This window comes from Streptomyces sp. NPDC058221, from assembly GCF_042882365.1.
Lineage (GTDB): Bacteria > Actinomycetota > Actinomycetes > Streptomycetales > Streptomycetaceae > Streptomyces.
Map to the genome: position 1 here is coordinate 57,672 of NZ_JBHVWF010000001.1, position 56,093 is coordinate 113,764.

The 56,093-nt window shown below is 71.1% G+C and carries 52 protein-coding genes, 3 tRNA genes and 1 pseudogene (2 of these 56 cut by a window edge); 27 read left to right on the plus strand and 29 right to left on the minus strand.

The window, feature by feature from the left end; all coding sequences use genetic code 11:
• The 7 genes from ACFVW8_RS00265 to ACFVW8_RS00295 all read left to right on the plus strand — a co-directional run.
• A protein-coding gene (locus ACFVW8_RS00265; RefSeq protein WP_389685331.1) for an acyl-CoA dehydrogenase family protein crosses the window boundary here: on the plus strand, positions 1-421 show its end. It extends 755 nt beyond the left edge of the window; 421 of the gene's 1,176 nt are visible here — the last part of the coding sequence; its start codon lies off the left edge, out of view; it ends in the stop codon at positions 419-421.
• Positions 418-1,374 carry a bifunctional MaoC family dehydratase N-terminal/OB-fold nucleic acid binding domain-containing protein gene (locus ACFVW8_RS00270; RefSeq protein ID WP_389685332.1) on the plus strand — a complete coding sequence of 319 codons (957 nt, stop codon included), beginning with the start codon at positions 418-420 and terminating at the stop codon, positions 1,372-1,374. Before ACFVW8_RS00265 ends, ACFVW8_RS00270 begins: the two co-directional genes overlap by 4 nt.
• Position 1,375: 1 nt before the next feature.
• Entirely contained in the window at positions 1,376-2,458 is a 1,083-nt protein-coding gene (locus tag ACFVW8_RS00275; RefSeq protein ID WP_389685333.1) for an acyl-CoA dehydrogenase family protein, read from the plus strand.
• Entirely contained in the window at positions 2,455-2,850 is a 396-nt protein-coding gene (locus ACFVW8_RS00280; protein WP_389685334.1) for a MaoC family dehydratase, read from the plus strand. The genes ACFVW8_RS00275 and ACFVW8_RS00280 overlap by 4 nt, the downstream gene beginning before the upstream one ends.
• Complete coding sequence (locus tag ACFVW8_RS00285) at positions 2,847-4,013, plus strand: lipid-transfer protein (RefSeq protein ID WP_389685335.1); 1,167 nt, start codon at positions 2,847-2,849, stop codon at positions 4,011-4,013. The genes ACFVW8_RS00280 and ACFVW8_RS00285 overlap by 4 nt, the downstream gene beginning before the upstream one ends.
• A 357-nt stretch (positions 4,014-4,370) precedes the next feature.
• Entirely contained in the window at positions 4,371-4,916 is a 546-nt protein-coding gene (locus tag ACFVW8_RS00290; protein ID WP_389685416.1) for a SigE family RNA polymerase sigma factor, read from the plus strand.
• A gap of 289 nt (positions 4,917-5,205) precedes the next feature.
• Positions 5,206-6,855 carry a long-chain fatty acid--CoA ligase gene (locus ACFVW8_RS00295; protein WP_389685336.1) on the plus strand — a complete coding sequence of 550 codons (1,650 nt, stop codon included), beginning with the start codon at positions 5,206-5,208 and terminating at the stop codon, positions 6,853-6,855.
• Positions 6,856-7,021: 166 nt separating this feature from the next.
• Here ACFVW8_RS00295 and ACFVW8_RS00300 read toward each other — a convergent pair whose 3' ends face one another.
• Positions 7,022-11,437 carry a PAS domain-containing protein gene (locus ACFVW8_RS00300; RefSeq protein ID WP_389685337.1) on the minus strand — a complete coding sequence of 1,472 codons (4,416 nt, stop codon included), beginning with the start codon at positions 11,435-11,437 and terminating at the stop codon, positions 7,022-7,024.
• 212 nt (positions 11,438-11,649) lie between these two features.
• Positions 11,650-12,111, minus strand: a complete 462-nt coding sequence (locus ACFVW8_RS00305; protein WP_389685338.1) for an SSI family serine proteinase inhibitor — start codon at positions 12,109-12,111, stop codon at positions 11,650-11,652.
• 225 nt (positions 12,112-12,336) lie between these two features.
• Between ACFVW8_RS00305 and ACFVW8_RS00310 the strand changes: the two genes are divergently transcribed.
• Positions 12,337-12,427, plus strand: a tRNA-Ser gene (locus tag ACFVW8_RS00310).
• A 207-nt stretch (positions 12,428-12,634) separates the two neighbouring features.
• A tRNA-Arg gene (locus ACFVW8_RS00315) sits at positions 12,635-12,707 on the plus strand.
• Positions 12,708-12,956: 249 nt separating this feature from the next.
• Here the strand turns inward: ACFVW8_RS00315 and ACFVW8_RS00320 are convergent.
• Positions 12,957-13,295, minus strand: coding sequence for a hypothetical protein (locus ACFVW8_RS00320; protein WP_389685339.1), 339 nt, complete (start codon positions 13,293-13,295; stop codon positions 12,957-12,959).
• Positions 13,296-13,523: 228 nt separating this feature from the next.
• Positions 13,524-13,964, minus strand: coding sequence for a VOC family protein (locus ACFVW8_RS00325; protein WP_389685417.1), 441 nt, complete (start codon positions 13,962-13,964; stop codon positions 13,524-13,526).
• 576 nt (positions 13,965-14,540) lie between these two features.
• Here ACFVW8_RS00325 and ACFVW8_RS00330 point away from each other — a divergent pair.
• The 3 genes from ACFVW8_RS00330 (at position 14,541) to ACFVW8_RS00340 (ending at position 16,589) form a co-directional block, all read left to right on the plus strand.
• Positions 14,541-14,867 carry a helix-turn-helix domain-containing protein gene (locus ACFVW8_RS00330; RefSeq protein WP_389685340.1) on the plus strand — a complete coding sequence of 109 codons (327 nt, stop codon included), beginning with the start codon at positions 14,541-14,543 and terminating at the stop codon, positions 14,865-14,867.
• Between the two features lie 364 nt (positions 14,868-15,231).
• Complete coding sequence (locus ACFVW8_RS00335; protein WP_389685341.1) at positions 15,232-16,371, plus strand: cell wall protein; 1,140 nt, start codon at positions 15,232-15,234, stop codon at positions 16,369-16,371.
• A 29-nt stretch (positions 16,372-16,400) separates the two neighbouring features.
• Positions 16,401-16,589, plus strand: coding sequence for a hypothetical protein (locus ACFVW8_RS00340; RefSeq protein ID WP_389685342.1), 189 nt, complete (start codon positions 16,401-16,403; stop codon positions 16,587-16,589).
• Positions 16,590-16,617: 28 nt separating this feature from the next.
• Here the strand turns inward: ACFVW8_RS00340 and ACFVW8_RS00345 are convergent, their stop codons facing one another.
• Both ACFVW8_RS00345 and sigJ (ACFVW8_RS00350) read right to left on the minus strand, forming a co-directional pair.
• Positions 16,618-17,826, minus strand: coding sequence for an NAD(P)/FAD-dependent oxidoreductase (locus ACFVW8_RS00345; RefSeq protein ID WP_389685343.1), 1,209 nt, complete (start codon positions 17,824-17,826; stop codon positions 16,618-16,620).
• A gap of 93 nt (positions 17,827-17,919) precedes the next feature.
• A complete protein-coding gene (gene sigJ / locus ACFVW8_RS00350; RefSeq protein WP_389685344.1) occupies positions 17,920-18,867 on the minus strand; it encodes an RNA polymerase sigma factor SigJ in 948 nt (315 codons plus the stop codon).
• 100 nt (positions 18,868-18,967) lie between these two features.
• Here sigJ (ACFVW8_RS00350) and ACFVW8_RS00355 point away from each other — a divergent pair, with 100 nt between their 5' ends.
• The 6 genes from ACFVW8_RS00355 (at position 18,968) to ACFVW8_RS00380 (ending at position 26,937) form a co-directional block, all read left to right on the plus strand.
• The gene (locus ACFVW8_RS00355; RefSeq protein ID WP_389685345.1) at positions 18,968-19,876 is read left to right on the plus strand and encodes a DUF2797 domain-containing protein; all 909 of its coding nucleotides are present in this window, start codon (positions 18,968-18,970) and stop codon (positions 19,874-19,876) included.
• Between the two features lie 33 nt (positions 19,877-19,909).
• A complete protein-coding gene (locus tag ACFVW8_RS00360) occupies positions 19,910-20,797 on the plus strand; it encodes an amidohydrolase family protein (protein WP_389685346.1) in 888 nt (295 codons plus the stop codon).
• 99 nt (positions 20,798-20,896) lie between these two features.
• Positions 20,897-21,637 carry a response regulator transcription factor gene (locus ACFVW8_RS00365; protein ID WP_389685347.1) on the plus strand — a complete coding sequence of 247 codons (741 nt, stop codon included), beginning with the start codon at positions 20,897-20,899 and terminating at the stop codon, positions 21,635-21,637.
• A 4-nt stretch (positions 21,638-21,641) separates the two neighbouring features.
• Positions 21,642-23,285, plus strand: coding sequence for an ATP-binding protein (locus ACFVW8_RS00370; protein WP_389685348.1), 1,644 nt, complete (start codon positions 21,642-21,644; stop codon positions 23,283-23,285).
• 26 nt (positions 23,286-23,311) lie between these two features.
• Entirely contained in the window at positions 23,312-24,712 is a 1,401-nt protein-coding gene (locus ACFVW8_RS00375) for a glycosyltransferase (RefSeq protein ID WP_389685349.1), read from the plus strand.
• Positions 24,709-26,937 carry an ArnT family glycosyltransferase gene (locus ACFVW8_RS00380; protein WP_389685350.1) on the plus strand — a complete coding sequence of 743 codons (2,229 nt, stop codon included), beginning with the start codon at positions 24,709-24,711 and terminating at the stop codon, positions 26,935-26,937. The genes ACFVW8_RS00375 and ACFVW8_RS00380 overlap by 4 nt, the downstream gene beginning before the upstream one ends.
• Positions 26,938-26,956: 19 nt before the next feature.
• Here ACFVW8_RS00380 and ACFVW8_RS00385 read toward each other — a convergent pair whose 3' ends face one another.
• A complete protein-coding gene (locus tag ACFVW8_RS00385) occupies positions 26,957-27,820 on the minus strand; it encodes an endonuclease/exonuclease/phosphatase family protein (protein WP_389685351.1) in 864 nt (287 codons plus the stop codon).
• Positions 27,821-27,957: 137 nt separating this feature from the next.
• Here ACFVW8_RS00385 and ACFVW8_RS00390 point away from each other — a divergent pair, with 137 nt between their 5' ends.
• Both ACFVW8_RS00390 and ACFVW8_RS00395 read left to right on the plus strand, forming a co-directional pair.
• The gene (locus tag ACFVW8_RS00390) at positions 27,958-29,481 is read left to right on the plus strand and encodes an MFS transporter (protein WP_389685352.1); all 1,524 of its coding nucleotides are present in this window, start codon (positions 27,958-27,960) and stop codon (positions 29,479-29,481) included.
• A gap of 93 nt (positions 29,482-29,574) precedes the next feature.
• Positions 29,575-30,360 (plus strand): TetR/AcrR family transcriptional regulator, encoded by a 786-nt coding sequence (locus ACFVW8_RS00395; RefSeq protein ID WP_389685353.1) that lies wholly within the window; start codon positions 29,575-29,577, stop codon positions 30,358-30,360.
• Here ACFVW8_RS00395 and ACFVW8_RS00400 read toward each other — a convergent pair.
• The 5 genes from ACFVW8_RS00400 to ACFVW8_RS00420 all read right to left on the minus strand — a co-directional run bounded on the left by ACFVW8_RS00400 (position 30,354) and on the right by ACFVW8_RS00420 (position 35,910).
• Positions 30,354-31,295: an NAD(P)-dependent oxidoreductase gene (locus tag ACFVW8_RS00400; RefSeq protein ID WP_389685354.1), complete on the minus strand. Its 942-nt coding sequence runs from the start codon at positions 31,293-31,295 to the stop codon at positions 30,354-30,356. The genes ACFVW8_RS00395 and ACFVW8_RS00400 overlap by 7 nt on opposite strands.
• 87 nt (positions 31,296-31,382) lie before the next feature.
• Positions 31,383-31,853, minus strand: a complete 471-nt coding sequence (locus tag ACFVW8_RS00405; protein ID WP_389685355.1) for a PPOX class F420-dependent oxidoreductase — start codon at positions 31,851-31,853, stop codon at positions 31,383-31,385.
• 39 nt (positions 31,854-31,892) lie between these two features.
• Positions 31,893-32,711, minus strand: coding sequence for a YceI family protein (locus ACFVW8_RS00410; RefSeq protein ID WP_389685356.1), 819 nt, complete (start codon positions 32,709-32,711; stop codon positions 31,893-31,895).
• Between the two features lie 176 nt (positions 32,712-32,887).
• Positions 32,888-35,365, minus strand: a complete 2,478-nt coding sequence (locus tag ACFVW8_RS00415; protein WP_389685357.1) for a DHA2 family efflux MFS transporter permease subunit — start codon at positions 35,363-35,365, stop codon at positions 32,888-32,890.
• Between the two features lie 23 nt (positions 35,366-35,388).
• Entirely contained in the window at positions 35,389-35,910 is a 522-nt protein-coding gene (locus tag ACFVW8_RS00420) for a MarR family winged helix-turn-helix transcriptional regulator (protein ID WP_389685358.1), read from the minus strand.
• A 537-nt stretch (positions 35,911-36,447) separates the two neighbouring features.
• Between ACFVW8_RS00420 and ACFVW8_RS00425 the strand changes: the two genes are divergently transcribed.
• Complete coding sequence (locus ACFVW8_RS00425) at positions 36,448-36,660, plus strand: hypothetical protein (RefSeq protein WP_389685359.1); 213 nt, start codon at positions 36,448-36,450, stop codon at positions 36,658-36,660.
• A gap of 35 nt (positions 36,661-36,695) precedes the next feature.
• Here the strand turns inward: ACFVW8_RS00425 and ACFVW8_RS00430 are convergent, their stop codons facing one another.
• From ACFVW8_RS00430 to ACFVW8_RS00470, 9 genes are all read right to left on the minus strand, one after another.
• Positions 36,696-37,532 (minus strand): hypothetical protein, encoded by an 837-nt coding sequence (locus tag ACFVW8_RS00430; protein ID WP_389685360.1) that lies wholly within the window; start codon positions 37,530-37,532, stop codon positions 36,696-36,698.
• Between the two features lie 57 nt (positions 37,533-37,589).
• Complete coding sequence (locus tag ACFVW8_RS00435; protein ID WP_384136762.1) at positions 37,590-38,456, minus strand: RNA polymerase sigma factor SigF; 867 nt, start codon at positions 38,454-38,456, stop codon at positions 37,590-37,592.
• A 234-nt stretch (positions 38,457-38,690) separates the two neighbouring features.
• On the minus strand, positions 38,691-39,524 hold the full coding sequence (locus tag ACFVW8_RS00440; protein ID WP_389685418.1) for an RNA polymerase sigma factor SigF: 834 nt from the start codon (positions 39,522-39,524) through the stop codon (positions 38,691-38,693).
• Positions 39,525-39,862: 338 nt separating this feature from the next.
• On the minus strand, positions 39,863-40,156 hold the full coding sequence (locus tag ACFVW8_RS00445) for a Dabb family protein (protein WP_362961493.1): 294 nt from the start codon (positions 40,154-40,156) through the stop codon (positions 39,863-39,865).
• 11 nt (positions 40,157-40,167) lie between these two features.
• Positions 40,168-40,332 carry a hypothetical protein gene (locus ACFVW8_RS00450; RefSeq protein WP_185092260.1) on the minus strand — a complete coding sequence of 55 codons (165 nt, stop codon included), beginning with the start codon at positions 40,330-40,332 and terminating at the stop codon, positions 40,168-40,170.
• A gap of 471 nt (positions 40,333-40,803) precedes the next feature.
• Positions 40,804-40,888, minus strand: a tRNA-Ser gene (locus ACFVW8_RS00455).
• 78 nt (positions 40,889-40,966) lie between these two features.
• Positions 40,967-41,479 carry a tRNA adenosine(34) deaminase TadA gene (gene tadA, locus ACFVW8_RS00460; protein ID WP_389685361.1) on the minus strand — a complete coding sequence of 171 codons (513 nt, stop codon included), beginning with the start codon at positions 41,477-41,479 and terminating at the stop codon, positions 40,967-40,969.
• A gap of 9 nt (positions 41,480-41,488) precedes the next feature.
• Entirely contained in the window at positions 41,489-42,049 is a 561-nt protein-coding gene (locus tag ACFVW8_RS00465) for a hypothetical protein (RefSeq protein ID WP_389685362.1), read from the minus strand.
• Between the two features lie 236 nt (positions 42,050-42,285).
• Entirely contained in the window at positions 42,286-42,486 is a 201-nt protein-coding gene (locus ACFVW8_RS00470; RefSeq protein ID WP_389685363.1) for a hypothetical protein, read from the minus strand.
• 103 nt (positions 42,487-42,589) lie between these two features.
• Between ACFVW8_RS00470 and upp the strand changes: the two genes are divergently transcribed.
• Positions 42,590-43,225: a uracil phosphoribosyltransferase gene (upp, locus tag ACFVW8_RS00475; protein ID WP_123524739.1), complete on the plus strand. Its 636-nt coding sequence runs from the start codon at positions 42,590-42,592 to the stop codon at positions 43,223-43,225.
• Between the two features lie 81 nt (positions 43,226-43,306).
• Here upp and ACFVW8_RS00480 read toward each other — a convergent pair whose 3' ends face one another.
• From ACFVW8_RS00480 to ACFVW8_RS00510, 7 genes and pseudogenes are all read right to left on the minus strand, one after another.
• Complete coding sequence (locus ACFVW8_RS00480; protein WP_389685419.1) at positions 43,307-43,903, minus strand: LytR C-terminal domain-containing protein; 597 nt, start codon at positions 43,901-43,903, stop codon at positions 43,307-43,309.
• A gap of 144 nt (positions 43,904-44,047) precedes the next feature.
• A complete protein-coding gene (locus ACFVW8_RS00485; RefSeq protein WP_073736427.1) occupies positions 44,048-44,344 on the minus strand; it encodes a type II toxin-antitoxin system VapB family antitoxin in 297 nt (98 codons plus the stop codon).
• 192 nt (positions 44,345-44,536) lie between these two features.
• The gene (locus ACFVW8_RS00490; RefSeq protein ID WP_389685364.1) at positions 44,537-45,157 is read right to left on the minus strand and encodes an HhH-GPD-type base excision DNA repair protein; all 621 of its coding nucleotides are present in this window, start codon (positions 45,155-45,157) and stop codon (positions 44,537-44,539) included.
• A gap of 130 nt (positions 45,158-45,287) precedes the next feature.
• Positions 45,288-45,647, minus strand: a complete 360-nt coding sequence (locus ACFVW8_RS00495; protein ID WP_389685365.1) for a DoxX family protein — start codon at positions 45,645-45,647, stop codon at positions 45,288-45,290.
• Positions 45,648-45,672: 25 nt separating this feature from the next.
• The gene (gene sigJ / locus ACFVW8_RS00500) at positions 45,673-46,641 is read right to left on the minus strand and encodes an RNA polymerase sigma factor SigJ (RefSeq protein WP_389685366.1); all 969 of its coding nucleotides are present in this window, start codon (positions 46,639-46,641) and stop codon (positions 45,673-45,675) included.
• 112 nt (positions 46,642-46,753) lie between these two features.
• Positions 46,754-47,017, minus strand: a pseudogene (locus tag ACFVW8_RS00505) (RNA polymerase sigma factor); the annotation flags it as partial.
• 7 nt (positions 47,018-47,024) lie between these two features.
• Positions 47,025-49,223, minus strand: a complete 2,199-nt coding sequence (locus tag ACFVW8_RS00510; protein WP_389685367.1) for a TerD family protein — start codon at positions 49,221-49,223, stop codon at positions 47,025-47,027.
• A gap of 261 nt (positions 49,224-49,484) precedes the next feature.
• On the opposite strand from ACFVW8_RS00510, the gene ACFVW8_RS00515 reads away from it, so the two are divergent.
• Entirely contained in the window at positions 49,485-50,165 is a 681-nt protein-coding gene (locus ACFVW8_RS00515) for a hypothetical protein (protein WP_389685368.1), read from the plus strand.
• Positions 50,166-50,356: 191 nt separating this feature from the next.
• Here the strand turns inward: ACFVW8_RS00515 and ACFVW8_RS00520 are convergent, their stop codons facing one another.
• Entirely contained in the window at positions 50,357-50,863 is a 507-nt protein-coding gene (locus ACFVW8_RS00520; RefSeq protein WP_389685369.1) for a CGNR zinc finger domain-containing protein, read from the minus strand.
• Positions 50,864-50,971: 108 nt separating this feature from the next.
• Here ACFVW8_RS00520 and ACFVW8_RS00525 point away from each other — a divergent pair, with 108 nt between their 5' ends.
• The 4 genes from ACFVW8_RS00525 to ACFVW8_RS00540 all read left to right on the plus strand — a co-directional run.
• Complete coding sequence (locus ACFVW8_RS00525; protein ID WP_389685370.1) at positions 50,972-51,847, plus strand: alpha/beta fold hydrolase; 876 nt, start codon at positions 50,972-50,974, stop codon at positions 51,845-51,847.
• 114 nt (positions 51,848-51,961) lie between these two features.
• Positions 51,962-52,597 (plus strand): GNAT family N-acetyltransferase, encoded by a 636-nt coding sequence (locus ACFVW8_RS00530; RefSeq protein WP_389685371.1) that lies wholly within the window; start codon positions 51,962-51,964, stop codon positions 52,595-52,597.
• Between the two features lie 353 nt (positions 52,598-52,950).
• Positions 52,951-55,035 (plus strand): bifunctional polysaccharide deacetylase/glycosyltransferase family 2 protein, encoded by a 2,085-nt coding sequence (locus ACFVW8_RS00535; RefSeq protein ID WP_389685372.1) that lies wholly within the window; start codon positions 52,951-52,953, stop codon positions 55,033-55,035.
• Positions 55,036-55,094: 59 nt separating this feature from the next.
• Positions 55,095-56,093, plus strand: the 5' portion of a protein-coding gene (locus ACFVW8_RS00540; RefSeq protein ID WP_389685373.1) for an LCP family protein. Its footprint extends 414 nt past the window's final position; the window shows 999 of its 1,413 coding nt (coding positions 1-999); it begins with the start codon at positions 55,095-55,097; its stop codon lies beyond the right edge, outside the window.

Consider the following 56,093-nt stretch of genomic DNA (forward strand, 5'->3'; position numbering starts at 1 on the left):
GGACTTCTACGATGCGGCGCTCGCCTTCGCCCGTACGCCCGATCCGGTGACCGGGCGGCGTCCGGTTGACGAGCCTTGGATTCGCTCCAGGCTGGCCGAGGCCTATGCCCGACTGGCGGCAACGCGCCTGCTCAACTGGCGTTTGGTGGGGGATGTCGGGGCCGGTGCGCTGGCGCCGGGCGATGCGAGCGGCGTGAAATTCATGGGAACCGAAAGCGCCGTAGAGGTGTATCGAATGTGCCAGGAAATCACGGGGGACGCCGGAATGATCCGCTGCGGTTCGCCCGGTTCCTTCGGGGACGGGGAGCTGGAGCGGATGAACAGGGCGGCGCAGATCAACACGTTCGGGGGCGGGGTGAGCGAGGTGCAGCGGGAGATCGTCGCGACCATGCGGCTCGGCATGAAGAGGGGGAAAAGGTGAGGGAGGGGCAGGGCGTGCGGGACGAACTGTACGAGCGGCTCAGGGCGTACGAGGGGCAGGCCGCAGCCGTTGCCGGCAGCGGAAAGGACCTGGTCAACGAGGTGATGATCAGGCACTGGTGCGAGGCGATGGGGGATGCGAACCCGGCGTACACCGGCCCCGGTGCCGTTGCACCGCCGACCATGCTGCAGGCGTGGACGATGGGTGGTCTGTCGGGCCACACGGACCGGGGCGAGGCTTACGACGAGCTGTTCGCCATGCTCGACGGGGCCGGGTACGGGTCGGTGGTCGCGACCGACTGCGAGCAGGAGTATCTGCGTCCCCTGCGGCCCGGCGACCGGATCACCTTCGACGCCGTGATCGAGGAAGTGTCGGAACGCAAGACGACGAAGCTGGGGACGGGCTACTTCATCACCACACGCATGGACGTCCGGGCACAGGACGAGCCGGCCGGGACGCACCGCTTCCGGATCCTCAAGTACCGCCCGGCGGCGGCGAAGAAGTCCCCGACGGCCGGGGAGCCGGAGCGGGGCCGCGGGAGCCTGCGGCCCAGGCCGGTGATCAACCGGGACAACGCCGGATTCTGGAAGGGCGTCGCCGCCCACCAGCTGCTGATCCAGCGCTGTGCAGGGTGCGGCACCCTGCGCTTCCCCTGGCTGCCCGGCTGCAATGCCTGCGGGTCGGCCGAGTGGGAGACGGCCGAGGCCTCGGGCGAGGGGACCGTCTTCTCGTACGTGGTGATGCACCACCCGCCCTTCCCCGCGTTCAGCGCGTCCGAGGAGGCCGGGCCGTACGCGGTGGCACTGATAGAGCTCGCCGAGGGCGTCCGGATGGTCAGCAACGTGATCGGGGTGCCGTACGACAAGGTGCGGGTGGGTATGCCGGTGCGGCTGGAATTTCTGCGTACGGACCCCGAGTTGGAGTTGCCGGTCTTCCGGGGGAGCGAGGGCTGACATGGATTTCGCACCCACTGAGGAGCAGGCCGCCGCGCAGCAGCTCGCCGCCAGGATCTTCGGGGATCTGTCGACGCACGACCGCCTTGCCCAGGCCGGTACGGGCACGGACGCCGAGCTGTGGAAGGAGCTCTGTGCGGCCGGACTGCCCGGAGCTGTCGAGGAGACGGGTCTCCTCGGGCTGGTGCTCGTCCTGGAGGAGCAGGGCCGGACGACCGCGCAGGTGCCCTTCGCGTCGAGCTGTGTGTACGGCCTCCTCGCCGTAGCCGGGCACGGCACGGCCGAACAGCGCGAGCGGCTGCTGCCACCGTTGCGGGACGGTACGGCGGTGGCTGCGGGGGCCCTAGCGGCAGCCGCCGCCGTGCACGCGGACCCGGAGCGGGGATTGAGCGGCACGGTGCCGCTGGTGCCGTGGCTGAGGGAGGCCACCCACGTCCTTGTCGCTGCCGTGGACCGGTCGCTGTGGATCGTGCGGACCGCAGATGCCGGAGTGCTGACCGAGCCGGTGGAGACCACGGCCCCGTGGTCGGCGGGACGGCTCGTTCTCGACGGTGCAGCAGGGGAACGGCTCGGCGGGGAGGCCGGGGATCGCCCGGGCGGGGAGGCCGGGGAACGGCTCGGCGGGGCGCAGGCGTACGAGGACGTGCTGGCCATGGCCCGGACGGCGTTCGCCGGGTTGCAGGCGGGGGTCTGCGCCGGCGCGGTGGCCCGCGCCGTCGAACACACCGGCACGCGCGAGCAGTTCGGACGCCCCCTCTCGACCAAGCAGGGGGTGCTGCTCCGGGCGGCCGACGCCCATATGGACACCGAGGCGATACGCGTCACGGCGTACGAGGCGGCGTGGCGTCACGACGGGGCGCTGCCGTACGCGACGCAGGCGCTGACCGCCGCGTGGTGGGCGTCCGAGGCGGGGAAACGGGTCGTTCATGCGGCGCAGCATCTGCATGGAGGCACGGGGGCGGACCTCGGCCATCCCGTGCACCGGCACTTCCTCTGGGGGCGTCAGCTCGACGCCTATCTCGGCTGCGGCAGCGAAGTGCTTCAGGAACTCGGCGGACTACTGGTGAAGGAGGGACCGCAGTGAAGGTCGGCGAGGAGCTGGCACCGCTGGAGATCGCGGTGACCCGCACCCTGATCGTGGCGGGCGCCGTCGCCTCCCGCGACTACCAGGACGTGCACCATGACGCGGAGCTGGCGCGGGAGAAGGGCGCCCCGGACATCTTCATGAACATCCTGACGACCAATGGCCTGGTCGGGCGGTACGTCACCGACCGTTTCGGGCCCTCCGCGGTGCTCAGAAGGGTCGCCATCAGGCTGGGCGTGCCGAACTACCCGGGCGACACGATGGTGTTGAGCGGCACGGTGACCGCCCTCGGCGACGACGGGACGGCCGAGGTGTCGGTCGTCGGGGCCAACGGGCTCGGCAGACATGTCACCGGCACGGTGACCATCAGCGTTCCGGAGGGTTCCGCATGAGCGTGCGCAGGGCCGATTCGCTCGGCGGACGGGCGGCCGTGGCCGGCATCGGGGCGACCGAGTTCTCCAAGGACTCCGGACGCAGCGAGCTCAAGCTGGCCGTCGAGGCCGTGCACGCGGCGCTCGACGACGCGGGGCTCAGCCCCGCCGATGTCGACGGTCTGGTCACCTTCACCATGGACACCAGCCCGGAGATCACCGTCGCCCAGGCGGCCGGCATCGGCGAGCTGTCGTTCTTCTCCCGTATCCACTACGGCGGCGGGGCGGCCTGTGCCACGGTCCAGCAGGCGGCCCTCGCCGTGGCGTGCGGTGTGGCCGACGTGGTCGTCTGCTACCGCGCGTTCAACGAGAGGTCGGGGCGGCGCTTCGGCTCCGGGGTGCAGCAGCGGGAGCCCACGGCCGAAGGGGCGGCGCTCGGCTGGAATCTGCCCTTCGGGCTGCTCACCCCCGCCTCCTGGGTGGCCATGGCGGCCCAGCGGTATCTGCACACCTACGGGCTGACCCCGGAGGCCTTCGGGCATGTCGCGGTCACCGACCGGCGCCATGCCGCGCGCAATCCGGCGGCCTACTTCTACGGGAAGCCGATCACCCTTGCCGAGCATGCCGCGTCCCGCTGGATCGTCGAGCCCCTGCGACTGCTCGACTGCTGCCAGGAGACGGACGGCGGACAGGCGATCGTCGTCACCAGCGCCGAGCGGGCCAGGGATCTGCGGCAGCCGCCCGCGGTGATCGTCGCCGCCGCTCAGGGAGCAGGGCGGGCGCAGGAGCAGATGACCAGCTTCTACCGTGACGGGCTGACAGGGCTGCCGGAGATGGATGTCGTCGCCCGCCAGCTCTGGCGGAATTCCGGCCTCTCCCCCGCCGATATCGACGTGGCGATCCTGTACGACCACTTCACCCCGTTCGTGCTGATGCAACTGGAGGAGTTCGGATTCTGCGGACCGGGGGAGGCAGCCGACTTCGTGGCGGCCGACGCACTGCCCCTGAACACTCATGGCGGACAGCTGGGGGAGGCGTACCTGCACGGGATGAACGGCATCGCGGAGGCGGTGCGGCAGATCCGGGGCACGTCGGTGAACCAGATATCCGGGGCGGCCCGGTCCCTGGTCACGGCCGGTACGGGGGTGCCCACCTCCGGTCTTGTGCTGGGCCGGGCGCAATGAGCGGGGCGGCCGGGTCCCGGGGTGCGGTCTCCGGGGGGACCCTGAGTCCTGTGGTACGGGCCCCTCCACCTTCAGGAGGTGGCAGGGAGCCCGGCCCTACACCCTGAGGCGGACGCGGTTTCGGGACCTGGGGGCGATCCCCGGGGCAGTGCCCGCTCCTAGCGTGGAGGCATGACCACGCCAGTCTGCACGGGCACCTCCAGGGGAGCCGCCGCCAACGCCGGACGCACGCCGTACGCCTCGCATGCGCCGATCACCCCGCATGCGCCGCTCGCCGGACACCCGCCGCACGGATCGACGGCACCGCGCGCCTCGGTCGCCGCCTACGCGGTGCCGCGCACGCCTGCCACCGCGCGCATCACGCCGGCCGGCGCGCGCACTCCGTACGGGGCGCGTGCGCCTTACGTCCCGTACCCGTCGTTCACGTCCTTCGTGAAGGCGCGTGGGCCGGTACTGCTGCGTGCCGCCCGCTCGCTCACCGCGAATCCCAGCGATGCCGAGGACCTGCTGCAGACGGCTCTCACGAAGACCTATGTCGCCTGGGAGCGGATCGAGGACCACCGGGCCCTCGACGGCTACGTCCGCCGGGCCCTGCTGAACACCCGGACCTCGATGTGGCGCAAGCGCAAGGTCGACGAGTTCGCCTGCGACGAGCTGCCCGAGCAGGAGACGGTGCCGGGGCCCGACCCGGCCGAGCAGCAGTCGCTGCATGACGCGATGTGGCGGGCCGTGCTGAAACTCCCGGACCGCCAGCGGGCGATGGTCGTCCTGCGCTACTACGAGGACCTCAGCGAGGCCCAGACGGCCGAGGTGCTCGGGGTGTCCATCGGGACGGTCAAGAGTGCGGTGTCCCGGGCACTCGGCAAGCTGCGGCAGGACCCGGAGCTGACACCGGTCAGGTGAGGTCCCCGCCCGAGGCGGCCGTGTCCGCCCCGGCCAGGGGGGTCATGGAGCCATGAAGGTATGGAGCCATGAAGGTACGGAGCCATGAGGGTACGGAGCCATGAAGGTACGGAGCCATGAGGGTATGGAGCCATGGACATGATTAAGGAGGGTTCGGGCGCCGGTGCCCTTCTCGTGTGATTTTGTCGGCGCCACCGATTCGTGCGCCCGGAAGTAGTGACATACCGCTCGGTATGTGCGCAGAATCAGCGGAACCTTACTGCCGCGTAGCGCCTACCGGGAGGACGCCGTGCTCAGCACCATGCAGGACGTACCGCTGACTGTCACCCGCATCCTGAGTCATGGGATGACGATTCACGGGAAGTCGCAGGTCACGACCTGGACCGGAGAGCCCGAGCCGCAGCGGCGCAGTTTCGCCGAGATCGGCCGGCGGGCCAACCGGCTCGCCCACGCCCTGCGGGACGAACTCGGTGTCGACGGGGACCAGCGTGTCGCCACACTGATGTGGAACAACGCCGAGCACCTGGAGGCGTACCTCGCCGTCCCTTCCATGGGCGCGGTCCTCCACACCCTCAACCTTCGGCTCCCCGCCGAGCAGCTGGTCTGGATCGTCCAGCACGCCGATGACAAGGTCCTCCTCGTCAACGGCTCCGTGTTGCCCCTCCTCGCGCCGCTGCTCCCCCAGCTGACGTCGCTGGAGCACATCGTCGTCGCGGGGGCCGGTGACCGTTCCGTCCTCGCCGGCACAGCGCCCCTGGTGCACGACTACGAGGAGCTGATCGCCGGGCGCGACACCAACTACGACTGGCCGGAGCTGGACGAGCGCCAGGCCGCCGCCATGTGCTACACCTCCGGCACCACGGGGGACCCGAAGGGCGTCGTCTACTCCCACCGTTCGATCTATCTGCACTCCATGCAGGTCAACATGTGCGAGTCGATGGGCCTGACCGACAAGGACACCACCCTGGTGGTCGTCCCGCAGTTCCATGTGAACGCCTGGGGTCTGCCGCACGCGACGTTCATGTCCGGCGTCAACATGCTGATGCCGGACCGCTTCCTGCAGCCCGCCCCGCTCGCCGACATGATCGAGCGTGAGAGGCCGACCCACGCCGCCGCAGTCCCCACCATCTGGCAGGGACTGCTGGCCGAGGTCACCGCCCATCCGCGTGACCTCACCTCCATGGCGCGGGTCACCATCGGCGGAGCCGCCTGCCCGCCTTCCCTCATGGAGGCGTACGACAAGCTCGGCGTCCGGCTCTGTCACGCCTGGGGCATGACGGAGACCTCGCCGCTCGGCACGATGGCCAACCCGCCCGCCGGACTGACCGAGGAGCAGGAGTGGCCCTACCGCATCACCCAGGGCCGCTTCCCCGCGGGCGTCGAGGCCAGGCTGGTCGGCCCCGGTGGCGAACACCTTCCGTGGGACGGCCAGTCGGCCGGTGAGCTGGAGGTGCGCGGTTCCTGGATCGCCGGTGCGTACTACGGCGGTGCGGACGGCGAGGCGCTGCGGCCCGAGGACAAGTTCAGCGAGGACGGCTGGCTGAAGACCGGCGATGTCGGCGTGATCAGCGACGACGGCTTCCTCACCCTCACCGACCGGGCCAAGGACGTCATCAAGTCCGGTGGTGAGTGGATCTCCAGCGTCGAGCTGGAGAACGCCCTGATGGCGCACCCGGATGTGGCCGAGGCTGCGGTCGTGGCCGTCCCGGACGACAGGTGGGGCGAGCGCCCGCTGGCGACCGTCGTCCTCAAGGAGGGTGCGAGCGCCGACTACCAGGCGCTGAAGGCCTTCCTTGCGGAGCAGGGCATCGCCAAGTGGCAGCTGCCCGAGCGCTGGTCGGTCCTGGCGTCCGTACCGAAGACGAGCGTAGGGAAGTTCGACAAGAAGGTGATCCGCAAGCAGTACGCGGAGGGCGGGCTGGACATCACGCAGCTCTGAGTCGCCGCGCTGAACTGCGGGCCGAGGACGCGAGGGCCCTGGACGTGAGGGCCCTGGACGTGAGGGCCGAGGACGTGAGGGCCGAGGACGTGAGGGCGGTACGGGATCACTCCCGTACCGCCCTCGTCGTGTCCGGACCGCTGTGGCCACCGCCGCCGTACGGCGGTCAGTTCGTGCCGATCTTCGCGAGCAGGTCGACGATGCGGGCCTGCACCTCGTCGCTCGTCGAACGCTCCGCGAGGAAGAGCACGGTCTCGCCCGAGCTCAGCTTCGGCAGGTCCGACTGGCTCATGTCGGCCGAGGTGTAGACGACCAGTGGGGTGCGGTTCAGCTGGCCGTTGGCGCGCAGCCAGTCGACGATCCCGGCCCGGCGGCGGCGTACCTGCATCAGGTCCATCACCACCAGGTTCGGCCGCATCCGGGTCGCGAGCGCGACCGCCTCGCTGTCGGTCGCGGCACAGGCGACCTGCATACCGCGGCGTTCCAGCGTCTGCGTCAGCGCGTACGCGATGTCCTCGTGCTCCTCGATCAGCAGGACCCGGGGCGGGTGCTGCTCGCTGTCGCGCGGGGCGAGTGCCTTCAGGAGTACGGCCGGGTCGGCGCCGTACGCCGCCTCCCTCGATGCCTGCCCCAGACCGGCCGTGACCAGCACCGGAACCTCGGCAGCCACGGCCGCCTGGCGCAGCGACTGAAGCGCCTTGCGGGTGATGGGGCCGGTCAGCGGGTCCACGAACAGCGCGGCGGGGAACGCCGCGATCTGTGCGTCCACCTCCTCGCGCGAGTGCACGATCACCGGCCGGTAGCCGCGGTCACTGAGCGCCTGCTGGGTGGAGACGTCGGGCGCGGGCCAGACGAGCAGCCGGCGCGGGTTGTCCAGCGGTTCCGGCGGCAGTTCGTCGTCGACGGGCTGCGGGGAGGGGCGGTTGGCGACCTCGACCGCGCCGCCGGGACCGTCCAACGGCTCCGGCCCCTCGGCTGCGCCCTCGTCGGGTGCCCCTATGGCGTAAGCGCGTCCTTCGGACGTCGGCGAGGACAGCAGCTGCCCCGAGCCCGAGCCCTGCACGGTGCCGCCCGTGCCGCCGGGGCCGGTGCCGCCCGCCGCGGGCTGCGGGTCCGCCGGCTCCGGCGCCGCGGCGGCGGGCGGAGCCGCAGCCGGCGGGGCGGTCCGGTCGGTCGGGTCGCTCCCGGGCGGGGAGGCGAGCTTGCGGCGCCGGCCGGCGCCGCCGAGCGTCTGGTTCTGCTGGTGCGCGATGTGCTGGGCGAACGGCACGCCCTGCCCGAGCGTCCGCACGCTGAACGCGCGCCCCTGCGCCGAGTCCGACGTTCCGCCGGACATCGGCGCCTCGGCGGGCAGCGGTTGCCTCCGCGCGTCCGGCCCGGGGACGAGAGTCCGCGGACGGGTCTCGTGGGGGCCGTCGGGGCCGTCGGGGCCGGCGGGGTTGCCGGGGGCGTCGGCGCTGCCGGAGCCGCGGACGTTGCCGGCCGGGGCCGTGCCGGTGGTGTGGGTGGTGCTGCCCGTCCCGGGCCACTCCACGTCGTCGGGCTGCTCTTCGGCCGGTTCGGTCGCCGCAGCCGCAGCGGGACCCCGGTTCCGGCCCGGTACGCCGTCCTGCTCCCAGCCACCGTCCTGCTCCCCGTCGGCGGACTGCGCGGACTGTTCGGGCGGTCCGGGCGGGGCAGCAGGTGCGGACGGGACGGCCTGCTCGGGCAGAGCGAAGGGAACCGCCTGCGGTGGGGCGGCGTCCGCGTGCCGGGCCCGGCGCCGTCCGGTCGGGAGCGGGTGGGCCTGCGGCGGGGTGTGGTCCTGGTCCGGCGCACCGGTCACGGCGTCGTGGCGCCCCGGCAGCGAGGCGTCGGCATCGGCGGCCGGCATCCGGTCGGCGTCGGCGGGCGGCAGCGCGAAGGGCACCCGAGGGCCGGTCGGCTCGGCCTGAGCGGCCCGGTCCTGTGCGGCGGAGAGCGCGCGGCGGGCCCGTCGCCCGGTCGGCTGACGGCGCGCGGGGGCGGACTCCGGAGCGGAGGCCGCCGAACGGGTGCCCTGAGCCTGCGCCTGCAGCCGCGCGGCATCGTCCAGATCGGAGAACGCCGTGGGGCTCGCGGATTCCACGGCGTTCACCGACGGCAGGGCCAGCCGGCCCTCACCGCCCTGCTGCGCCCGGTGTCCGGCGGCCGGTACCGGCGTCGGTGCCTCGGCCGGAACGCCCTGCGGCGGCACGGTCTGCCCGCGCTGCGGACGGCCCCCGGCTGCGCCCTCGGCCGCCGTCACCACGGAGCCCTCGGACGGTGCCGCGGCGGGCAGTGCCAGGGCGTGCCCCGGCCCCTGCTGCCCTTCGACGGCCTGAGCGCCGGTCTCCGCCGGGCTGGGCCGGCCGCGCCTGCGGCCGGAGCCCTCGCCCTGCTGGGCCGTAGTCAGCTCGTGGGCGCCGGGCCCCTCGTGCTCGACGGCAGCCGCGGCCGCGGACGGGTCCACGGACTCGGCAACAGTTCCGGCCGCAGGCTGCCGCCTGGCCCGCCGGCGTCCGGTCGGTTCGGCCGCCCCGGTGTCCCCGGTCGCCGCCCCGGGCTCGCCCGCACCCTCGGATCCGCCCACCGGGCTCTCCAGGAAGGCGTCCGTGGAGGACCTGCGCGCCCGGCGCCGCCCCCCGCCGGTCGCCTCCGACTGAGGAGCCTGAGGGACATCAGGAATCTGAGCAGCAGCCTGAGAACCCCCCAGAGCCTGCCCGGCGGCGTCCAGACCGTCCGGACCCTGCCCGTCCAAGCCCTGCCCGGCGTCCAAACCCTGCCCGGCCACCGAAGCCGGCACCGCCTGCGGACCCGTCGGAGCGCCCGGCCCGACCGGAGCGTCCGTGGCGGCCATCCCCATCGGAGCGTCCGGTGCCATCGGCGGCATCACGGTCCCCGAGCCCGCGCCCAGGGGTACTTCGAGTACGTACGCGCTGCCGCTCATGCCCGGCATCTCGTGCGTCTGCAGTACGCCGCCGTGCGCCCGCACGATCCCGCGCACGATCGGCTCGTGCACCGGGTCTCCCCCGGCGAACGGTCCGCGGACCTCGATCCGCACCACGTCACCGCGCTGTGCGGCAGCGACGACGACCGTCGAGTCGACATAACCGCCGCCCGGCACCAGCCGGGCCTTCCCGGTCGAGTCGACCCCGGCGACGTCTGCGACCAGGTGCGCGAGGGCCGTCACCAGCCGTCCCGCGTCGACCTCTGCCTCGATCGGCGGCGCATGCACCGCGAACTGGGCGCGGCCGGGACCGATGAGCTCGACGGCGGCGTCGATACCGGCGGTCACCACGCCGTCGAGCAGCACGTTCGTCCTGACGAGCGACTCGGATCCGCCGTCCAGGCGCTGATAGCTCAGTACGTTGTCGACGAGCGTCGTCATCCGTGCGTAGCCCGCGGCCAGGTGGTGCAGGATCTGGTTGGCCTCCGGCCACAGCTGGCCGGCGGGGTCGGCGGCCAGCGTGGACAGCTCTCCGCGCAGCTCCTCCAGCGGCCCGCGCAGCGATTCGCCGAGCACGGCGGTCAGCTGGGTGTGCCGGGCGGACAGGTCGGCCAGTCGCCCGGTCTGTTCCTCCGTCCGCTCGGTCTGCTCCTCCAGCGCGGAGGCGTACCGCTCGGTCCGGTCGGCCAGCTCGGCCGCGTGCTGTTCGGTCAGCGCGGTGATCTCGGCGCTGTGGTTCGCGGTCAGCTCGGCGACGGCGGCGGTGTGGTTCGCGGTGAGCTCGGAGACCTCGGAGGAGTGCTGCTCGCCGAGTTCCTCGTACGGCCTGCGATCGGTGAACGTCATCACCGCGCCGACCAGCTGGTCACCGTCGCGCACGGGCGCGGTGGTCAGGTCGACCGGCACCTGCTTGCCGCTCTTGGACCACAGGACCTGCCCGCGCACCCGGTGCTTGCGCCCCGACTTCAAGGTGTCGGCGAGCGGCGATTCCTCGTACGGGAACGGCTCGCCCTCGCCGCGCGTGTGCAGGATCAGCGGATGCAGCTCCTGGCCGCCGAGATCGGTGGCGCGGAAGCCGAGGATCTGGGCGGCGGCGGGGTTGACCAGGACGACCCGGCCGTCCGTGTCCGTACCGACGACACCTTCGGACGCGGCCCGCAGGATCATCTCGGTCTGCCGCTGCGAGCGGGCCAGCTCGGCCTCGGTGTCCACAGTGCCCGACAGATCGCGGACGACGAGCATCAGCAGCTCGTCACCCGTATACGTGCCGTTGTAGCTCGTCTGGACGTCGCTGTACGCGGCCTGCCCGTCCTCCAGGCTGGCGCTCGTCACCTCGACGGGGTACTCGTTGCCGTCGGTCCGCCGCGCGGTCATCCGCGTGGGCTTGGTACGGCCTCGCTCGTCCGCAGCCTCCGGCCTCCGCATCGACCCCGGGATCAGCTTGGAGTCGAACTCCGGCAGCAGATCGAGCAGTCCGCGTCCGACGAGCGCGGTGCCCGGCGTCTCGAACATTTCGAGGGCGATGGTGTTGGCGTTGACGACCGTACCGTTGCAGTTGACGAGCAGAAGCCCGTCCGGAAGGGCGTCGAGTATGGCTGCGAGGCGAGCAGCGCCTCGGGATGGCCTGCTGCTCACGACGACGCTTCCTCCCTGATTACTGCACCTTGCCGACAGCGGCCCCATCTTGCCCCTCGGGCCTCAGGCTGTCACTGGAGGAGTCTAAAGGCAGGGGAGGGGCAAGGGGCGGCGGATGAGGGGGAGCTCTCACCAAGGTTCTGTGCATACGGTGTACGACTCTGGCCCATTACGTGCCCCTTGTGCCGCCCCGTGGAGGGCGCAGCCGCTGCTCAGCGGACGTTCGGGAGCACCGGACGCAGCCCGTTCCAGCGCGCGATCTCGCACCCGTTGGTCCGGTCGAACGCGGCATCGATGCTTCGCCCCTGCCAGCTACCCGTGACCCGGGCGGTGGCCGGTCCGCCGAACTGCTGGGTGCACATCGCGTCCCGGGGCACCGGGGCGAACGGGTCCGCGCTCTCGCGCGGCAGCTGCGCCAGCCGGTCGCACGCCTGCTGCGCCACCGGGTGGCTGCCGCCCGCCGGCTCGCACTCCAGCTCGTACCTGCCGTCCGCCGCCGGGTCCCCCGACCCCGAGACGACCACGGTCAGATGTGTCCCGCCGTCGTCGCCCTGGAGTACGGGCAGCGGCAGCACCGGCAGCGGCAGAGGACCGGCCGAGGCCGTCGCGGCGGGGACGGCTGCGGACAGCGCGGCGAGGGACACGACGGCGGTGAGGGCGAGGCGACGCAGCATGCGAGCTCCAGTGGTCGTGCACGTCGACGGCCACGGCCGGCGACGGAGGGGAACGGCGGGGGCGGCGCCCCCGCATGACTAACGCTCCGCACGCCACGGCGTTGCGCAACCGCGGGCACTTTGCTCTCGTGGCCGACTGCCTAGTACCGTAGGCGTCGATTGGTGACACGGCGAGCAGCTGTGTCATCATCTGCACGCACCACCCGCGCTGGCGCGGGGTGTGCTGGAGGCGTCGCCTAGTCCGGTCTATGGCGCCGCACTGCTAATGCGGTTTGGGTCTTAAAGCCCATCGAGGGTTCAAATCCCTCCGCCTCCGCTTGATCACCGAAGCCCCGAGCCACTGGCCGGGGCTTCGGTCGTGTCCGGGGCCGGATCCGGGCTCCGTCGGACGGGCCTCGAAGGGGCCTCGAACGGGTGTTTTCGCAGCTCGGCAGCGGTGTGGCTAATGGATTTCGCGTGACGCCGCAGGTCATGTAATGTTGTTCTCGCAACGCCGACGGGGCAGAAAAGCCCAGGACGCCAAGCACTCGTAGCTTAACGGATAGAGCATCTGACTACGGATCAGAAGGTTGCAGGTTCGAATCCTGCCGAGTGCACAGCAGGCTAGAGGCCCCCAGGAGAAATCCTGGGGGCCTCTAGCGTTGCCCGTACAGCAGCGAAGTACAGCAACCATGTCAGCCGGTGCCGCCCACCTCGTCGGACAGCCGGCCGATCGCGTCCGGTACAGCTTCCTCGCTTGCTTCGGTGTAGACCTCCACCGGGATGCCGATCGGGGAGTGCCGAAGAATCCGCTGTGCGGGTGTTGTGTGTGCCGGGTGGGGGCGGAGCGAGGCGGTCGAAGGTGCTCAGGGGCGACTCAGCGAAGCACGCATTGCAGTCATGAGCTTTTGGCGTGCCTCTCGGAAGTCGCGCCGTATCTGTGCGCACTCAGGATCATCACGCAAATGGCCGGCGATCACCGTGTCCCGGTAGAGAAGCAATTGGTAGGCGGCGTCCCTGGCGGACTGGGCAACCTCCGGCGTAGCCAGCAGCTCCAGTTGGTACTGCTTCGCGTGCACACCGTGGGCCAGGGTGCTGGCGCGAGCGAGCTCGGCCCGCTCATCCAGAGATAGGTGCCCCGATCGGCTGGCATCGCTTATTGCGTCGCGCGCCTCAGTCAGGGCCTCCAAGAACTGGGCAGACACCGTGCGCATGGTCTCTCTGTCGCGCTCGCCTGTGTCCCGTCGCCAACGGACGCGGTCTGTAGCGAGTGTGCTGCCCACTCCAATAACCGCACCCACCGCTGTGGCAACCAACGCTGTCCATTCCATGGCCCGCAGACTATGAGCCCGCTGTGTCCGGTGACCAGGGGCTCATGGCGCGTCGAGAGGATCGGCTCGGCCACCACTGGCGTCTACGAGGACGCCGCCCTCTCACCCCAGTTGCTCGGCCAGTCCGACGATGATGCCCTCCGGGCCGCGGAGGTAGCAGAGCAGATAGCTGTCCTCGAACCGGGCGATCTCGCCGACGAGTTCGGCGCCGTGCGGGCGCAGACGGGCGACGGTGTCCTCGATGTCGTCGACGGCGAACATGACGCGGTGCGTGCCCAGGATGTTGTGCGGCTTGTTGCGGGGCCCGGCGCTCGTCGCCGCGGGGCTGCGGTACTTCGCCAGTTCGAGCCGGCTGTGGCCGTCCGGGGTCCGGATCATGGCGATGTCGCAGTGGACGCCGTCGAGTCCGGTGCACTGGTCGGCGAAGCCGCCCTGGACCTCCCCCTTGCCCTCCAGCTCCATACCGAGTTCCACGAAGAACGCGATGGCGGCATCCAAGTCCTCGACGACGATGCCGACGTTGTCCATCCGCTGAATCGCCATGCCGGCTTCTCCTTCTTCCTCGTGCGACCGGTGGTGGCCGCTGATGTCCCGTGGACGGAGACGATGGCACGTTCTCGACATCTTGTGGACGATGATCGTGCCGCCCGCCCCCGACGCGCCGTGGATCGCCACGCGTTCCCCCTCTCCGGCGGCGATCGGCTTGCCGCAGCGGTCGCACATCAGCGGCAGTTCCTCGGGGCAGGACGGGCAGCTGCGGGGGAACCAGCGGACCATCGATCCGTGCACCTCGATCAGCTGTTGACCGAGGTCGCGGACCGCCCCGGTGCGCAGGGTCGTACCGCAGAAGACGCAGTGAACGCCGCGCTGCTGCTGTGTGGACAGGCCGGCGATCGGTGGCAGCGCGACGTGCCGCCTGTCGGGTGGGGAGTCCGGGGTGGAAGGATGGCGCATGGTCGGTCTCCTGGTGATCTCAGGGTTCTGACTGGCCCCGGCCATATGGAGGTACGAACTCCGGTCCGGGGCCTTTCTGTTGCTGGGTGGCGTCGCCACTTGACTGCAAATTTATGGGACCCCCATAATGCAAGTCAAGCGGCACGCCCGATTCGAAGGAACGGGATGGCCGACATAGAGAGCGAAGGGCTGGTCGAGAGGGAGGAGGTGCAACGTGTCTTCGATGGCCTGGACGCCGTCGAGTCGATGGAGGACTCGCTAGAGAAGGCGCAGATCATCAGTCGCCTGCTCAGAGATCAGACCGAGCGCACCAAGAGGCTGAAGGAGCATCGACGGAGGATCGTGCTGCACCTGCGGTCGCAGAAAGTGACGTACCGAGAGATCGCCGAAAGCCTGGGGGTCTCGATCGGAACCGTGCAGGACATCGAGCGGGGCTACTCCGGGTCTGGAAAGAACCGCCCCAAGAAGAACACCGAGGACTCGGCCGAGTAGCAGAACGGCCGAGCGGTGTAGTGAGCACCGCCCGGCCGTAGTGACCAGCGGGTCATCACCCCGCCGATCGGAATCCACCCAGGTGAAGAGAAGGATTCGCGTTCGATCGTAGGACAGCAAGTACCCGCGTGGTGACCATCCCCACGCCCGCGAGCCGTCCGTAACGGCCCCGCTCCCGCAACCCCCGCGGCCCCACCGGCCGCCCCTCACCCCACGGACTGTGATGCGCCACCCCACCGGCGCGGCTTCGCGCCGCGCTTCTCCGGCATGCCCGGATCCCGCCTGTATCCCCGTTCCCCGCCTTCTTCAGGAGCTCGACGCGACAGCCTCCAGGCGCGCCCGGCCGCGTGCGTGGCTGCGGGCGGTGGTGTGGCTCGTCGAGGCAGGTCTGCATCGGCGGGCGGGGGCGACGACTCTGGCCGTCGCGCGCGATCTGGCTGAGCGGATGGACTACCGGCTCGGCCTCGTGCTGTACGACCTGGCGGGCACCGCTGCCCGGTGCGGGGTGTCGGTGGCGACGGTGAAGCGGCACGTCCGGGTATTGCGGGAGCTCGGTGCGCTGGTGTGGCAGCGGCACGGGACGAAGCGGAACCTGCGGCTGCCGGGCCGCCGTTACGCGGGCACGGCGACGATCTACGCCGCGACGGTCCCGGCCGTGTACGACGTCGCGATGGGACACCGTCTGGAGGGCGCCGGATACGGGGCGAGGGTGAGCGGGGTGACGGATGCGGGCCGGGCCCGTGCGGTCCAGGGCGCGCGGGCGGGGTTCGGGCCTGTGGACAACTCGCCTGCGCGGAGCCGCCGTTCAGGCCGGCGTGCACCCCATTCTTCCGGGCCCCACCACGACCTACGCAAGGCTGATGTGAGTGGGAGGTTGAACTACACCGTGCGCAGGCGTGCGACGTCCGGCAGTGCGCCGCGGCGGTCCCCGTTCCAGGTCGCCCGTGACATCGCAGTCGCCCGGCAGGTGCGCCCTCTCGTCGCCTGGACCCAGCGCGAGGGGCTGCGCCGCCTCGCGTACGCGCTGCGCCCGCTCATCGACCGCGGCCTCGATGCCCGCGACATCGCGGCCGAGCTCTGCGGCTTGGCCATCGGCCGGCGCCCGGCTCGTCCGGCGGCCCGCATCACCGCGGCCCTGGCACGGGACTCAGTGCCCGTGGGACATAAGAGATGTGCGAGCCCGCCCGAGGTGTTCAGCCGTGCTGTGACCGACGTGCGGGAGCAGTCGGCCGAGTCGGCCGGGAGCGTGGCTCCGGTCGGGGCCGACGGTGCGTCGTACGGAGTCGAAGGGCTGACGCGTGAGGAGGTCGTCCGGTTACGCTCCGCCGCCGTGACGGATCCGGGTCTGGTGCTCGCCGCCCTGGAGAACCTCGGCGAGAGGGACACCCGCCGTCTGTACTCGAACCGGCTCGTGGATGAGGTGCTGCTGCGCGAGTTCACCGGGGCGCGTGCCGTGGGCGGCGTCCCCGGCACCGGTTGCAGCCGGTACGGTGCTGCCCCGTAAGGAAGCACGGGGGCGGGTGGTTGCGCGGAATGAGCCGACGACGGTATGTGGCCAGAGGGGTGCCGGGCGGGTACCGCGTCTGGGACAACAAGGGCGGCCGTTGGTGGGGCGATCACTACGAGCTCTGCCCCGATGATCTCCTCGCGGCGTTGAACAGCGGTGCCGGCCATGCGCAGATCACCGCACTGCTCAAGAGGTACCGGGCACAGAAGCGCTGAGCCGCTGTGCCCGGCACGCACTCCTGCGTCAGGCCTCCGCGCTGACCGCCGACGGTTCCTGGGCGTGGGCGCCCGACCCGACGACGCGGCGGCGGCGGGTCGGCATTCCGAAGGTCGGGTTGGCGACGCCCCAGGCCGCGCCCTTGCAGACCAGTTCCTTGTAGAGGGCGGCGAGCCGTCCCGTCAGGGCTGCCCGGACGGCGCGGTCGTCGGCGGTGACGTACTGGATCACGCCTTCCCTGCGGCCCAGCGAGATGCACTGGTTGACGTAGCGGAGCGGCGCGCTCGGGGGCTTGGTGCCGGTCAGGCGGGCCGCGATGCCGTCTGCTGCCTGCCATGCGGTGGGGACGCCCGAGGCGCACGACATCCGCAGCGGCTTGCCGCCGGGGCCCATCACCATGGCCGCGTCGCCGATGGCGTACACGTCCGGGTGCGAGACCGAGCGCATGGCTCCGTCGACCACGATCTGGCCCGTGTCGGTGACTTCCAGGGCGGTCGCCTTCGCGATCGGGTGGACCGCGAAGCCGGTGGTCCACACCGTGACCGCGCCGGGGATGGAGACGCCGTCGGCGGTGGTGACGTGGTCGGCCTCGACGCCGGTGACGGTGGTGTTCTCGTGCACCGTGATGCCGAGCTTGCCGAAGACGTGCCGCAGATGGCGGCGCCCCTTGGGCGAGAGCCAGTCGCCGAGTCCGCCGCGGGCGGCGAGGGAGACGTCGAGGTCCGGGCGGGCCTCGGCCACCTCGGTCGCGGCCTCCAGGCCGGTGAGGCCGCCGCCGACGACGACCACGGGCTGTCCGGCCTCCAGCCGCGCCAGGCGCTCGCGCAGGCGCAGTGCCCCGGGACGGCCGGCGATCTCGTGGGCGTGCTCGGCGGTGCCGGGGACGCCCTGGCTGTTCCAGCCGCTGCCCAGCGCGTACACGAGGCTGTCGTACTCCAGCTCCTGGTCCTCGGCGCTGTCGGCGCTCCGGACGGCGACGGTCCTGCGGTCGACGTCGATGCCAGTGACCTCGGCGAGCTTCAGCTCGACGCCCGTGCCCGCGAACATCTTGCTGAAGGGCCGGGGCCTGAGGTTCTGGCCGACCGCCAGCTGGTGCATCCGGACGCGCTCGACGAAGTCGGTGTCGGCGTTGACGAGGGTGATGGCGACATCTTCGCGGTGCAGCCGCCTGGCGAGGCGCCCGGCGGCGGTGGCACCGGCGTATCCGGCTCCGATGACGATGATTCGGTGCTGCATTTCCATGCTCCTGTCTCGCGCGGGTTCGCCACTTGAACCGGGCAGACCGGCGTTTCCTGACAGGAGTGAGGTGTGATGTGGGTCACATTGGAGTCAGAAGGCGTACAGCAGGGGCGCCCCGTGGCCGTCGGCGGCAGCCCACTGCCGGGTCGCCCGTTCGAGCTTGTCGGGGTTGACCTGGTTGCGGAACGCGGCGATGCCCTCGTCGGTGATCTCCAGGCACATGATGCCGACCACCCGGTCCCCGACGACCGCCAGGACGGCGGGGGCGCCGTTGGCGGTCGTGGCGTACAGCCCGGGTGACCCGCCGGTCATGGTGCGCTTGACCTCGCTGGGCTTGAACAGCCCCCGGAGGAACTTCGCGACCTGGAGGGCGCCGCCGAACGCCTTGGCCCGGGCCGGGACCTTCCCGCCGCCGTCGCCGATCGAGACGACGTCCTCGGTGAGCAGCCGTACGAGCGGTTCGGTCCGGCCGCTGGTGGCGGCCGCGAGGAACTCCTCGACGATCCGGCGGGTGGCGGCCTCGTCGACCTCGCTGCGGGGCTTGCCCTCCGCGATGTGCTTCTTGGCGCGGTGGAAGATCTGCTGGCTGGCGGCCTCGCCGATGTCGAGGATCTCGGCGATCTCCCGGTGCGGGTGGCCGAAGGCCTCGCGCAGCACGTACACCGCCCGCTCGTTGGGGGAGAGGCGTTCCATGAGTGTGAGAACCGCGTACGAGACCGATTCGCGCTGTTCGGCGGTGTCGGCGGGGCCCAGCATCGAGTCCCCGGCGAGCAGCGGTTCGGGGAGCCACTGGCCCACATACGTCTCCCGCCGGGCGCGGGCCGATGTCAGCTGGGTGAGGCAGAGGTTGGTGAGGACCTTCGTCAGCCAGGCCTCGGGAACCTCGATCCGGTCGACGTCGGTAGCCTGCCAGCGCAGGAACGTGTCCTGCACGGCATCCTCGGCCTCGCTCGCCGAGCCGAGGAGGCGGTAGGCGATGGCCTCCAGGCGGGGCCTGGAGGCCTCGAACCGCTCGACGTCGTTCACGGTCAGGGGCATGGTTCGGATCCTAGGGCCTGACGCCGCGCGGCAGACGGCAGTTCGACGACAAGCCCCAGCTCCCGCGCCCGTTGTCAGTGTCCGGTCGTAGGGTTCGCGCATGGACTGGCAGTGCACCGGCCTCCGGTGGCCCGAGGAGCGGGGCGGCCCCGTGCTCGGGTGGCGCAAGGGCCGGGAGGTGCGGGGGAGCGCGCTGGTGTACGGGACGGAGTTCGGGTTCCGGGCCGCGGGGGCGCGGGGCTGTTCCGGGGCCCGGGGAAACGTGTGCCCGGTGGGAGCCGTGGTGTCCGCGCGGAGCACCGGGGGGCGGTGCCCGGAGTGCGGACGGCTGGACCGGGCGCACTCGGTGGCGGCCGACACGATCCCCGACGACCCGAGGACGTACCGCGTGTACCTGGCCTGGTTCGGACCCGGGATGGTGAAGGTCGGGATCACGGCCGAGGCGCGGGGCGCCGCCCGGCTGCGGGAGCAGGGGGCCGTGGTCTTCAGCTGGCTGGGGCGGGGGCCGCTGATGGCGGCACGGCGGTCCGAGGAGCTGCTGCGGGCCGCGCTCGGGGTGCCGGACCGGATTCCGTACGCGCGAAAGCGGGCGGTGCGCGCCGGGCTGCCGGTCCCGGCCGAGCGGGCCCGTGAGGTGGGTGAGCTGTACGCCCGTGCCGTCGCACTCGACGGGGGCGGCTGGCCGGAGGCGCTGGAGCGGCTGCCGTTCGAGGCCGTCGACCACGCGGGCATCTTCGGCATCGACGGGACCGGTGGGAACGGCGGGAGCAGCGGGCGGGTCGGGGCGGTGCGGGCGGTGAGCGGGCTGGTGGACGGGGGCGCGGTCGCGGGGCGGCTGGTCGCGGCGGCCGGACCGGATCTGCATCTGGAGACCGGCGACGACGGTGTGGTCGTGGTGGACACCCGGCTGATGACCGGCTGGGCGCTCGCGGCGGCCGGTCCGGCGGCCGGGGTGAGCGTGCCGACCGTGGATGCCGGGGGCGGCGCGTCGCAGGGCGGACTGTTCTGAGATCGTCGGATGCGATCGAAGGAGGAGCGCCCTATGGGTGACGAACTGGGTGACGAACGCGACGACGTGGTGCGGTTCCACGAGCGGCTGGGGCTGCCGGGGCTCATCGACGTCCATACGCACTTCATGCCGGAGCGGGTACTGCGCAAGGTCTGGGCCTACTTCGACTCCGCCGGTCCGCTGACCGGGATGGAGTGGCCGATCGCCTACCGGCAGGACGAGGACGAACGGCTCGCGCTGCTGCGTTCGTTCGGCGTGCTCCGTTTCACCTCGATGCTCTACCCGCACAAGGCGGGCATGGCGGCCTGGCTGAACGGCTGGGCGGCCGGGTTCGCCGACCGGGTGCCCGACTGCCTGCACACCGCGACCTTCTTCCCCGAGGAGGGCGTGCGGACGTATGTGACGGAGGCGGTCGAGGCGGGTGCGCGGGTCTTCAAGTCGCATCTCCAGGTCGGGGCGTACGACCCGAACGATCCGCTGCTGGAGCCCGTGTGGGGGCTGCTGGCCGAGGCGGGCATCCCTGTCGTGATGCACTGCGGGTCCGGGCCGGCACCCGGTAGGCACACCGGTCCGGAACCGGTCGGCCGGCTGCTCTCCCGGCATCCCCGGCTGCCGCTGATCGTGGCGCACATGGGGATGCCCGAGTACGCGGAGTTCCTGGCGCTCGCGGAGGCGTACCCGCAGGTGCGGCTCGACACGACGATGGCGTTCACCGACTTCACGGAGGGCTTCACGCCTTTCCCGGTGGCTGAGCGCGGGCGGCTCGAGGCGCTCGGGGACCGCATCCTGCTGGGCACGGACTTCCCGAACATCCCGTACCCGTACGCCCACCAGCTGCACGCCCTGGAACGGCTGGAGCTCGGGGACGACTGGCTGCGCGCGGTCTGCCACGACAACGCGAAGGCGCTGTTCGCCTGCTGAGGCGGCCCGTCGTGCGGGGGCCGGGGCCCGGAGGCTTTCTCAGGGAATTCACAGAATCGGGAAAGAACTCTCTCAGGGGCGTCTCACAGGGTGGGGACCATGACGACGACCACCTCGCCCCAGGGGCGCACCGAACTGCTCAGGCCGGACCGCAGCCCCGTCCGGGTCCTGGTCGTGGACGACGAGGCCCCGCTGGCGGAGCTGCTCTCCATGGCCCTGCGGTACGAGGGCTGGGAGGTGCGCAGCGCCGGGGACGGGGCAGGTGCCGTCCGTACCGCCCGTGACTTCAGGCCCGACGCGGTGGTCCTCGATGTGATGCTGCCGGACATGGACGGGCTCGCCGTCCTCAGCAGACTGCGCCGGGAGCTCTCCGACGTACCGGTGCTGTTCCTGACCGCGCGCGACTCCGTCGAGGACCGGATCGCCGGGCTCACCGCGGGCGGCGACGACTACGTCACGAAGCCGTTCAGCCTGGAGGAGGTCGTGGCCCGGCTGCGCGGGCTGATCCGGCGGTCCGGCACGGCGGCGGTGCGCAGCGAGTCGACGCTCGTCGTCGGTGACCTGATGCTGGACGAGGACAGCCACGAGGTGAGCCGGGCCGGCTCCAACATCCACCTCACCGCGACCGAGTTCGAGCTGCTGCGCTTCCTGATGCGCAATCCGCGCCGGGTGCTGAGCAAGGCGCAGATCCTGGACCGCGTCTGGAACTACGACTTCGGCGGTCAGGCCAATGTCGTCGAGCTCTACATCTCGTACCTGCGCAAGAAGATCGACGCGGGCCGGACGCCGATGATCCACACCCGGCGCGGCGCGGGGTATCTGATCAAGCCCGGTGAGTGACCGCATGAGACGGCTGCGGAAGGGCCCGTGGACGCTGCGGACCCGGCTCGTCGTCTCCGCGGTGACGCTGATCGCGGTCGTCGCGGCCGTGATCGGTTCGGTCACGGCCATCGCGTTCCACAGCTACATGTACGGAAAGCTGGACGACCAGCTGCGCGACATCGCCGCCCGGGCCGAGCGGATGCCGGGTGAGCCGGTGCCCGGTGGGCCGAAGAAGGAGCCGCTCGGGTTCATAGGCGGAGGAGGCCAGCCGCTCAAGACCTTCGGCGCCGTGCTCGCGGACGGTGCCGTCGTCTCTTCCCTGGTCGTGAAGGCCAGCGGGCCGGGCGTGCAGCCCAGCAACGAACCGCTGAGCGGCGCCCAGCAGGACGCCCTGGAGACTGCGGGCATCCCGGTGGACCGCGGCGCGCACGACGTCGAACTGACCGGACTCGGCGACTACCGGGTCGAGGCCGTTCCCATGGACGACGATACGACCGTCCTCGTCGGCGTTCCCACCGATGAGGTGAGCAAGGCCATCACCACCCTGATCCTCGTCGAGGTGTGCGTCACCGGGGCCGGGCTCGTCGCCGCCGGGCTCGCCGGCGCCGCCATGGTCACGGTCGCCCTGCGCCCGCTGCGCCGGGTGGCCGCCACCGCGACCCGGGTCTCCGAGATCCCGTTGCACAGCGGCGAGGTCGCCCTGTTCGAACGCGTCCCCGGGACGGAGGCCGATCCGCGGACCGAGGTCGGGCAGGTCGGCGCGGCTCTCAACCGGATGCTGGGCCACGTCGGTTCGGCGCTGGACGCGCGGCAGAAGAGCGAGATGCGGGTCCGGCAGTTCGTCGCCGACGCCAGCCATGAGCTGCGCACCCCGCTCTCCTCGATCCGCGGGTACGCCGAACTGACCCGGCGCGGGCGGGAGAACACCGGCCCGGACACGCGGCATGCTCTGGGCCGCATCGAGTCCGAGGCGGAACGCATGACGGGCATGGTGGAGGATCTGCTGCTGCTCGCCCGGCTGGACGCCGGGCGGCCGCTCAGTGAGGAGAGCACCGATCTGTCACCGCTCGTCATAGACGCGGTGAGCGACGCCCGCGTGGCGGGCCGTGCCGCCTCCGCGGACGGGCCGGCGCCCACCCACCACTGGCGTCTTGAGCTGCCCGAGGAGCCCGCGACCGTATGGGCCGATCCGACCAGGATCCAGCAGGTGCTGGTCAACCTGCTGGCCAACGCCCGTACGCACACCCCGGCCGGGACCACGGTCACGGCACGGGTGCGCGCGGGGGCCGGGTCCCCCTGGGTGACCCTTGAGGTCCAGGACAACGGGCCCGGCATTCCGGCGGATCTGCTGCCGCACGTCTTCGAACGGTTCGCGCGCGGCGACGCCTCGCGCTCCCGGCACGCCGGGTCGACGGGGCTCGGTCTCGCCATCGTGCAGGCCGTCGTCGCCGCGCACGGCGGTCTTGCCGAGGTGCGTTCGGTGCCGGGCGACACGGTGTTCGCCGTCCATCTGCCGGCGGATCCCGGGTACCCGGGCGGTCCGGCCGGCGGTCCCGGTGACAGCCGCCGCGGCACCGGCACCGGGGGCACCGGACCCGCCGGCCACAGCACGTACGGCGCCCCGGCGCACTCACAGGCGGGCCACAGGCTCAGCACACGGGCGTGACAGCGCGGTTGGCGAGTGTCTATGTCATGCGAACCGACACTCCTTGGGGCACCCTGCCGGCCCGGGAACACCTCCTGGCCGGTGCGGGCGGTACGGCAGGTGTCCCCGTACTCGATGTGGTGGTACCCGTCTACAACGAGGAGAAGGACCTCGAACCGTGCGTGCTGAGACTGCACGACCATCTGGCACGCACCTTCCCGTACGCCTTCCGGATCACCGTCGCGGACAACGCGAGCACCGACCGGACGCCGCAGGTGGCGCAGCGGCTCGCGCAGACGCTGCCCCGGGTGCGTTCCTTCCGGCTGGAGGAGAAGGGCCGAGGACGGGCGCTGCGCACCGTCTGGTCGCACTCGGACGCCCCCGTCCTCGCCTACATGGACGTGGATCTGTCCACCGATCTGAACGCGCTGCTCCCGCTGGTCGCGCCGCTGATCTCCGGCCACTCCGACCTGGCCATCGGCTCACGCCTCGCCCGCAGTTCGCGGGTGGTGCGGGGGACGAAGCGGGAGTTCATCTCGCGGGCGTACAACATCATCCTGCGTTCCTCGCTGGCCGCCCGGTTCAGCGACGCGCAGTGCGGGTTCAAGGCGATCCGGCGCGATGTCGCGCAGCGGCTGCTGCCGATGGTCGAGGACACCGGCTGGTTCTTCGACACCGAACTGCTGGTGCTGGCCGAACGCGCCGGGCTGCGCATCCACGAGGTGCCGGTCGACTGGGTCGACGACCCGGACTCGACCGTCCACATCGTGCGGACCGCGACCGATGACCTGAAGGGTGTCTGGCGGGTGGGGCGGGCGCTGGCCGTCGGCGCGCTGCCGCTGGACCGGCTGGCGCGGCCCTTCGGTGACGACCCGCGCGATCGCGGGATCGGCGGGGTGCCGGGCGGACTGGCCCGGCAGCTCGTCGGGTTCTGTGTCGTGGGAGCCCTCTCGACCCTCTTCTATCTGGCCCTGTACTCGCTGTTCCGGCTCGGCGCCGGCCCGCAGATCGCCAACGGCGGCGCGCTGCTGGTGTCGGCCGTCGCCAATACGTCGGCCAACCGGAGGCTCACCTTCGGCGTACGCGGCAGGGGCGGGGCCGTCCGTCACCAGGCGCAGGGGCTCGTGGTCTTCGCCATCGGCCTGGCGCTGACGAGCGGCTCGCTGGCCGCGCTGGGGACGACGTCCCCAGAGCCTTCGCACGGCACCGAGCTCGCCGTGCTGATCGCGGCCAACCTCGCGGCAACGGTGCTGCGCTTCCTGCTCTTCCGCGCCTGGGTCTTCCCGGACCGCGACCGCGACCGTGACCAGGGGCTTCCGAGCGGTGCGCCCGACGCGGACGGACCCGCGCCCGTGGCCTCCGGTCCGGCCGTCACCGGCGCTCCGGTCCCCGCTCCCGTCCCCGGTCCGGCCGACGACACCCACCACGAACTGAGGAACGCCCGATGACCACGCTGCACCCCGACCACCTCCCGGCCCCGCCGGACGCGCCCCCGCCGGGCGCCTCCGCGGCCCACGGGCGCCCCGGCCGGTCGCTGCCGCACCGCGTGTGGCGAGGCAGGCCCGATGACCCCCGATGGGCCCGTCCGGCCTTCCTCGGCATGCTGCTGGTCATCACGCTGGCCTACCTGTGGAACCTCAGCGCCTCCGGCTACGCCAACTCCTTCTACTCCGCGGCCGCGCAGGCCGGCAGCCAGAGCTGGAAGGCCTTCTTCTTCGGCTCGCTGGACTCGGCCAACGCCATCACCGTCGACAAGCCCCCGGCCACCCTGTGGCCGATGGCCCTGTCGGTCCGCGTCCTCGGGCTCAGCTCCTGGGCGATCCTGCTCCCGCAGGTGCTGATGGCCACGGCCACCGCCGGGGTGCTCTACGCCGCAGTGCGTCGCCGCTTCAGCGCCGCCGCCGGGCTGATCACCATGGCGGTGTTCGCACTGACGCCCGTCGCCGCGCTGATGTTCCGCTTCAACAACCCGGACGCGCTGCTCGCGCTGCTGATGACCGTCACGGTCTACTGCGTGCTGCGCGCGATGGAGAACGGCCGCACCAAGTGGCTGGTGTGGGCGGGGGTCGCGGTCGGACTCGCGTTCCTGTCCAAGACGCTCCAGGCGTTCCTGATCCTGCCGCCGCTGGCGGTGCTGTACGCGGTGTTCGCGCCGGTCTCCGTGCGCAGGCGCTTCGGCCAGCTGGGGCTCTCCGCCCTGGCGATGGTCGTGGCGGGCGGCTGGTGGGTGGCGATCGTCGAGCTGTGGCCCGCCTCCTCGCGTCCGTACATCGGCGGCTCGCAGAACAACTCGTTCCTGGAGCTGACCTTCGGCTACAACGGGCTCGGCCGGATCAACGGCGAGGAGACCGGCAGTGTCGGCGGCGGTGGCGGCCGTGGCGGCGGGGCCGGCGGGCAGTGGGGCGAGACCGGCATCGACCGGATGTTCAACTCCGAGATCGGCAGCCAGATCTCGTGGCTGCTGCCCGCAGCGCTGATCCTGCTGGTCGCGGGCGTCTGGCTGACCTGGCGGGCGAAGAGGACGGACATGGCCCGGGACGCCTTCCTCGCCTGGGGCAGCTCGCTGCTGATGACCGCGGCCGTGTTCAGCTTCATGGCCGGCATCTTCCACCAGTACTACACGGTGGCTCTGGTCCCCTACATCGCGGCGCTGATCGGCATGGGCGTCACGGTCCTGTGGGAGGAGCGGTCCCGCTGGTGGGCGGGGGCCACGCTCGCGCTCACGGTCGCCGTGACGGCGTACTGGGCGTACGTGCTGCTGGGGCGGACCCCGGACTATCTGCCGTGGCTGCGCCAGGCCGTGCTCGTCGCCGGGCTCGTGGGCGCGGTGGGCCTGCTGCTCGCGGCCCGGCTGGGGCGTCAGCTGGCGCTTCTCACCGTGGGTCTCGGCTTCGCCGCCTCACTGGCCGGTCCGGTCGCGTACACGCTGAACACGCTGAACACCGGGCACCAGGGCTCGATCGTCACGGCCGGCCCGTCGTCCGGCGGAATGGGCGGACCCGGCGGCGGTGGCGGCCGCGGTGGTCCCGGCGGTGGCATGCAGCCTCCCACCGGCAAGCAGGGCGCCGGCACGGGACAGCCCCCGACCGGCAAGCAGGGCGCCGGCACGGGGCAGCCCCCGACCGGCAAGCAGGGCGCCGGTACGGGGCAGCCCCCGACCGGCAACCAGCAGGGCGGGGGCCAGGGCAAGCCCGGCACGTCTCAGGGCAAGCCGGGGCAGCAGCCGGGTCAGCAGCCCGGTGGCATGCCCGGCATGGGCGAACGCTCCCGGGGCGGTGGCGGTGGCGGCGGCATGGGCGGACTGCTCAACGGCGCGTCCGTCGACGCCGCGGCCAAGAAGCTCCTGACGGCGGACGCCGACGACTACACCTGGAGCGCCGCGGCCATCGGCTCGCAGAACGCCGCCAGTTACCAGCTCGCCACCGGCGACCCGGTGATGGCGATCGGCGGCTTCAACGGAAGCGACCCGTCCCCGACGCTCTCCCAGTTCAAGAAGTACGTCGAGGACGGCCGCATCCACTACTTCATCTCCAGCGGAGAGGGCGGCGGTGGCGGCATGGGCGGCAGCAGCGGAACCTCCTCGAAGATCTCCACCTGGGTGGAGGCCGGCTTCGAGAAGGTCACGGCAGGCAGCGCCACGTTCTACGACCTGACCAAGCCGAAGAGCAGCTGAGCCGGGCGCGCGGGCCGGCTCAGCGCCGCAGCAACAGGTCCGTGACGAGGGGGCGGTGGTCCGAGGCGAGTGTCTCGGCCACCGCCGCGTCGCGTACCCGCACGGTGTCCTTGGACACCGCGACGTAGTCGATCCGCTGGACCGGGTCCTGCGCCGGGAAGGTGGGAGCGCCCGGCTCGATGTCCGTCAGCTCCTCCCACAGCGGGGCCAGTTCGGGGGCGCTCGGCGCCGCGTTGAAGTCACCGAGCAGGATCTGCCGCACCGGCCGCCGCTCCTGCTCCTGGTCCTCGGCCATGATCCGGCGGGTGTCGGCGACCTGAGCGGTCCGTACGGTCGGGTCGCCGCGGTAGTCGAGGTGCGTCGCGTACACGTGCACGGGCAGCCCCTTCACCCGCAGCACCACCTCGCCGAAGCCGGGCGCGGGCGCCGGCAGCGGATCCGGGTCCTGGGTGGAGAGCCGGGTGATGTCATGGTTCTCGGCGCTCACGATCCGGTAGCGGGACAGCACCGCGACGCCGAACTCGCGTCGTGGAGCGCCCGGTGCCGCCGGATCGAGGCTGTAGATCGGGGCGAACGACACCCGCATCCCGAGCCGCCGGCCCAGCTCGCCCGCCAGATCTCGCCACTCGCTGCGGGCGTCCCAGTGGACGTCGACCTCCTGGAGTCCGATCACGTCCGCGTGCAGCGAGCGGAGCTCGGCCACCTGCCGGTCGAGATCGAAGACGTTGTCCATCCCCGCACCCGCGTGGATGTTGTACGTCGCGACGCGCAGCGGCACCGGACGCTCCGGGCCGTGCCCGGCGGCCGACGCAGGTGGCGCGAGCGCCGCCCCCAACAGGCCCGCGGCAAGCAGGACTTCCACCGTACGACGACGCAGTGACATACCACTCCAGCCCTTGTCGGATCAGCGTCGGCACCGTACCCGCGAAAAGCCGGTTGTACGCCCGGACGGAGCTCTTATACGGTGTACGTCGTTTCCCTGTACGCCGTATAGGGGCCTGGAGCGACCCGGGAGTCCGTATGACGGCGAAAGCCGCCGAGCACAACCAGCTCTCGCCGACGAGCCATCCGCAGCGCTGGCTGATCCTCGGCGTGATCTGCCTCGCGCAGCTCACCGTGCTGCTCGACAACACCGTCCTCAACGTCGCGATCCCCTCCCTCACCCGGGAACTGGACGCCTCCACCGCCGACGTGCAGTGGATGATCAACGCCTACTCGCTCGTCCAGTCCGGTCTGCTGCTGACCGCCGGCAGCTCGGCCGACCGCTACGGGCGCAAGAAGATGCTGATCACGGGCCTCGCGCTGTTCGGCATCGGCTCGCTGGTGGCCGGGCTCGCCCAGTCGGCCGCGCAGCTGATCGCCGCGCGCGCCGGGATGGGCATCGGCGGCGCGCTGCTGATCACCACCACCCTTGCCGTCGTCGTCCAGATCTTCGACGAGAGAGACCGGGTGAAGGCGATCGGTATCTGGTCGACCGTCAACTCCGTCGGCTTCGCCGTCGGCCCGCTGATCGGCGGGGTCATGCTCGACCACTTCTGGTGGGGCGCGATCTTCCTGATCAACATCCCGGTCGCGGTCATCGCCCTGATCGCCGTGGCCCGGCTGGTGCCCGAGTCCAAGAGCCCGGCCGGGGAGCGTCCCGACCTGCTCGGCGCGCTGCTCTCCACCATCGGTATGGCCGCGGTCGTGTACGCGATCATCTCCGGGCCCGGGCACGGCTGGACATCGGGCCAGGTGCTGCTGACCGCCTTCGTCGGGATCGCCGTCCTCGCCGGTTTCGTGCTGTGGGAGCTGCACATCCCGTATCCGATGCTGGACATGCATTTCTTCCGCAACCAGCAGTTCATCGGCGCGGTCGCGGGCGCGATCCTGGTCGCCTTCGGAATGGGCGGCTCGCTCTTCCTGCTCACCCAGCAGCTGCAGTTCGTCCTCGGCTACGGTCCGCTGGAGGCCGGTCTGCGGACGGCCCCGCTGGCGCTGAGCGTCGTCGCGCTCAACCTGACCGGCCTGGGCGCGCGGCTGGTGCCCAGGCTCGGCACCCCCGTCACCATCGCCGCCGGCATGGGGCTGCTCGCCGCCGGTCTGGCGGCGATCGCCCTGCTGGGCGGGCACGGCTACGGCGGCATGCTCCTCGGCCTGGTCGTGATGGGGGCGGGCATCGCGCTCGCCATGCCCGCCATGGCCAACGCGATCATGAGCGCCATTCCGCCGGAGAAGGCGGGCGTCGGCGCCGGGGTCAACGGCACCCTCGCCGAATGCGGCAACGGCCTCGGGGTCGCGGTGCTCGGCGCGGTGCTGAACTCCCGGTTCGCGGCGCTCGTCCCCACCGCCGTCGGAGCCGCCTCGCTGCCCGCGGCACTGGCCGCCGCGACCGGCGAGGGGGAGCGCCGGCGCATCACGGACGCCTTCGCCTCGGGTCTTGAGACGAGTCAGCTGGTCGGGGCGGTGGCGGTGCTGGCCGGCGGACTGCTGGCCGCCGTGCTGCTGCGCCGTGCGGAGCGGGCAGAATCGGCTCGGGCTGACCCGGCCGCGGCAGCGGCATAGCATCGGACGGGATGGACCGGATCGTAAGACTCCGGTTTCTGGGCAAGGGGTGCGTATCCGGTTCGTCCCGCCGGCGAGACAAGGGAGTGCGCCATGGTGTCCGCGGCCGACCGCGTGAAGAACCCTGCCAGGACCAGTGTGTGGCTCGACGGCAGGGTTCCGACGCGCAGCCGTAGATCGGACCAGCCGGCCGGTCTGGACCGGGAGAGGATCACGGCCGCGTCGGTCCGGCTGCTGGACGCCGAGGGCCTCGCCAGGTTCTCCATGCGCCGCCTCGCCGCCGAGCTGAACGTCACCGCGATGTCCCTCTACTGGTACGTCGACACCAAGGACGATCTGCTGGAGCTGGCCCTGGACTCGGTCCACGCCGAGATCGCGCCCCCGGCCACGGACGCCGACTGGCGCGACCGGCTGCGCGAACTGGCCACCAGCTACCGGGGCATGCTCGTCCGGCACACCTGGGCCTCCGCGCTGGCCGGGAACTTCCTGAACATCGGCCCGCACTCGCTGCTCTTCTCCTACGCCGTCCAGGACATCATCCGGGCCACCGGACTGCCGCTGAGGCACCAGCCGGGCGCGATGTCGGCGGTCTTCCAGTTCGTGTACGGGTTCGGCACCATCGAGGGCCATATCGTGCAGCGGTCCGCGGCGGCGGGACTCAGCCAGGACGACTTCTACCGGGAGTCGCTGGGCACCATCAGCGCCCAGCCGCAGCTGAAGGACCTGATGGAGGCCTCGAAGAGCATGATCGAGGCGCGCGGCGGCGGCACCGTCGAGGAGATGTGGGAGCGGGACTTCACCTTCGCCCTCGACCTGCTGATCGCGGGCATCGAGGCGATGCGCGGACGCACGGAGCGTTCCCCGGGGTCCGTTCAGTAGCCGCGTGCCGGGTCCACGGCCAGCGCCGGAACACGGCCCGCCACGAGCTCCCGCAGACACTCCGCGAAGTCCGCGACGATGTCCTCGTCCGCCGTGATGCCCGCGGAGTGCGAAGTGACCACCGTCCGGGGCAGCCGCCAGCAGAGGTCGCCGGGCGCGGCGGGCTCCTCGGGGAGCACGTCGAGCACCGCGCTCCCCACCGTGCCCGCGTGCAGCGCGGCCTCCAGCGCCACCAGGTCCACGGTCGCGCCCCGGCCCACATTGATGAACGCGGCGCCGCCCATGGCCGCGAACCGCTCCGCCCCGAAGTAGCCCCGGGTCGCCCCGGTCAGCGGAAGCGCGGAGACCACCCAGCGGGCGGCCACCGGCTCGTCCCGACCGGCCGTCGCGTCGAAGCCCGGCGGAGCCTCGCGCGGGGTGCGGGCCACGCCCACCGTCCGGATGCCGCAGGCCCGCAGCAGCCCGGCGACGGCCGAGCCGATCCGGCCGGTGCCGTGGACCACGGCCGTCTGCCCGGACACGAGCTCGGAAGGGATACGGCGCCACTCGGCCCGGCCCTGCTGCGCGGCGAACTCGGGGACGGACTGGCAGCCGGCCAGCACCCAGGCCAGCACGTACTGCGCGATCCGCTCACCCATCCGGCCCACCGTCCGGGTGAGCAGCGCGCCGGGCGGCCAGGGCCCGGCGTCCAGCAGGGCGTCCGTCCCGGCGTTCACGCTGTGGAACCAGAGCAGCCCGTCCCCGCGCAGCGCCTCCGGCAGCGTCGCACCGACGTACGCATAGGGGCCGTCCGGAACCGCGGGGTCCTCGCCCACCTGTTCCACCGGGCGCCCCAAGGTCCGCTCCAGTGAGCGGACCACGGGTGCGGCGAGGCCGGGTGCGGCCAGCAGCCGCAGCCGCGCGAGGTCTTCGGCACCGATCGCCGCAACGGTCACGAGGCGGGCCCGGTGGCGCTGTCCCCGTGCCCCCGCGCCCCGGACGCCGGCCGGGCGGGAAGTACGGCCGGCCGGAGGGCCACCAGGTCAGTCATCGGACGCGAGCCGCGCCGGGAAGCCGCCCGTAGCGATCGGGCTCCAGCGCTCGGGGGTGATCCTGATGATCGACTTCCCCTGCTTCACCATGGCCGCCCGGTACTCGTCCCAGTCCGGGTGCTCCCCCGAGATGGTGCGGAAGTACTCGACGAGCGGCTCGACCGAATCCGGTGAGTCGATCACCTCGGCCGAGCCGTCGATCTGCACCCACGGCCCGTTCCACTCGTCGGACAGGACGATCAGGCTCACCCGTTCGTCCCGCTTGGCGTTGCGGGTCTTGGCCCGTTCGGGGTACGTCGAGACGACGATCCGGCCCGCCTCGTCGACGCCGCAGGTGAGCGGGGAGCCCTGGGGGCGGCCGTCGGACCGGGTGGTCAGCAGGACCGCCCGGTGCCGTGGCCGTACGAATGCCAGCAACTCGTCGAGTTCCACGGCGGTGTTGGTCGCGATGTTGGATGCCATGGAACAGAGCCTACGACCGTGAGGTGCCGGACGGCCGGATCAGGCGGCCGGAAGGGAGTCGCCCTGCACGGCCTGGATGTCGAGCTCCACCCGCAGCGTCGTGCCGATCGCCGAGATGCCCGCCTGGACCACCTGGTTGTAGTTCATGGCGAAGTCCTCGCGGCGCAGCTCGGCCGTCGCCCTGAACGCCGCGCGCACGCCGCCCCAGGGGTCGGGGCCGGTACCGAGGTAGCTCAGGTCGAGGTCGACGGGGCGCTCCACCCCGTGCAGCGAGAGCTGGCCGTGCACGGTCCACCGGTCGGGGCCGGCCGGGGTCAGCCCGCCGGAGCGGTAGGTGATCTCCGGGTACCGGTCCGTGTCGAGGAAGTCCGGCGAGCGCAGGTGCTTGTCCCGCATGCCGTTGCCGGTGTCGATGCTGGCCGCGCTGATGACCGCGTCCACCCGGGAGCGCTGCACGTCCTCGGAGATCTCGATCCGGCCGCCGAACTCGGTGAACCGGCCGTGCACGCTGGAGATCCCCAGGTGCTGGGCGACCGCGCCCACCGAGGAGTGCGCCGGGTCCAGCGACCAGGCGCCCGGCGGCGGCAGCTCCACACCGCCCTGGCGTGCCAGTACCACCGTGCCGGCGTCGACCCGGCCGCTCGCCGTGACGAGGGCGGTCGAGGCGGCGGGGGCGTACCCGACCGCCGTCACGATGACGGTGTACGCGCCTGCGGACAGTGCGGCATCCGCCGCCACCGTCCCGTCCTCGTCGGCGGCGGCCCGCAGCACCTGCGTACCGGTCATGTCGGTGACCGTCACGACCGCGTGCTGGACGGCCCAGCCGTCCCGCGTCCGTACCTGTGCGCGAAGTCCCATCCCGTTTTCTCTCCTTGCTCAATGACCCGTCCGCTCACGGAAGAGGTCACTCAATGAGTCGGGCCCCGGGGCAGGGACGGCAGGCCGTCCCCTGCCTGCCGTCCCCGCCACCGGGGCCCATTTCCACTGCCCGGACAGCCTCTCCGCTCGAAGTGCCGTCCCGCCAGGGGTCTTGACTACTCGCCGGGGTGGGCGAGCTCGATGTCGTGGCCGTCGACCCCGCGACCGGCCACGGTCAGTGCGCCGGCCACCGGCGGGTAGCCGGTCGCGATGACCGAGTACTCGCCCGCGTCCAGGTCGGTGAAGGCGTACGCCCCGTCCTCCCCGGTCGTCGAGTTGGCGATCACGTTGCCGGCCGCGTCGATCAGCGTGACGCGGGCGTCCGGCAGCGGCCGCCGGCCGGAACCGGCCCGCACGACGCCCTGCACCAGCGCACCGGCGCGCAGTGCGGCCTCGACCCGGGTGACACCCTGGCCGCCGACCTCCACCGAGAGCGCCATCGGGCGGAACCCGGCGGCGTTCACCGCGACGGTCACCGCACCGGGGACCAGCTCACCGAAGGTGAACTCGCCCGACTCACCGGACTTGCCGGTGGCCAGCACGTCGCCGCGCACATCGGTCACGATGATCATGGCGCCCTCGACCGGCGCACCGCCCTCGGCGGCCCGCACGGTTCCGGCGAGACCGCTCGTACCGGCGAGCAGGATGTCGTAGGCGAGTGCGTCCTCGCCGACGACCACGGTGGACGCCTGCGGCTGGAAGCCGTCGGCAGACGCGATCAGCACGTACGAACCGGCGCCCGGGGCGTCCAGAACATAGCTGCCGTCGGGCTGCGCGACCGAGATGCCCAGCTGCCTGCCGCCCAGCGAGATCAGGGTGACCGCGGCCTGTCCGACGGGTGCGCCCTCGGCGCCGCGCACCACACCGCGTACCGCTGTGCCCTGCACGGCTGCCACCGGAGCGGCCTTGCCCATGTCGACGACGGTGTCGACGGCGGTGACGCCGGCCGAACCCTCGGAGACCAGTGCGGCGGTACCGGACGGGACCTCGGCGAGCGCCTCGGCCTCGGCCGGGGCGTCGTTCGCCGCCTTCGTCCGCAGCGCGACCTCCTTGATGAAGATCGTGATCAGGAAGGCGAGCAGGGCCGCCGGAGCCGCGTACAGGAAGACGTCACCGACGCCGTGCCCGTAGGCGCCCTCCACGACCGTACGCAAGGGCGGGGGCAGCTTGTCCAGGTCGGGGATGCCGCCGCCGCCGGTGCCCATGGACGCGCCCTGGGGACCGAGGTCGGTGAGGCCGTCCTTGACGTAGTGGGTGACACGGTTCGCCAGGACGGCGCCCAGTGCCGAGACACCGATGGCACCACCGAGCGAACGGAAGAAGGTGACGACGGAGCTGGCCGAGCCGAGGTCCGCGGGGTCGACCTGGTTCTGGGTGGCGAGCACCAGGTTCTGCATCATCATGCCGATGCCGAGACCCATCACGAACATGAAGATCGCGATGTGCCAGTACGTGGTGTCGTACCGGATGGTGCCGAGCATGCCGAGCCCTGCCGTGAGCAGGAAGCCGCCGCTGACCAGCCAGGCCTTCCAGCGGCCCGTCTTGGTGATGATCTGGCCCGAGAGGGTCGAGGAGATGAACAGACCCGCGATCATCGGGATCGTCATCACACCGGACATCGTCGGCGACTTGCCGCGCGCCAGCTGGAAGTACTGGCTGAAGAAGACGGTGCCCGCGAACATCCCGATACCGACGAACAGCGAGGCCAGCGAGGCCAGCGTGATGGTGCGGTTGCGGAAGAGCCGCAGCGGGATGATCGGCTCACGGGCCCGGGACTCGGTGAAGACGAAGAGCAGCGCGAGGACCAGGGAGCCGGCCAGCATCACGCCGGTCTGCCAGGACATCCAGTCGTACTTGTCGCCCGCGAAGGTCACCCAGAGCAGCAGCAGCGAGACCGCGGCGCTGATGAAGAAGGCGCCGGTCCAGTCGACCTTGACCTCGCGCTTGACGACCGGGAGCTTCAGGGTCTTCTGGAGCACGATGAGGGCGATGATCGCGAACGGCACGCCGACGTAGAAGCACCAGCGCCAGCCCATCCAGCTGGTGTCGGTGATGACACCGCCGAGCAGCGGGCCGCCGACGGTGGCGACGGCGAAGACCGCGCCGAGGTAGCCGCTGTAGCGACCGCGCTCGCGCGGGGCGATCATCGCGGCCATCACGATCTGGGCGAGGGCGGAGAGACCGCCGACGCCGATGCCCTGCACCACACGGCAGGCGATCAGCATGCCGCTGCTGGTCGACAGACCGGCGACGACCGAGCCGAGAACGTAGATGATCAGTGCTATCTGGACCAGCAGCTTCTTGCTGAACAGGTCGGAGAGCTTGCCCCACAGGGGGGTGGTCGCCGTCATCGCCAGCAGCGAGGCCGTGACGACCCAGGTGTACGAGCTCTGGCTGCCGCCGAGGTCGGAGATGATCTCCGGCAGGGCGTTGGAGACGACGGTGGACGACAGAATCGCGACGAACATGCCGAGCAGCAGCCCGGTGAGCGCTTCCATGATCTGCCGGTGTGTCATCGGCGTGCCGTCGGAGGAGTCGTTCCCTCCGTGCTTGGCGTGGCCGCCCCGCACACCGGTTGGTGTGGTCGTAGCCATTTAAATCCTTGTCTTTGCTTCTGTTACACGGGTGTACGGGTGTACGAGCCGTTGTGACTGTCGGCCTGCCGGGAGCGGCACTCGCCGCTGTGCTTTCCGGGGGCGCACCCGCCGGAACCGCGACAGGAGAAGCTGTCGCGCAGCCGGGCCAACAGGGTGTTGAGCTGTCCGACCTCTTCGTCGGACCAGTCCTGGAGATGGTGGGCGAACATTTCGGTGGTCCGGCAGTTCAGGTCGGACAGCACGTCCTTGCCCGCAGGGGTCAGCCGCAGGATCCGTGAGCGCTTGTCCGCCGGGTCAGGGGACCGTTCGATCCAGCCGCGTTCTGCCACGTGGGCGACGTGCCGGCTGGTCACCGACATGTCGACGTCGAGCAGCTCGGCAAGCCCGCTGATCCGCATCTCGCCGTGCCGGCTCAGCAGAGCCAGTACAGCGGCGGAACCCGCGGGGCATTCCGGCGGCAGGATGCGGCCGAGTCCTCGTTTCACCGCGCCGATGGCGCTGAGCTGCTGGGACAGTTCTTCGTACTGACTCCGTGCGGCCACGGGACCCCCAGACATCTCACACCGTCATCTTGTTGCTTAGGGCAACCATAGAAGCCGTTGGTTGCTGCAGGCAAACGAAAAGAGGCTTGCACAAGTAAAGGAACGCAAAAGGCTGCGTAGAGCTCGAGTCAAACCCCCAGCGTGTGCGGTGCGCGGGTGGCGGATGTGTTTCGTGCCACACCCGAGGCGTGCGGGGCGCCGCCCGCAGCCAGGCCCCCGGCCGGGCCGGGTTCACCCTTCCCGCGCTTTCCCGCGCTCGTGAGCGGTGTGCGGCCGCCCCTCGCGCAGGCGCCGGTCGCCCTTCGCGCATATATACGGGAGGTCGGGTGCGTGGGGCCTGCTGTGCACCCCAACTTGCTTGCCGCGCAGCGATGTTGCGCGGGACGCCCCGGTCCGGCGTCCGGGCGGTGCCCGGCGGGACCGTGCGGTTCGCCGCAGCTCATCCGCTCCTTCTCCACCGGATCCCCGGCTGCGGCCTCGTGCCTTCACCGCCCTGGGGGTTGGGCGCTTCCGCCGAGTTCGCTAGGGTCCTGGCCCATGGCACACAATCCCCACGCACCGCAGGGTCCCGAGGGCACCGGCGACCCGGCAGGCAACACTCAGATGTTCCGCGCCTTCGTCGACGAGGGCGAGCCGCAGCGTCGGCAGCAGCCGGCGGCCGTGTCGTCCGGGCCGAGGACCGGACTGATCGCCGGAGTCGTCGCGGTGATCGTCGTCCTCGGCGCGGTCGCCTGGCTCGCACTCGGCTGACCGGCTCTCCGTCCCCATCCGTCACTTCCAGCCCGTCACTTCCAGACGGCGGTGACGTCCCGGGTCTCGACATGCATGCCCAGGGGCACCCGCCAGGAGTCCACACAGACGGTGTACGTCTTCTTCCGCGCCGCTCCCGCGTCGATCGGCGCGGGCAGCGGCGCTGTCGATTCCCGGGTCGCCCAGTCGATCCCCAGCCCGCCGATGATGTGCGTGGCGAAGGTGACGGTGCCCGAACGCACCGGTGAACCGCCGGTGTTGCGGAACTCCACGGTCACCTTCTCGCACCAGCGATCGTCCGCCGCCGCGCGCCCCGGGGCCCCGACCTTCAGTACGGCGGGCCCTGCCGGAGCGGAGGAGCCCGGCGCGGACGGGGTCGCGGGGCCGGCCGAGCCGCTGCCGCTCCCGGAGCCGCTGCCGCCGGTGGAGCCGCCGGCCTCACTGTCCGGGGTACCGGAACCGCCCGGCGTACGACCCGGAGCACCTGGCCGCCCGGCGTCGCCGCCGGAGCCGCCGGCGGCGCCCGAAGCGTCCGTACCGCCGCCCTTCGCACCGCCCGCCTTCGCACCGCCCGTCCCGCGGGCCGCGGCCGAGGAGCCCGGCGAGGGCGAGCCACCCCCACGTCTCCCGTCCCCGGCGTCACTCCCGCGTCCGGACCCGTCCAGCGGGACCAGTGCGACCTTCCCCGAGGGCGCCACCGCGCCCGACGGTGTCCTGCCGGGGGCCGCCTGCGCGGCGCCGACGGCCGTGTAGCCGTCACCGCCCGACCCGTCGCCGCAGCCTGCCAGCGCCCCGCCCAGGCACAGCACGGCCGCCGAGGCGGCGATCATGGTGCCCCGGCGGCCGGGCGGGCCGAATGTCTGACGTCGCATCGCGCCAGTGTGGCTGACGGTCCGTCAATTCGGAACCCTTGCGCGGCTGCGCGCAGGTCAGTCGGCGATGAGCCCCTCCCTGAGCTGGGCGAGCGTGCGGGTCAGCAGGCGCGAGACGTGCATCTGGGAGATCCCGACCTCCTCGCCGATCTGCGACTGGGTCATGTTGGCGAAGAACCGCAGCATGATGATCTGCCGTTCCCGGGGCGGGAGTTTGGCGAGCAGCGGCTTGAGGGACTCGCGGTACTCGACGCCTTCCAGTGCCGCGTCCTCGTATCCCAGCCGGTCGGCCAGCGAGCCCTCGCCGCCGTCGTCCTCGGGTGAGGGCGAGTCCAGCGAGGAGGCGGTGTAGGCGTTTCCGACGGCCAGGCCGTCGACCACGTCCTCCTCGGAGACCCCGAGCGCCTTGGCCAGCTCCGGCACGGTCGGCGAGCGGTCGAGCTTCTGGGCGAGCTCGTCGCTGGTCTTGGTGAGGGCGAGCCGAAGCTCCTGGAGCCGGCGGGGCACCCGCACCGACCACGAGGTGTCGCGGAAGAAGCGCTTGATCTCGCCGACGACGGTGGGCATCGCGAACGTCGGGAACTCCACGCCGCGTTCGCAGTCGAACCGGTCGATCGCCTTGATCAGGCCGATCGTGCCGACCTGGACGATGTCCTCCATGGGTTCGTTACGGCTGCGGAACCGTGCCGCGGCGTAACGCACCAGCGGCAGGTTGAGCTCGATGAGTGTGTCCCGCACATAGGCCCGCTCCGGGCTGTCCGTTCCTTCGGGGCCCGGTGCGGGACCCAGTGCGGCAAGCCGCACGAACAGTGAGCGGGACAGCGTGCGGGTGTCGATGGCTTCCGACGAGCTGGTGAGCACAACGGGTGCGGGTGCGCTCTTGGTGAGCGTGAGCACCTTCGAGCTGCCCTGTTCTGCGGACATGCCACCCCCTTGAGGTCGCGGACGGTCGCGGTGGCCGCGACCATCGGAGGAACGCAGCCTCCACCTGAATACCGGAGGGGAGGCGGCGGCAAACGCGGTTCCCGCAGAATGTCACATGTCGGCAACACGCTGTAGTGACTTGTCGACAAGTCTTGGGGGAGTCTGTGCAGTTAACAAGGGGTGTGCCGCATTTGGTCCGGCGGGATCGGCTCGGGTGCTGTTTACCCGTTCCGGTTACGCCTCGATCCTGTTTGCGGATCGAAGCCGGGCGAAACTTCGGGCGAGGAGTCTTGACACATGCATCTGTGAGACACCCAGTTCGGCACTGATCTGGGACTGCGTCAGATTGCTGTAGTAGCGCAGCAGCAGGATCCGCTGTTCGCGCTCGGGAAGCTGGACGAGCAGGTGCCGGACCAGATCGCGGTGTTCGACCCCGGCCAGGGCCGGGTCCTCGTAGCCGAGCCGGTCCAGCAGCCCGGGCAGCCCGTCACCCTCCTGGGCGGCCTCCAGCGAGGTCGCGTGGTACGAGCGCCCCGCCTCGATGCAGGCCAGCACCTCGTCCTCGGAGATCTTCAGCCGTTCGGCGATCTCCGCGGTGGTGGGCGAGCGGCCGTGAGCGGTCGTCAGGTCCTCGGTGGCGCCGGTGACCTGGACCCAGAGCTCGTGCAGCCGGCGCGGTACGTGGACGGTGCGCACGTTGTCCCGGAAGTACCGCTTGATCTCGCCGACCACGGTCGGCATCGCGAAGGTGGGGAACTGGACACCGCGTTCGGGGTCGAACCGGTCGATGGCGTTGATCAACCCGATCGTGCCGACCTGGACGACGTCCTCCATCGGCTCGTTGCGGCTGCGGAAGCGTGCCGCCGCGTACCGCACGAGGGGGAGGTTGGCCTCGATCAGCGCCGTCCGGACCCGTCCGTGCTCCGCGGTGCCCGGCTCAAGACCCTTGAGCTGCCCGAACAGCACCTGCGTGAGGGCCCTGGTGTCCGCGCCCCTGGTCCTGGCGGGCGTGACGGTGTCGTCGGGCGTCTCGGTCTCGATCGTCTGCACCGACGCGGGCTGCTGCACCGGCTGGGCCGGTTGCGCCGACTGGATCGTCGGGCCCGCCGGTGGCTGGGCCTGAGCCGTCCGGGCGGTCGGCGCCGCCGGGGCGCTCGTTGCCGCCGGGGCGGTCTGCGCCGTCTGGACGGTCTGGGGAGGCACTTGAGGCGCTGTACTGGCCGGCACGATGACGCCACCCCTTTGCGGTCAACTTCGGTCAACTCATCCGTCAAAAGCGGTCATAGCATCACAAGACATGTCCACTATGTGCAAGCACCCCATAGCGCCGTGTTGACCTTGAATCGGTTTAAACACAAAGAAAAGCCCCTCACCGCTGTGGTGAGGGGCTCGCAGGGCCGAAGGGGTCAGAACGGGTAGTCGGCGATCACCCAGGTGGCGAATTCACGCCACTGACCGGCGGCCGCCTGGTGGGCCGGATGCTCGATGTAGCTCTTCAGCGCGGCCTCGTCGGCCACGGCCGAGTTGATGGCGAAGTCGTACGCGATCGGCCGGTCGGTGATGTTCCAGGCGCACTCCCAGAACTCCAGTCCGGGGACCTTGTCCGCCAGCTCCTGGAAGGCCCGGGCCCCTGCGACGACCCGCGGATCGTCCCGCTCGACGCCGTCGTTCAGCTTGAACAGGACCAGATGGCGGATCATGGGGGGTACTCCTACTTCACGAGCTCGGACATGAAGTCGCCGACGCTCTGTGCGGCACTCGAAACGCCTTCGAACCCTACCTGGACGAGATCCGCGGCCCGGGCCGGGGACGTGATGATCGTGTAGAGCACGAAGACGACTATCAAGTAGAGAGCGATCTTCTTCGCTTGCACCATCGGCCCCTGACTCCCCTTCGTTCCCTGTGCAGTCGGGCGAGTCTATCCGCACGCATGGCCGTATCCGCCTGCTGTTTCCGATCACTCATCCGGTCTTTAAGGACCAAGGACCCGGCGATCGGGGCCCTTTGCCCGGCCATGTGGCTCCTGCTGGGAGGCAGGATGGATGACGAGCCCGGCGGATGTGGCAGAAGTCCGCAGGGCGAGGGACAGGCCCCTCTGTGGGGTCCTCGCCGCGGCACCCCCCCGATCGCGGCGAGGGCTGGTAGGGCCCGTCCTCATCGGGGGGAGCGGCTTGTCCCCCCGATGCCGCTTCCCCCGACCTGAGCAGACGCACGGCACGCAGGCCCCGGCTCGTTCCCGAGCCGGGGCCTGCGTCGTGTCCGACGACCGGTCTGCGTCGCACCCACCGACCGGGACGGAACGCAGTGAAGGGGCAGACCCAAACGGATCTGCCCCTTCATCTACCTGCGGTAGCGGAGGGATTTGAACCCTCGGTGAGTTTCCCCACACTCGCTTTCGAGGCGAGCTCCTTCGGCCGCTCGGACACGCTACCGAGAGAAAGCTTAGACCATCCTGGCCGTGCTTCGAAATCCGATGGCCCGAAGTACCCCGGGGGCGCGGGGAAGCCAGGTCAGCGGTCGCGGAAGAAGGCTGTGAGGCGGGCCGCGCAGTCGGCTTCCAGCACTCCGGGGATCACCTCGGGGCGGTGGTTGAGCCGCCGGTCGCGTACGACGTCCCAGAGCGAGCCGGCCGCTCCGGCCTTCTCGTCACGGGCCCCGTAGACGACCCGGGCGACGCGGGACTGCACCAGGGCGCCCGCGCACATCGTGCAGGGCTCCAGGGTGACGACCAGGGTGCATCCGGACAGCCGCCACTCGCCGAGCGAGGCGGCGGCCCGGCGGAGCGCCAGGATCTCGGCGTGCGCGGTCGGGTCGCCGGTCGCCTCGCGTTCGTTGTGTCCCGAGGCGAGCGGTGTGCCGTCCGGGGCGAGGACGACGGCGCCGACCGGCACATCGCCGGCCGCCGCCGCCCGGTCGGCCTCGTCCAGGGCGCGGCGCATGGCCGCCCGCCACGGGTTCCGTACGGGATCGTGCGGTGGATCGTGCGGTTGGGGCCGGTCGTGCGGGTGCGGTGCTTCGGTCACCCGCGGACCTTAACGGACGGTCTCCAGGACCTCGGCCGCTCCCAGCGCGTCCGCGATCTCCACCAGTGCGTCGGTCCGCAGCATCAGCAGCTCCGCCTCGGGGAGCCCGAGGTCGGACAGGACCCCGGTGTCACCGAGCGGACCTGCCGGTACGGCGTCGAGCCCGTCGTCGTCATCGTTGTTGTCGGCGTCGTGGTCGTTGTCGGGGGTGTTGTCCGGCTCGCCGTCCTCGGTACCGTCGAGGCCGACGAGTTCTTCGAGTGCGGCAATCGAGTCCTCGGCCCCGGGTTCGCGGCCGAGCAGTTCATCGGTGAGCAGGATCTCCCCGTACGAGGAGCGGGTGGCGGCGGAGGCGTTCGAGACGTAGATGCGCGGGTCCTCCTCACCGTCCACCCGGATGACGCCGAACCAGGCGTCCTCCTGTTCGATGAAAACGAGCACCGTGTCCTCGTCCACCGAGGCTTCACGGGCCAGATCCGTCAGATCGGACAGGGTCTCCACATCGTCGAGATCCGTGTCGCTCGCTTCCCACCCGTCTTCGGTGCGCGCGAGCAGTGCGGCGAAGTACACCGTGACTCTCCCACTGGTCTAGGGGCCTCTCGTGTGCATCAGACCGGGCTCGATCCAAACGAAAGAACCTAGGTGTGTCGGTCCGGCGGGAGGGAAGTCGGTGGTCCGGCTGCCCTGCGTCCCGCCCATCGGAATCGTGGCAGAAAGCAGGGCCTCGCGAGAGCAGTTCCGCCGTTGCGTCGGCCACCAGTTCTGCCGGAGACGGCCATCGGGGGGTTCTTCCGCAGGCCGGACGGCTACCAGCGAAACGTCCGCATCCGCATGGCCTGGCGCATTCGGGCGGCCTTGACCCGCCGCGGCTGGACCCGGTCGCGCAGCGCCTTGGCCTCGTGAAGCTCGCGGAGGAACTGGGCGCGGCGCCTGCGGCGCTGCGCGTCGCTCTCCTGCGGCTCGGACGGGTCCGCCCCGTCCCGCTTCTGCTGCGCCCCGTCCGGCATCGGCTCATCACCCCAAGGCTGGGTCCGTATGCCACCACCTTCCCCCCGAACGTGTGGTTGATGCCAGCGCACGGGTACGGGAGGCGCGGCTACTGTTGGTCCCATGCGGATCCACGTCGTCGACCACCCGCTGGTCGCGCACAAACTCACCACCCTGCGCGACAAGCGCACCGACTCCCCGACCTTCCGGCGCCTCGCCGACGAGCTGGTCACCCTGCTCGCGTACGAGGCCACCCGCGATGTGCGCACCGAGCAGGTCGACATCGAGACCCCGGTGACACCCACCACCGGAGTGAAGCTCTCGTATCCGCGGCCCCTGGTCGTGCCGATCCTCCGGGCCGGCCTGGGCATGCTCGACGGCATGGTGCGGCTGCTGCCGACCGCCGAGGTGGGCTTCCTGGGCATGATCCGCGACGAGGAGACGCTCCAGGCGTCCACGTACGCGTCCCGTATGCCGGAGGACCTCTCGGGCCGCCAGGTGTACGTCCTGGACCCGATGCTGGCCACCGGCGGCACGCTGGTCGCTGCCATCCAGGAGCTGATCAAGCGCGGTGCGGACGATGTCACCGCCGTCGTGCTGCTCGCCGCGCCCGAGGGCGTCGAGGTGATGGAGCGAGAGCTGGCGGGGACGCCGGTCACCGTGGTCACCGCCTCGGTCGACGAGCGGCTCAACGAGAACGGCTACATCGTGCCGGGCCTCGGAGACGCGGGCGACCGGATGTACGGCACCGCCGACTAGGGGTTTCGTCCGGATCAGGCCGGATCGGGCTGGATCAGGCCTGATCCGGCGCTCGGCCGGTGCCGCCCGCCCCCACGGTCCTCAGCACGAGGACGGCGCGGGTGACGGCTTGGTCAGGGCGGTCAGGGCGGTGGAGGCCGCCTTGGGCGTGCTGAACGCCTTGAACTTCGTACCGATGATCAGATCGACGTCCGCGCCCTTGCGGGCGTCGGTCTTCGTCGCGGCCCCGGGCAGCTGCGTGCCGAGCACCGGGAAGGTGCCGTTGACCGCGGTCGGGGCGCCCAGCAGTATGCCGGTCCCGGCGACCTTCTTGTCGTACGCGGCCGGGGCGTTGCCGACCTTGCCGATCGTGAAACCGCGCTTCTTCAGCTCATCGGCCGCGGCCTTCGCGAGCCCGCCGCGCGGGGTCGCGTTGTAGACGTTGACCTTGATCTTCGTGGGCTTCGGCAGGGCCCTGGCGGGCGCGGACGGCCTGGCGGACGGGCAGTCCGCCTTGCGGTCGGCCGCGCTGGCCGTTCTGTCGCCGCCCGTGAAGACATCGATGAGCTGCAGCGTGCCCCACCCGGCCAGCCCCAGGGCTGCCACGGAGGCGATGGCCGCGAGGACCAGTTTGCTGCGACGGCGGGGGCGCCGCATGCGCGGGTACTTGTCACCCGTGATGCGGTACTTTCCGCCCATGCCGGGGGGAGTGAGCATGCTCATGAGCGCAGCGTAGTGCGGCCCGGTGATGATGCCTACTAAATGATCAATGGATCGCACCCGTCCGAGTGGGAAAGCACCCGAACGAACCCCGCGGGAGGTCGAACAGACCGGTGTGGTGTCTCAGCCGAGTTCGAGCACGCGGGCGTGCAGCACCTGGCGCTGCTGGAGCGCGGCGCGGACCGCGCGGTGCAGTCCGTCCTCCAGATAGAGGTCGCCCTGCCACTTCACGACGTGCGCGAACAGGTCGCCGTAGAACGTGGAGTCCTCGGCGAGAAGCGTTTCGAGGTCCAGCTGGCCCTTGGTGGTCACGAGCTGGTCGAGGCGGACCGGGCGCGGCGCGACATCCGCCCACTGCCGGGTGCTTTCCCGGCCGTGGTCGGGATAGGGCTGCCCATTTCCGATGCGCTTGAAGATCACACGGAAAGCCTACCGGTCAAGGGCCTCCGGGCGCAGCCATGGGGCGGGACTGCGACGCCGGTCGAGGCGGCATATAAGCGTCGATTCCGGAATTGACACCGTGATGAGTGAGAGCGCCAGCGTGAGCGGGGGCGCACGCGAGGGCGCGAAGAGCGGTGGCAGACGAGTCCGGTCCGCATGGCCGGTCCGGGCTCACTTGCCCTTGGCCGCCGTCTTCGCGGCCTTGGCGGCCTGCTTGGCCTCCTGTTTGTACGTGCGGACCTCGGTGAGGGACTCCGGCCCGGTGATGTCGGCGACCGAGCGGTGCGAGCCGGCCTCCCCGTACGCCCCCGCGGCCTCCCGCCAGCCCGGTGGGCGGACGTTGAACTGCTTGCCCAGCAGCGCCAGGAAGATCTGTGCCTTCTGGGTGCCGAACCCGGGCAGAGCGTTGAGCCGTTTCCGCAGCTCGGCCCCGGTGGCGGCATCGCTCCACACCGCGTCGGCCACCCCGTCGTACTGCGCCACCAGGTACTGGCACAGCTGCTGCACACGCTTGGCCATGGAGCCCGGATAGCGGTGCAACGCGGGTTTGGCGGTGAAGAGCTCGACGAAAGCCTCGGGGTCGTACGTGGCGATCTCATGGGCGTCCAGATCGTCCCCGCCCATCCGCTGCGCCAGGGTGTACGGGCCGGAGAAGGCCCATTCCATCGGCACCTGCTGGTCCAGCAGCATGCCCACCAGGGCGGCGAGCGGGCTGCGCCCGAGGAGTTCGTCCGCCTCCGGCTGCTGGGCGATCCGGAGAGTGATGTCTGGGCCGTTGTCGCTCTTGGTCATGGCCCGATCATCGCGAGAGCGGGGTGCGACGGCCAGCACCATCACCGTTGGAGGAGCTGTTCGCCGTCGATTGCAGCCGTTTGCCGCTGTTTGTCGTCGCTTGCCGCTGCTCGTGGGGCGGATGCGCTCGTCACCAGGCCCCTCGGTGGGCCACCCCCAGGAAGAGGGAGGCGACGGCGAGCGCGAGGAAGAGGCCGGGAAGCCAGTAGCCGTGGTCGCGGGCGCGCAGATGGACGCCGACGGCCCCGATGAAGAACAGCGCCAGGCCCGCCGCGGCGGCCGTGCCGATCAGCGGGACGGCGAAGCCGAGGAGCAGTCCGGCGGCTCCCGCCGCCTTGAGCACGCCCAGCCCGAACAGTGAGGAGACGGGCACACCCGCCTTCTCCATGTTGACGAGGATCGGTTCGTAGCGGCGGAAGTCGAGTACCGCGGACATGGTGTTGGCGGCGGCGGTCAGCACGGTGACCGCTGTGAAGAGGATGAACAGCATGGTGTTCTCCCGTTTCCCGGGCCGGTCAGCCGAGGCCGGCGGGTGGCAGCTTGTCGGGGTTGGCGACGTTGTAGATGTCGCTGATCTGCTCGCCGTCCGGCGTCAGGTCGAGGACCATCACGGCGAACGGGGTGTCGCCGCTGAACAGCACCGCCGCGGGGTCGCCGTTGACCTGCCGGTAGGCGATCTCCAGGCCGTCGCGGTGCGAGGCGCGGGTGATCAGCAGCCGGGCGACGCTGTCGCGGCCGTGCACCGGGCGCGGTCCGGCCGCCGGGGACTTCCCGCCGCCGTCGGCCCAGAGGGTGACGTCGGGGGCGAGCAGTCGCATCAGGGCGGCCAGATCGCCGCCGAACACCGCGTCCAGGAAGCGTTCGGTGGCGCGCCGGTGCAGCAGCGGATCGGGGCGGTAGCGCGGCCGTCTGGCCTGGACGTGGTCACGGGCGCGATGGGCCAGCTGGCGTACGGCGGCGGGGCTGCGGCCCAGGATCTGCGCGGTCTCGGTGTGCGCGTAGCCGAAGACCTCGTGCAGGACGAAGACGGCGCGCTCCAGCGGGGTCAGCGTCTCCAGGACGACGAGCATCGCCATCGACACGGACTCGGCGCGCTCCGCCCGGTCGGCGGCCCCGTCGTCGGCGGGCGGCGGGGCGTCGGCGGCCGAGACGAGCGGCTCCGGCAGCCACGTACCGATGTACGTCTCGCGGCGGCGGTCGATGGCGGCCTGGCGCGAGAGGGCCTTGTTCACGGCGATCCGTACGAGGTAGGCGCGCGGGCTCTCGATCGGCTCCGCGTCGGGCGCCTCGTTGCGGGCGGTCCAGGAGAGCCAGGTCTCCTGGAGGACGTCCTCCGTGTCGGCGACGCCGCCGAGCATGTTGTAGACGAGCGAGAACAGCAGCTCGCGATGGTCGACGAACACATCGGTGGCATCGCCGGAGGCGGACGCGGCCCCGGGGTCGGGGCCGGTTCCGGGTCGGTGGCCGGGGGCGGGTTCGGACATCAGGTGCCTCCTGTCGCGGTTACACCCTGAGAGCGCTGCCGGGGGCAGGAGTGTGACATCGGACGGAGACCCGACGGCCGCTCGGCCCGCAACCGGCTCCGCTCTGCCCGCCGAGCCGGTCCGCCCGACTCCGCAGACAGCGGGCCTCGGGGATGCTCAGGGTCGCGGCGGCGGCCACGAGGTAGGCGGCGCGCCCACCGTCCGGGTCACCGTCCCGGCCCAGCAGGTGGGCGCGGACCGCGTCCAGCCGTTGGTTGCCCGCGAGCCGGTCGCCGAGCGCGTCGACTTCAGCGAGCCCGGCTCGTGGCCCGTGGCCCGTGGCCCGTGGCCCGTGGCCCGTGGCGACGGCGACGGCTCGGCCGACTTCGGCCATCGGTGCGCGATCAGGCCGGCACGGGCGCCTCCGCGGGGGCGGATGGTCCGGGCGGCCCGCCCGATCCCGACGGTGCGGCCGATCCGTCCGCAGCGACCGCCACGGACCCCGGCTCCGGCGCGCGGCGCGCGGTGCGGCGTTCGGCCTGCGGAAGGTGTGCGATGACGTGTGCGTGGAAGCGGTCCACGGCGTCGTCGACGCTGCGGATGAAGCCGGATTCGGCGTTGCCGCGCGAACCGCCCATGCCCTTGAAGAGGGAGAGCCGGAAACCGGCGATCCGGCTGCCGTCCCTGGGGAGCATGTCGCCCGGCTCGGGGCGCAGGCGCTCCAGGGTCCCCCGTGGACCGTTGTGCCCCTCGACGAGCGTTTCGACGTGGAGGTCGGCCGGCGCCTCGGCCAGCTGCCGCATCAGACGCTTGGCCGAGGTGAGGGGGTACGCGCCCTCCGGCACCGGGATCTGCACCGAGGTGCGAAGCTTTCCGGTCCGCAGATCGGCGGTGATCGTGATGATGCCGGGCGAACCGTCGACGCGCAGTTCGGCCGTGAGCCGCCCCTCCTCGCAGAGCTGTCCGGCGAGCGCCGCCCGCCGGGACTGCGGGGTGGTGCCGCGCGAGGCGCGCTGCACGGGGAGCGCCTTCTGGCCCAGTTGGCCGCCGAGCCGCAGACAGACCTGGCGGATGAGCCGCTCCCAGCTCTCGACGACCTCGACGGCGCGCGGATCGTCCGGGCTGAGCGTCTCCGTGTCGATGCCGTTGCGTACGGGCACCCACGACGGGCCCATGTTCTGGAAGCCGTGGCAGCCGGAGTTCTCGTGCTGGAGGTAGTGCAGCAGTTCCTGGAGGAGCCAGGCGTGCGCGGCGTTGCTGACGCCCTCGTGCCGGATCAGCATGTGTGCCTGATGGGCGACCTCGGCCCAGGACAGGTGCCACAGGGCGACCTTGTGCTTGCGCCGTCCGTCGGTCTTGACGTCGACGAGCGGACTGCCCTCCAGGGCCACGTCGTTGGACAGCGTGATGACGGCCTCGTAACCGCGCCGGGCGGCGATGTCCATGTAGTTCTGGGCCTGCTCCGACTTCAGCGGATTCCCGTTCGTCTTCGTCTCGACGAGGGCGGTCCACAGCTTGCCGGCCCGCTCCACCCGGATCACCCCGTCCGGACGCTTGGGGGTGTCCCCGTGCGGGAGCGAGACCTCGGTGAACGTCTGCATGCGGCCGGCCGGCGCGCCGAACGCGGCCGTCAGCCTGCGCCCGAACTCCGGTACCTGCGCCATCACGGACAGCAGTACGGAGGTCGCCCGCACCTCCCGTTCCTTGTCGCTCTTGAGCGACGGCGCGGGGAACAGCCGCGCGGACCTCCATGTGTCGTTCTCGGCCAGCGACTTCCTCACCACGGCCGGGAGCGTCACCTTCTTCTTGGCGGTCCGGGGGCCACGGGCGCGCTTGGGCGGTGCAGCCGCCGCATCCGTACCGCCGGCTTCGCGAACCGGCTGCCGGGGCAGCGAGACGGGCTGCGGGATGAGCTGCGCGGCGGCGGGCCCGGGGGCCCCGCCGGTGGGGGGCGAGGGGCACGCCGGGGGATCCTGCGCGGCCCCCGCCGGCACAGCCTCGCCGGAACTCCCGTGCCCGTCGCCGGCCGCTTCCCCGCTCGGCTCCTCGTGCTCCCCCTCGTCGTCGACGTCGATACCGAAGTCCGTGGCAAGACCGGCCAGTCCGGTCTCGTATCCCTGGCCTATGGCCCGGTACTTCCACTCCGTGCCGCGCCGGTACAGCTCACCGAAGATGAAGGCGCTCTCCACCCCGGCGTCGGCGATCGAGAATCCGAGCAGTACCTGGCCGGTGCGGTCGGCGACGGTCATCCTCAGATCGTCCAGTTCGCCGAACCGGGAGCCCCCGTACCGGCTCGCGGCCACCACGAGACGTTCCACGTCCGCGGGGACGGCGGTCAGATCGAGGCTGATGCGGTCCTCGCTGCCGCTGTCGGTCGGCGTCTTGCCCAGCAACTGCACGCTGCCGTCGTCGGCGGCCGGGTTGTTGTAGTAGAAGAAGTCGGCGTCGCTGCGGACCTTGCCGTTGGCGTCCAGCAGCAGTACGGACACATCGGCGTCGCCGTCCCCCTCGTTGCTGCTCCAGCTCAGACTCGCGATGACCGCTCCGGCGTCGTCGCTCAGCTCCGCCAGGCCTACGTTGGCGCCCTTGGTCAGCTCACGCATGCGGTCCCCCCAGACGCGCAACCGCGTCGGGGCGCGCCCTGGCAACGGCTGCATATTGACAGGTGACACAGCGCAACCCGCTGCACACGAGGTAAACGGTAGCGCCGATATGGAGCAGCTGTGAAGGAATCGTGAGGTCCGGATGCGGTGGGACGCGGTGCAGACGCACCGGATCCGTACGGCGACCGGTCGCTGCGGCCGCGACCGATCGAAGCCGTACGCTCAACAGCTGAGGAACGGGCGGATGATCGGGGAGCAGCGGTGGCGTTCGGCAGGGGCAGGAAGACCGAGGAGCCACCGGTGGAGCCGGTGGCGTGGGCGGACGTCCGTACCTTCGTGGTCAGCAGCGAGGAGAAGCCGGTAACCGTCAAGCGCAAGCGGGGTGTTCGCGGACCGCGTGCGATACGCGTCCCCAAGGGCGGCAAGGACTTCCGGGTCAACGCCCCCTGCGCGTATCTGGCCCCCGCCTCACGCCCCGCGCCCGGCCTCGCCCTCTACGAGGACCCGGAGGCGCGGCACCTGCTCTGTTACGTCGGTGACCCCGTGGACGTGGACGGGGAGCGGCACCATGTGGTCCGCGACGGACAGGGAGGGGTCCTGGGGACGCTGCGCCGGATACCGCCCCGGCGGCCCTTCCGGCACACCTGGCGCATCGATCAGCCCGGACGCCCCGAGATCGTCGGGCGCAACGAGTGGGCGGCCGGTGACTCCGCGAAGGAGGCCGTCGGGCGCGTGGCCGTGAAGGCGGCCATCGGACTGGTGGGCGCGCTCGCGGACTTCGGTGCGGAGGGCGGTGACCAGCCGTCGAAGCCGCGGACGCTCGAATGGACCGTGGACGGCGAGGTGGTGATGGTGTCCGAGGGCAGCGCGGAGGTCACCGTGAAGGCGGACTGGGTGGACCGCCGCCTGGCCTTCGCGTTCGCGCTGGTGGGGGACCGCTGACCTCGGGGCCGCGTTCCGGCGAAGACGGCCACCGCCGCCACTCCGCCGCACATCTGATGCCTGACGCCAGATGCCTGACGCCAGATGCCTGACGCCAGATGCCTGACGCCAGATGCCTGACGCCAGATGCCTGACGCCTGATACCTGAGGTCTGAATACCCCTGAGGTCTGCGCAGGTTCTCGTCCACGCCCTACCCGGGGTGTGGAGTCTCCCGCGCCCGCGCCTGGTGTCGGCGGGCCTTGAGCCGGTTCCCGCAGGTCTTCATCGAGCACCACCGTGCGGTGTTGGCACGGCTGCGGTCCAGGACGAAGAGGCGGCATTCAGAGTTCTCGCACGGCCGCAGACGGCCGGGCATGCGCTCTTTGACGTCCGCCCAGGCGAGCACGAGTTCCACGGCGAGCCCGCGCCCGGGCGGGGCCTCCACGCTCCAGCCGACACCCGAGGCGCTGGGCTGCGGAACCTTGCGGACGCCCGCGAGGACCTGGTGCAGACCGGGCTCCGAGGACGTGCCCGACTCCACCGCCTGGAGCGCGTCCCGTGCGGTGCGCAGCCACCGGCGCTCCTCGTCACCGCCGGAACCGCCGTGCTCCCGCGCCCACTTGTCCAGCTCGCGGTCCTCACGCCACAGGTCCTGGCGTCGGCCGTCCACGACCGGGGTGCTGTTCAGCGCCTGCATCAGGGCTTGGTCGTCCAGCACGGTCCTCACCTTCAACTAACTCCATCAAGTCATTTGACAGGTTACTTCAACGGCGGTCTACTGGCATCAAGTCGTAACCATCAAAAAGCGTCGAAGGGGTTAGTCATCATGGTTGAGGTCAGCCACCGGTACGCGACCGTGCGGGGACATCGCGTCTTCTACCGCGAGGCAGGGCCCCGAGAAGCACCCACGCTCGTGCTCCTGCACGGATTCCCGACCAGTTCACGCATGTTCCGCCACCTCATTCCGGCGCTGGCCGATCGATTCCACGTCATCGCCCCGGACCACCTCGGCTTCGGCAACTCCGACGCCCCGTCCGTGGACGCGTTCACCTACGGCTTCGAGTCCCTGACCGACATCACCGAAGCCCTGCTGGACCGGCTCGGCGTCACCCGCTACGCCCTGTACGTCCAGGACTACGGCGCACCCATCGGCTGGCGGCTGGCCCTGCGCGCCCCGGAGGCGGTCACCGCGGTGATCACGCAGAACGGCAACGCCTACGAGGACGGCTTCGTACCGGACTTCTGGAAGCCTGTCTGGGAGTACGGCGAAGATCCGGGCCCCCGGACCGAACCCGCCGTCCGCAGCGCGCTCTCGCTCGACGCCATCCGCCGGCAGTATCTGCACGGAGTGGACCGGCCCGAGCTGGTCGATCCCGACACCTGGGCCGCCGACCACCGCGAGGTCAGTCGGCCCGGCAACGACCTCGTGCAGCTCTCCCTGTTCCGCGACTACGCCGGCAACCGGCCCCTCTACCCGCAGGTGCACGCCTACTTCCGGGACCGCCAGGTCCCCCTGCTCGCGGTATGGGGCGCAGCCGACGAGATCTTCGGCCCGGACGGAGCGCGTGCCTTCGCCAGGGACCTGCCGGACGCGGAGATCCACTTGGTCCCCGGCGGTGGACACTTCCTGCTCGAGAGCCATCTGGACACCGTGGCCGGGTATGTACGCGGGTTTCTGACCGCCGCCGCGTCACCGGCGTGAAGACCGTGGCGGGCGGGCAGGGCCGGCCCCGGCCGCCGGACGCTCTTCGCGTGCACCCCTGAGCCGTTGCGCGCATACGCTCACGACGCGTCCGTGGGTTGACAGACTGCACGGATGATCGATGACCTTCCCGCCGGCCTGAGGGTCCGGCGCCCTGTCGAGGAAGACCACCCCCGTGTGCTCGCCGTACTGGGCACCTGGTGGGGCGGCCTGAAGGGCGAAGCCGGAGCGACGGAACGTGCGCTGCTGCTGCCCAGGCTGTACTTCCAGCACTTCACCTCGACCAGCTTTCTGGTCGAACGCGATGAACGCGATGAACGCGATGAACGCGATGAACGCGGCGAACGCGGCGAACGCGGCGAACGCGAGGGTGGTGAGATTGCCGCCTTCCTGGTCGGCTTCATGTCGCAGGCAGACCCCGGCACCGCCTACGTACACTTCGTCGGCGTCGACCCGGCCCTCCACGGGCAAGGTGTCGGGCGGTCCCTCTACCGGTCCTTCTTCGCGCTCGCCCGGTCCCACGGCCGCCGCCACGTCCGCTGTGTCACCAGCCCGGAGAACACCGCGTCGCGGGCGTTTCACGCCAGGCTCGGCTTTACGGCCTCCGCTGTGAAGCGGGACTACGACGGTCCCGGACTCGACCGGGTGACGTTCGCCATCGACCTTGCCCCGCGACCGGAGAACGGACCGGAGAACGGACCGAAGAGCGGACCGGAGGGCTCCGCACGGTCTTGTCGAGACGGCGGATGAGACCGCCGGTATCGGAGGTCCCCGCAGCAGGCTGCGGGGACCTCCGATACATCCATCAATGACGAAATTTGCAGTCGCATGCTGTCGAGCGATGTGTCGAATGTCGCGTCGATGCGGGACAGTGCGTGAATATCGGCTAGAGATCTGCCCGAATATGCCGATAGTTCCGCAGAAGGTCCGACCAAGTATGGGTAGGGGTCGCAAGTAGGCCGATTTGACCGTAGTTTGCAAAGGGTAACCAGTCTCTGGCTACACTCGCTGCGCATGAGCAACAGGAACAGGTGCTTGAAGGAGCTGTCCCCGAGGGTGGTCATACGCAGGACCGGCGGGCCGGGTGGTCTGGTCTCCACCTGATGGCTGCGCGACACAAGCAGAAGCGCGAACCGCGCGCCCACTGGCTGCTGCTGGCCCTCTCGCTGGCCCTGGTGGCGGCGGTGCTGGTCTTCCAGGGCTGGACCAAGCACGAGGTCGACGCCGCCAGGACCAGACTGAACTGTGCCGAGCCCGTGCCCGATGGCGTGAACACCACGAGTCCGGTGCTGACGAAGGTCCGTGGCGACACGGTGCGGTCGGCTTCGGTCCCCGCCGGCAAGGTCGCACTGACCTTCAACGGTGGCCCCGACCCCGAGTGGACCCCACGCGTCCTCGACCTGCTGAGCCGCCACCACGCCCATGCCACGTTCTTCGTGAGCGGAGCGGACGCGGCCAAGTACCCCGCCCTGGTGCGGCGGATCCGTGCCGAGGGCCACGAGGTCGGTTCCGGCACCTATACCGGCGCCGCGATGGACCACGCCTCCTCGCCGCGTGCGAGCCTGGAACTCGCTTTGACCCAGGCGGCCCTGGCCGGCTCAGCCGGTGCCCACACCGACCTCCTGCGGATGCCCCAGACGACCTCGGTGTCCACGCTGTGCGGCGACATGTGGCCCGCGGTGCAGCGCGCCTCCGCCGACGGTTACACGATCGTCGCGGCCTCCCCGTGGAACAAGAAGGCCGGCACCGGGGTGCTGCGTCAGTACGAGCAGAACGCGCGCGGCCTCGGGCAGGCCGAAGCGCTGTTGGGGAACAAGGATGTCGAGGAGTTCGACACGGTGTCGACGGCCACCGGTCTGGCCTCCTCCGAGCGCCCCGTGACGCCATGGCAGCAGCTGCGCGGCGACGCGATGCTGTGGTCCGTGCGGGCGGGCGACTGGTTCCTCAGGGGCATGGGCTGGCTGCTGGTCGGCGCCGGCGGGCTCGGTGTGCTGCGGCTGCTGATGCTGGTCTTCTTCGCCCGGGTGCATGTGCGGCGCCTGGAGCGGTACCGGCCCGGCTCGCCGTGGCTGCGGGAGATCCGCGATCCGGTGACGGTCCTGGTGCCGGCCTACAACGAGGAGAAGGGCATCGAGTCGACCCTTCGCTCACTCCTTGCCTCCACCCACCGGCAGTTGCAGATCGTGGTGATCGACGACGGGTCGAGCGACCGCACGGCCACGGTTGCCGAATCCGTACGCGACCCACGGGTGAGCGTCGTACGACAGGCCAACGCCGGCAAGGCCGAAGCCCTCAACACCGGCCTCCGGCACGCCCGCTACAACATCGTTGTGATGGTCGACGCCGACACCGTCCTGGAGCCGGACGCGATCCGGCGGCTCATCCAGCCGCTCGCACACCCCGCCGTCGGCGCGGTCAGCGGCAACACCAAGGTCGGCAACCGGCGCGGTCTGCTCGGCCGCTGGCAGCATCTGGAGTACTGCTTCGGCTTCAACCTCGACCGCCGGATGTTCGAGGTGCTCGAGTGCATGATCACGGTGCCGGGCGCCATCGGGGCGTTCCGCCGGGACGCGGCCCTCGGCGTCGGCGGCGTCAGCACCGACACCCTCGCCGAGGACACCGACCTGACCATGGCTCTGTGGCGGGCCGGCTGGCGGGTGGTCTACGAGGAGACCGCGGTCGCCTGGACCGAAGTTCCCACCTCACTGCGTCAGTTGTGGCGGCAGCGCTACCGGTGGTGTTTCGGCACACTGCAGGCGGCCCGCAAGCACTGGGGAGCTGTACGGGAGTTCGGCCCGGCCGGCCGCTTCGCCCGCCGCGGGATCAGCTATCTGCTGGTGTTCCAGATGGCGCTGCCGCTCCTTGCGCCGGTGATCGACGTCTATGCGCTGTACGGGCTCCTCTTCCGGAGCGGGTCCGACGCGATGGCCGTGTGGCTCGGTTTCCTGGCCATCCAGATGTTCTGCGCGGGATACGCGCTGAAGCTGGACCGCGAGCGGCTGTGGTCGCTGTGGGCGATGCCGTTCCAGCTGTTCGTCTACCGGCAGTTGATGTATCTGGTGGTGATCCAGTCGGTGGCTGCCGCGGTGTCCGGCACCCGGCTGAAGTGGCAGCGGATGCAGCGTTCCGGTACGGCGGCGCAGGAGCTCAGAGGCCGGCGGCAGGCTCGGAGTCTGGAGTCGAGATGACACACAGGAGGCCCCGCAGGAGGACCCATAGGAGCCAGGGACCGTTCCCGGACGACGAGATGCCTGACGGGCCCGTGCACGAGGCGGGCCCGTCCCGGGTGGTGTCCGGCCGGATCGTCGACTGGCCGGGCGGCGGGCCGGTGATGGATCCGCTGGTGGATCCGCTCACCGATCCGCTCACCGATCCGCCGGCCGGGCCGGGGTACGCGGCCGCGCCGCCTCGGCCGTACAACGGGGCCTACGACAGGCCGTACGTCGAGCCGAACGCCGAGCCGTACGTCGAGCCGAACGCCGAGCCGTACGACAGGCCGAACGCCGAGCCGTACGACAGGCCCTACGACGCCGGGCAGACGGTGGGCGCCCCCGCATCGCCCGCCGTGCGGGAGCACTCCGCCACGGCACCGTCCGGCGACGTCGGCGATGCCATCGGTGACGGCAAGTCCGGCGGATACGGCAGCAGCGAGCGCACTCCCAAGCCGCCGCGAAGCCGCGGCCGCAAGCTCGTCCTGCTGGTCCTCACCCTGCTGGTGGCGCTGGCCGCGGTCTCGGCGAGCGGCTACGTCTGGGCCGACTACGCGCTCGCCAAAGGCATCGACCTCGGCGCCGTCAAGGACCGTCCGGCGCCGGGCAGGGGTACCAACTACCTCATCGTCGGCTCCGACAGCCGGGAGGGGATGTCGGCCCAGGACCGCAAGACCCTGCACACAGGCGGCTCGGCCGACGCGGGCCGGCGCACCGACTCCATGATGCTGCTGCACACCGGCGCGCAGGGCACCACGATGGTCAGCCTGCCCCGCGACTCCTGGATGACCGTCCCGTCCTATGTCCGCCCCGACACCGGCGTCCACTATCCGGCGAGGAAGAACAAGCTGAACGCGGCCTTCTCCCTGGGCGGTGCGCCGCTCCTGGTCCGCACGGTCGAGGCCAACACCGGGCTGCGCATCGACCATTACGCGGAGATCGGCTTCAGCGGCTTCGTCGGGATCGTGAATGCGGTCGGCGGCGTACCGATGTGTCTGGACCACGCCGTGCACGACCCCAAGTCGGGGCTGGACCTG

Excerpts from the sequence above, each read along its gene's own strand:
- ACFVW8_RS00275 (WP_389685333.1), top strand. The coding sequence starts at position 1,376 with ATGGATTTCGCACCCACTGAGGAGCAGGCCGCCGCGCAGCAGCTCGCC.
- ACFVW8_RS00285 (WP_389685335.1), top strand. The coding sequence starts at position 2,847 with ATGAGCGTGCGCAGGGCCGATTCGCTCGGCGGACGGGCGGCCGTGGCC.
- ACFVW8_RS00305 (WP_389685338.1), bottom strand. The coding sequence starts at position 12,111 with ATGCTGCGTCGCCTCGCCCTCACCGCCGTCGTGTCCCTCGCCGCGCTG.
- ACFVW8_RS00325 (WP_389685417.1), bottom strand. The coding sequence starts at position 13,964 with ATGGCGATTCAGCGGATGGACAACGTCGGCATCGTCGTCGAGGACTTG.
- ACFVW8_RS00330 (WP_389685340.1), top strand. The coding sequence starts at position 14,541 with ATGGCCGACATAGAGAGCGAAGGGCTGGTCGAGAGGGAGGAGGTGCAA.
- ACFVW8_RS00340 (WP_389685342.1), top strand. The coding sequence starts at position 16,401 with ATGAGCCGACGACGGTATGTGGCCAGAGGGGTGCCGGGCGGGTACCGC.
- ACFVW8_RS00345 (WP_389685343.1), bottom strand. The coding sequence starts at position 17,826 with ATGCAGCACCGAATCATCGTCATCGGAGCCGGATACGCCGGTGCCACC.
- sigJ (WP_389685344.1), bottom strand. The coding sequence starts at position 18,867 with ATGCCCCTGACCGTGAACGACGTCGAGCGGTTCGAGGCCTCCAGGCCC.
- ACFVW8_RS00355 (WP_389685345.1), top strand. The coding sequence starts at position 18,968 with ATGGACTGGCAGTGCACCGGCCTCCGGTGGCCCGAGGAGCGGGGCGGC.
- ACFVW8_RS00360 (WP_389685346.1), top strand. The coding sequence starts at position 19,910 with ATGGGTGACGAACTGGGTGACGAACGCGACGACGTGGTGCGGTTCCAC.
- ACFVW8_RS00365 (WP_389685347.1), top strand. The coding sequence starts at position 20,897 with ATGACGACGACCACCTCGCCCCAGGGGCGCACCGAACTGCTCAGGCCG.
- ACFVW8_RS00370 (WP_389685348.1), top strand. The coding sequence starts at position 21,642 with ATGAGACGGCTGCGGAAGGGCCCGTGGACGCTGCGGACCCGGCTCGTC.
- ACFVW8_RS00375 (WP_389685349.1), top strand. The coding sequence starts at position 23,312 with ATGCGAACCGACACTCCTTGGGGCACCCTGCCGGCCCGGGAACACCTC.
- ACFVW8_RS00380 (WP_389685350.1), top strand. The coding sequence starts at position 24,709 with ATGACCACGCTGCACCCCGACCACCTCCCGGCCCCGCCGGACGCGCCC.
- ACFVW8_RS00385 (WP_389685351.1), bottom strand. The coding sequence starts at position 27,820 with ATGTCACTGCGTCGTCGTACGGTGGAAGTCCTGCTTGCCGCGGGCCTG.
- ACFVW8_RS00390 (WP_389685352.1), top strand. The coding sequence starts at position 27,958 with ATGACGGCGAAAGCCGCCGAGCACAACCAGCTCTCGCCGACGAGCCAT.
- ACFVW8_RS00395 (WP_389685353.1), top strand. The coding sequence starts at position 29,575 with ATGGTGTCCGCGGCCGACCGCGTGAAGAACCCTGCCAGGACCAGTGTG.
- ACFVW8_RS00405 (WP_389685355.1), bottom strand. The coding sequence starts at position 31,853 with ATGGCATCCAACATCGCGACCAACACCGCCGTGGAACTCGACGAGTTG.
- ACFVW8_RS00410 (WP_389685356.1), bottom strand. The coding sequence starts at position 32,711 with ATGGGACTTCGCGCACAGGTACGGACGCGGGACGGCTGGGCCGTCCAG.
- ACFVW8_RS00415 (WP_389685357.1), bottom strand. The coding sequence starts at position 35,365 with ATGGCTACGACCACACCAACCGGTGTGCGGGGCGGCCACGCCAAGCAC.
- ACFVW8_RS00425 (WP_389685359.1), top strand. The coding sequence starts at position 36,448 with ATGGCACACAATCCCCACGCACCGCAGGGTCCCGAGGGCACCGGCGAC.
- ACFVW8_RS00430 (WP_389685360.1), bottom strand. The coding sequence starts at position 37,532 with ATGCGACGTCAGACATTCGGCCCGCCCGGCCGCCGGGGCACCATGATC.
- ACFVW8_RS00435 (WP_384136762.1), bottom strand. The coding sequence starts at position 38,456 with ATGTCCGCAGAACAGGGCAGCTCGAAGGTGCTCACGCTCACCAAGAGC.
- ACFVW8_RS00445 (WP_362961493.1), bottom strand. The coding sequence starts at position 40,156 with ATGATCCGCCATCTGGTCCTGTTCAAGCTGAACGACGGCGTCGAGCGG.
- ACFVW8_RS00450 (WP_185092260.1), bottom strand. The coding sequence starts at position 40,332 with ATGGTGCAAGCGAAGAAGATCGCTCTCTACTTGATAGTCGTCTTCGTG.
- ACFVW8_RS00470 (WP_389685363.1), bottom strand. The coding sequence starts at position 42,486 with ATGCCGGACGGGGCGCAGCAGAAGCGGGACGGGGCGGACCCGTCCGAG.
- upp (WP_123524739.1), top strand. The coding sequence starts at position 42,590 with ATGCGGATCCACGTCGTCGACCACCCGCTGGTCGCGCACAAACTCACC.
- ACFVW8_RS00480 (WP_389685419.1), bottom strand. The coding sequence starts at position 43,903 with ATGGGCGGAAAGTACCGCATCACGGGTGACAAGTACCCGCGCATGCGG.
- ACFVW8_RS00490 (WP_389685364.1), bottom strand. The coding sequence starts at position 45,157 with ATGACCAAGAGCGACAACGGCCCAGACATCACTCTCCGGATCGCCCAG.
- ACFVW8_RS00495 (WP_389685365.1), bottom strand. The coding sequence starts at position 45,647 with ATGCTGTTCATCCTCTTCACAGCGGTCACCGTGCTGACCGCCGCCGCC.
- sigJ (WP_389685366.1), bottom strand. The coding sequence starts at position 46,641 with ATGTCCGAACCCGCCCCCGGCCACCGACCCGGAACCGGCCCCGACCCC.
- ACFVW8_RS00510 (WP_389685367.1), bottom strand. The coding sequence starts at position 49,223 with ATGCGTGAGCTGACCAAGGGCGCCAACGTAGGCCTGGCGGAGCTGAGC.
- ACFVW8_RS00525 (WP_389685370.1), top strand. The coding sequence starts at position 50,972 with ATGGTTGAGGTCAGCCACCGGTACGCGACCGTGCGGGGACATCGCGTC.
- ACFVW8_RS00530 (WP_389685371.1), top strand. The coding sequence starts at position 51,962 with ATGATCGATGACCTTCCCGCCGGCCTGAGGGTCCGGCGCCCTGTCGAG.
- ACFVW8_RS00535 (WP_389685372.1), top strand. The coding sequence starts at position 52,951 with ATGGCTGCGCGACACAAGCAGAAGCGCGAACCGCGCGCCCACTGGCTG.